Annotated in this window: 51 protein-coding genes and 1 pseudogene; 29 read left to right on the top strand and 23 right to left on the bottom strand. The window is 63.6% G+C overall.

The features are described 5' to 3' along the window. Positions 1-1,467, top strand: a 1,467-nt coding sequence (locus WEA77_RS00970; protein ID WP_368066005.1) for a ribonucleoside-diphosphate reductase subunit alpha, incomplete at its 5' end; no start/stop codon positions are given. Positions 1,468-1,899: 432 nt separating this feature from the next. Further along, a complete protein-coding gene (locus tag WEA77_RS00975; RefSeq protein ID WP_368066006.1) occupies positions 1,900-2,649 on the top strand; it encodes a lipid A-modifier LpxR family protein in 750 nt (249 codons plus the stop codon). 54 nt (positions 2,650-2,703) lie between these two features. Here the strand turns inward: WEA77_RS00975 and WEA77_RS00980 are convergent, their stop codons facing one another. Together WEA77_RS00980 and WEA77_RS00985 are read right to left on the bottom strand one after the other, a co-directional pair. Then, positions 2,704-3,186, bottom strand: a complete 483-nt coding sequence (locus WEA77_RS00980) for a DUF2267 domain-containing protein (RefSeq protein ID WP_368066007.1) — start codon at positions 3,184-3,186, stop codon at positions 2,704-2,706. An 81-nt stretch (positions 3,187-3,267) separates the two neighbouring features. Then, positions 3,268-3,837: an NYN domain-containing protein gene (locus tag WEA77_RS00985; protein WP_368066008.1), complete on the bottom strand. Its 570-nt coding sequence runs from the start codon at positions 3,835-3,837 to the stop codon at positions 3,268-3,270. Positions 3,838-3,993: 156 nt separating this feature from the next. Between WEA77_RS00985 and rpoZ the strand changes: the two genes are divergently transcribed. From rpoZ to recO, 8 genes are read left to right on the top strand one after another with little or no spacing between them, the layout of a single operon-like run. Next, on the top strand, positions 3,994-4,344 hold the full coding sequence (rpoZ, locus tag WEA77_RS00990; protein WP_368066009.1) for a DNA-directed RNA polymerase subunit omega: 351 nt from the start codon (positions 3,994-3,996) through the stop codon (positions 4,342-4,344). Positions 4,345-4,352: 8 nt separating this feature from the next. After that, positions 4,353-6,638 (top strand): bifunctional (p)ppGpp synthetase/guanosine-3',5'-bis(diphosphate) 3'-pyrophosphohydrolase, encoded by a 2,286-nt coding sequence (locus WEA77_RS00995; RefSeq protein ID WP_368066010.1) that lies wholly within the window; start codon positions 4,353-4,355, stop codon positions 6,636-6,638. Next, positions 6,628-7,209 (top strand): orotate phosphoribosyltransferase, encoded by a 582-nt coding sequence (gene pyrE, locus WEA77_RS01000; RefSeq protein WP_368066011.1) that lies wholly within the window; start codon positions 6,628-6,630, stop codon positions 7,207-7,209. The genes WEA77_RS00995 and pyrE overlap by 11 nt, the downstream gene beginning before the upstream one ends. Then, a complete protein-coding gene (locus tag WEA77_RS01005; RefSeq protein ID WP_368066012.1) occupies positions 7,209-7,967 on the top strand; it encodes a pyridoxine 5'-phosphate synthase in 759 nt (252 codons plus the stop codon). Before pyrE ends, WEA77_RS01005 begins: the two co-directional genes overlap by 1 nt. Next, the gene (gene acpS, locus WEA77_RS01010; protein ID WP_368066013.1) at positions 7,964-8,374 is read left to right on the top strand and encodes a holo-ACP synthase; all 411 of its coding nucleotides are present in this window, start codon (positions 7,964-7,966) and stop codon (positions 8,372-8,374) included. The genes WEA77_RS01005 and acpS overlap by 4 nt, the downstream gene beginning before the upstream one ends. Continuing rightward, complete coding sequence (gene rnc / locus WEA77_RS01015) at positions 8,371-9,126, top strand: ribonuclease III (protein WP_368066014.1); 756 nt, start codon at positions 8,371-8,373, stop codon at positions 9,124-9,126. The genes acpS and rnc overlap by 4 nt, the downstream gene beginning before the upstream one ends. After that, positions 9,123-10,070, top strand: a complete 948-nt coding sequence (gene era / locus WEA77_RS01020) for a GTPase Era (RefSeq protein ID WP_368066015.1) — start codon at positions 9,123-9,125, stop codon at positions 10,068-10,070. Before rnc ends, era begins: the two co-directional genes overlap by 4 nt. Then, entirely contained in the window at positions 10,067-10,798 is a 732-nt protein-coding gene (gene recO / locus WEA77_RS01025) for a DNA repair protein RecO (RefSeq protein WP_368066016.1), read from the top strand. The genes era and recO overlap by 4 nt, the downstream gene beginning before the upstream one ends. On the opposite strand, the gene WEA77_RS01030 is transcribed toward recO, so the two are convergent. Beyond that, positions 10,795-11,406, bottom strand: coding sequence for a glutathione S-transferase family protein (locus WEA77_RS01030; RefSeq protein WP_368066017.1), 612 nt, complete (start codon positions 11,404-11,406; stop codon positions 10,795-10,797). The genes recO and WEA77_RS01030 overlap by 4 nt on opposite strands. Positions 11,407-11,475: 69 nt before the next feature. Further along, positions 11,476-12,171: an extensin family protein gene (locus WEA77_RS01035; RefSeq protein WP_368066018.1), complete on the bottom strand. Its 696-nt coding sequence runs from the start codon at positions 12,169-12,171 to the stop codon at positions 11,476-11,478. A 119-nt stretch (positions 12,172-12,290) separates the two neighbouring features. Here WEA77_RS01035 and parC point away from each other — a divergent pair, with 119 nt between their 5' ends. After that, positions 12,291-14,528, top strand: coding sequence for a DNA topoisomerase IV subunit A (gene parC, locus WEA77_RS01040; protein WP_368066019.1), 2,238 nt, complete (start codon positions 12,291-12,293; stop codon positions 14,526-14,528). A 128-nt stretch (positions 14,529-14,656) separates the two neighbouring features. Here the strand turns inward: parC and WEA77_RS01045 are convergent, their stop codons facing one another. Together WEA77_RS01045 and WEA77_RS01050 are read right to left on the bottom strand one after the other, a co-directional pair. Then, positions 14,657-15,400: an NAD-dependent deacetylase gene (locus WEA77_RS01045; RefSeq protein ID WP_368066020.1), complete on the bottom strand. Its 744-nt coding sequence runs from the start codon at positions 15,398-15,400 to the stop codon at positions 14,657-14,659. A 32-nt stretch (positions 15,401-15,432) separates the two neighbouring features. Further along, positions 15,433-15,904 (bottom strand): annotated as a pseudogene (locus tag WEA77_RS01050) (SRPBCC domain-containing protein). A 51-nt stretch (positions 15,905-15,955) separates the two neighbouring features. On the opposite strand from WEA77_RS01050, the gene WEA77_RS01055 reads away from it, so the two are divergent. The 4 genes from WEA77_RS01055 (at position 15,956) to WEA77_RS01070 (ending at position 18,087) form a co-directional block, all read left to right on the top strand. Next, positions 15,956-16,297 carry an ArsR/SmtB family transcription factor gene (locus WEA77_RS01055; RefSeq protein WP_368066021.1) on the top strand — a complete coding sequence of 114 codons (342 nt, stop codon included), beginning with the start codon at positions 15,956-15,958 and terminating at the stop codon, positions 16,295-16,297. Between the two features lie 126 nt (positions 16,298-16,423). Further along, positions 16,424-16,987 carry a LemA family protein gene (locus tag WEA77_RS01060; protein ID WP_368066022.1) on the top strand — a complete coding sequence of 188 codons (564 nt, stop codon included), beginning with the start codon at positions 16,424-16,426 and terminating at the stop codon, positions 16,985-16,987. Between the two features lie 46 nt (positions 16,988-17,033). Beyond that, complete coding sequence (locus WEA77_RS01065) at positions 17,034-17,381, top strand: hypothetical protein (RefSeq protein WP_368066023.1); 348 nt, start codon at positions 17,034-17,036, stop codon at positions 17,379-17,381. Beyond that, positions 17,368-18,087, top strand: coding sequence for a hypothetical protein (locus WEA77_RS01070; RefSeq protein WP_368066024.1), 720 nt, complete (start codon positions 17,368-17,370; stop codon positions 18,085-18,087). Before WEA77_RS01065 ends, WEA77_RS01070 begins: the two co-directional genes overlap by 14 nt. Here WEA77_RS01070 and WEA77_RS01075 read toward each other — a convergent pair whose 3' ends face one another. The 6 genes from WEA77_RS01075 to WEA77_RS01100 all read right to left on the bottom strand — a co-directional run bounded on the left by WEA77_RS01075 (position 18,088) and on the right by WEA77_RS01100 (position 24,199). Beyond that, positions 18,088-19,224, bottom strand: a complete 1,137-nt coding sequence (locus tag WEA77_RS01075; protein ID WP_368066025.1) for a pyridoxal phosphate-dependent aminotransferase — start codon at positions 19,222-19,224, stop codon at positions 18,088-18,090. A gap of 2 nt (positions 19,225-19,226) precedes the next feature. Then, positions 19,227-20,810, bottom strand: a complete 1,584-nt coding sequence (locus WEA77_RS01080) for a TRAP transporter large permease subunit (protein ID WP_368066026.1) — start codon at positions 20,808-20,810, stop codon at positions 19,227-19,229. Beyond that, positions 20,800-21,468 (bottom strand): TRAP transporter small permease subunit, encoded by a 669-nt coding sequence (locus WEA77_RS01085; RefSeq protein ID WP_368066027.1) that lies wholly within the window; start codon positions 21,466-21,468, stop codon positions 20,800-20,802. Before WEA77_RS01085 ends, WEA77_RS01080 begins: the two co-directional genes overlap by 11 nt. A gap of 18 nt (positions 21,469-21,486) precedes the next feature. Continuing rightward, the gene (locus WEA77_RS01090) at positions 21,487-22,596 is read right to left on the bottom strand and encodes a TRAP transporter substrate-binding protein (RefSeq protein ID WP_368066028.1); all 1,110 of its coding nucleotides are present in this window, start codon (positions 22,594-22,596) and stop codon (positions 21,487-21,489) included. Positions 22,597-22,653: 57 nt separating this feature from the next. Continuing rightward, on the bottom strand, positions 22,654-23,388 hold the full coding sequence (locus WEA77_RS01095; protein ID WP_368066029.1) for an arginyltransferase: 735 nt from the start codon (positions 23,386-23,388) through the stop codon (positions 22,654-22,656). A gap of 124 nt (positions 23,389-23,512) precedes the next feature. Further along, entirely contained in the window at positions 23,513-24,199 is a 687-nt protein-coding gene (locus tag WEA77_RS01100; protein WP_368066030.1) for a flagellar motor protein MotB, read from the bottom strand. Between the two features lie 123 nt (positions 24,200-24,322). Between WEA77_RS01100 and WEA77_RS01105 the strand changes: the two genes are divergently transcribed. From WEA77_RS01105 to WEA77_RS01125, 5 genes are all read left to right on the top strand, one after another. Beyond that, positions 24,323-25,189, top strand: a complete 867-nt coding sequence (locus WEA77_RS01105) for an NAD(P)-dependent oxidoreductase (RefSeq protein ID WP_368066031.1) — start codon at positions 24,323-24,325, stop codon at positions 25,187-25,189. Positions 25,190-25,281: 92 nt separating this feature from the next. Next, the gene (locus tag WEA77_RS01110; protein WP_368066032.1) at positions 25,282-25,488 is read left to right on the top strand and encodes a hypothetical protein; all 207 of its coding nucleotides are present in this window, start codon (positions 25,282-25,284) and stop codon (positions 25,486-25,488) included. A gap of 6 nt (positions 25,489-25,494) precedes the next feature. Continuing rightward, positions 25,495-26,388, top strand: a complete 894-nt coding sequence (locus WEA77_RS01115; protein ID WP_368066033.1) for a TIGR00341 family protein — start codon at positions 25,495-25,497, stop codon at positions 26,386-26,388. After that, a complete protein-coding gene (locus WEA77_RS01120) occupies positions 26,309-26,617 on the top strand; it encodes a DUF1801 domain-containing protein (protein ID WP_368066034.1) in 309 nt (102 codons plus the stop codon). The genes WEA77_RS01115 and WEA77_RS01120 overlap by 80 nt, the downstream gene beginning before the upstream one ends. Before the next feature lie 41 nt (positions 26,618-26,658). After that, positions 26,659-28,722 carry a penicillin acylase family protein gene (locus WEA77_RS01125; RefSeq protein ID WP_368066035.1) on the top strand — a complete coding sequence of 688 codons (2,064 nt, stop codon included), beginning with the start codon at positions 26,659-26,661 and terminating at the stop codon, positions 28,720-28,722. A 16-nt stretch (positions 28,723-28,738) separates the two neighbouring features. Here WEA77_RS01125 and WEA77_RS01130 read toward each other — a convergent pair whose 3' ends face one another. The 3 genes from WEA77_RS01130 to WEA77_RS01140 all read right to left on the bottom strand — a co-directional run bounded on the left by WEA77_RS01130 (position 28,739) and on the right by WEA77_RS01140 (position 30,956). Then, positions 28,739-29,092 (bottom strand): hypothetical protein, encoded by a 354-nt coding sequence (locus WEA77_RS01130; protein WP_368066036.1) that lies wholly within the window; start codon positions 29,090-29,092, stop codon positions 28,739-28,741. A gap of 299 nt (positions 29,093-29,391) precedes the next feature. Then, positions 29,392-30,390, bottom strand: a complete 999-nt coding sequence (hemB, locus tag WEA77_RS01135; protein ID WP_368066037.1) for a porphobilinogen synthase — start codon at positions 30,388-30,390, stop codon at positions 29,392-29,394. 29 nt (positions 30,391-30,419) lie between these two features. Then, positions 30,420-30,956: a GNAT family N-acetyltransferase gene (locus tag WEA77_RS01140; RefSeq protein ID WP_368066038.1), complete on the bottom strand. Its 537-nt coding sequence runs from the start codon at positions 30,954-30,956 to the stop codon at positions 30,420-30,422. 64 nt (positions 30,957-31,020) lie between these two features. Here WEA77_RS01140 and WEA77_RS01145 point away from each other — a divergent pair, with 64 nt between their 5' ends. Beyond that, a complete protein-coding gene (locus WEA77_RS01145) occupies positions 31,021-32,160 on the top strand; it encodes an acyl-CoA dehydrogenase family protein (RefSeq protein WP_368066039.1) in 1,140 nt (379 codons plus the stop codon). 655 nt (positions 32,161-32,815) lie between these two features. Here the strand turns inward: WEA77_RS01145 and WEA77_RS01150 are convergent. Continuing rightward, a complete protein-coding gene (locus WEA77_RS01150; protein ID WP_368066040.1) occupies positions 32,816-33,664 on the bottom strand; it encodes an SDR family NAD(P)-dependent oxidoreductase in 849 nt (282 codons plus the stop codon). 108 nt (positions 33,665-33,772) lie between these two features. On the opposite strand from WEA77_RS01150, the gene WEA77_RS01155 reads away from it, so the two are divergent. Together WEA77_RS01155 and WEA77_RS01160 are read left to right on the top strand one after the other, a co-directional pair. After that, a complete protein-coding gene (locus tag WEA77_RS01155) occupies positions 33,773-34,159 on the top strand; it encodes a globin (protein WP_368066041.1) in 387 nt (128 codons plus the stop codon). A 64-nt stretch (positions 34,160-34,223) separates the two neighbouring features. Beyond that, positions 34,224-34,778 (top strand): cytochrome b, encoded by a 555-nt coding sequence (locus WEA77_RS01160; protein WP_368066042.1) that lies wholly within the window; start codon positions 34,224-34,226, stop codon positions 34,776-34,778. Between the two features lie 3 nt (positions 34,779-34,781). Here the strand turns inward: WEA77_RS01160 and WEA77_RS01165 are convergent, their stop codons facing one another. Further along, on the bottom strand, positions 34,782-34,943 hold the full coding sequence (locus WEA77_RS01165; RefSeq protein ID WP_368066043.1) for a hypothetical protein: 162 nt from the start codon (positions 34,941-34,943) through the stop codon (positions 34,782-34,784). A 262-nt stretch (positions 34,944-35,205) separates the two neighbouring features. Here WEA77_RS01165 and WEA77_RS01170 point away from each other — a divergent pair, with 262 nt between their 5' ends. From WEA77_RS01170 to WEA77_RS01180, 3 genes are all read left to right on the top strand, one after another. Next, on the top strand, positions 35,206-36,270 hold the full coding sequence (locus WEA77_RS01170; RefSeq protein WP_368066044.1) for an enoyl-CoA hydratase/isomerase family protein: 1,065 nt from the start codon (positions 35,206-35,208) through the stop codon (positions 36,268-36,270). A 68-nt stretch (positions 36,271-36,338) separates the two neighbouring features. Next, positions 36,339-37,013 (top strand): DUF805 domain-containing protein, encoded by a 675-nt coding sequence (locus WEA77_RS01175; RefSeq protein WP_368066045.1) that lies wholly within the window; start codon positions 36,339-36,341, stop codon positions 37,011-37,013. A gap of 147 nt (positions 37,014-37,160) precedes the next feature. Then, positions 37,161-37,655, top strand: a complete 495-nt coding sequence (locus WEA77_RS01180) for a MarR family winged helix-turn-helix transcriptional regulator (RefSeq protein ID WP_368066046.1) — start codon at positions 37,161-37,163, stop codon at positions 37,653-37,655. 114 nt (positions 37,656-37,769) lie between these two features. Here WEA77_RS01180 and WEA77_RS01185 read toward each other — a convergent pair whose 3' ends face one another. Then, complete coding sequence (locus WEA77_RS01185) at positions 37,770-38,162, bottom strand: hypothetical protein (RefSeq protein ID WP_368066047.1); 393 nt, start codon at positions 38,160-38,162, stop codon at positions 37,770-37,772. A 159-nt stretch (positions 38,163-38,321) separates the two neighbouring features. Here WEA77_RS01185 and WEA77_RS01190 point away from each other — a divergent pair, with 159 nt between their 5' ends. Continuing rightward, positions 38,322-38,831 (top strand): DUF1543 domain-containing protein, encoded by a 510-nt coding sequence (locus WEA77_RS01190; protein ID WP_368066048.1) that lies wholly within the window; start codon positions 38,322-38,324, stop codon positions 38,829-38,831. A 309-nt stretch (positions 38,832-39,140) separates the two neighbouring features. Here the strand turns inward: WEA77_RS01190 and WEA77_RS01195 are convergent, their stop codons facing one another. Continuing rightward, the gene (locus tag WEA77_RS01195; protein WP_368066049.1) at positions 39,141-39,671 is read right to left on the bottom strand and encodes a cytochrome c family protein; all 531 of its coding nucleotides are present in this window, start codon (positions 39,669-39,671) and stop codon (positions 39,141-39,143) included. A gap of 137 nt (positions 39,672-39,808) precedes the next feature. Between WEA77_RS01195 and mutL the strand changes: the two genes are divergently transcribed. Next, positions 39,809-41,626, top strand: coding sequence for a DNA mismatch repair endonuclease MutL (gene mutL, locus WEA77_RS01200; RefSeq protein WP_368066055.1), 1,818 nt, complete (start codon positions 39,809-39,811; stop codon positions 41,624-41,626). A 15-nt stretch (positions 41,627-41,641) separates the two neighbouring features. Here mutL and WEA77_RS01205 read toward each other — a convergent pair whose 3' ends face one another. From WEA77_RS01205 to xseA, 4 genes are all read right to left on the bottom strand, one after another. Next, positions 41,642-43,012, bottom strand: coding sequence for an endonuclease/exonuclease/phosphatase family protein (locus WEA77_RS01205; RefSeq protein WP_368066050.1), 1,371 nt, complete (start codon positions 43,010-43,012; stop codon positions 41,642-41,644). Between the two features lie 97 nt (positions 43,013-43,109). Beyond that, entirely contained in the window at positions 43,110-44,522 is a 1,413-nt protein-coding gene (locus WEA77_RS01210) for an FAD-binding oxidoreductase (protein WP_368066051.1), read from the bottom strand. Continuing rightward, positions 44,519-45,130, bottom strand: coding sequence for an FMN-binding negative transcriptional regulator (locus tag WEA77_RS01215; protein ID WP_368066052.1), 612 nt, complete (start codon positions 45,128-45,130; stop codon positions 44,519-44,521). The genes WEA77_RS01210 and WEA77_RS01215 overlap by 4 nt, the downstream gene beginning before the upstream one ends. A gap of 3 nt (positions 45,131-45,133) precedes the next feature. After that, a complete protein-coding gene (xseA, locus tag WEA77_RS01220) occupies positions 45,134-46,522 on the bottom strand; it encodes an exodeoxyribonuclease VII large subunit (protein ID WP_368066053.1) in 1,389 nt (462 codons plus the stop codon). 43 nt (positions 46,523-46,565) lie between these two features. Here xseA and WEA77_RS01225 point away from each other — a divergent pair. Next, positions 46,566-47,251 (top strand): phosphoribosylamine--glycine ligase (locus WEA77_RS01225; protein WP_368066054.1); only part of this gene is annotated, 686 nt, incomplete at its 3' end.

Genomic DNA, 47,251 nt, shown 5'->3' on the forward strand with positions numbered 1-47,251 from the left:
TGGCTTGCCTCGAACGGCGGCGGCATCGGCACCTATTGGGGCAATGTCCGCTCGATTGGCGAAAAGGTTGGGCAGAACGGGCAGACCTCGGGCATCATCCCCTTCATCCGCGTGATGGACTCTCTGACGCTGGCGATCAGCCAGGGCTCGCTGCGCCGTGGTTCAGCCGCCTGCTATCTCGACATCCATCACCCGGAGATCGAGGAATTCCTCGAAATCCGCAAAGCCTCCGGCGACTTCAACCGCAAGAGCCTCAATCTCCATCACGGCATCAACATCACCGATGCCTTCATGGAGGCGGTGCGCAATGATGATGACTTCCCGCTGATCAGCCCGAAATCGAACGAAGTGCTGAAGACGGTCAACGCCCGCAAGCTCTGGCAGAAGATCCTCGAGCTGCGCATGCAGACCGGCGAGCCCTACCTGCTGTTCACCGACACCGTGAACAACGCCATGCCGGCGCACCAGAAACGCCTCGGCCTGAAGGTCACCCAGTCGAACCTCTGCTCGGAAATCACGCTGCCGACCGGGGTCGACCATCGCGGCGTGGATCGCACAGCCGTCTGCTGCCTCTCTTCGGTCAATGCGGAAACCTTCCTCGAATGGTCGAAAGAGGCGATGTTCATGGAGGACGTGTTCCGCTTCCTCGACAACGTGCTGGAAGACTTCATCGAACGCGCCCCGCCGGAAATGGCCCGCGCGGTCTATTCCGCCAAACGCGAGCGCTCGGTCGGCCTCGGCGTGATGGGTTTCCACTCCTTCCTGCAGGCGATGAACGTCTCGCTGGAAAGCGCCACGGCGAAATCTCTGAACCTCAAGATCTTCAAGCATATCCGCCAGGGCGCTGATGCGGCCTCGGTGAAACTTGCCAGGGAACGCGGCCCCTGCGAGGACGCACGCGATGTCGGCATGATGGCCCGCTTCTCGAACAAGCTGGCCGTGGCGCCGACCGCCTCGATCTCGATCATCTGCGGCGGCACCTCGGCCGGCATAGAGCCGATCCCGGCGAACGTCTACACGCACAAGACCCTGTCGGGCTCGTTCACAGTGAAGAACCAGCAGCTCGAAACCCTGCTCGACACGAAGGGTCTCAACACGCCTGAAATCTGGAACTCGATCCTCGAGCATGAGGGTTCGGTTCAGCACCTTGCTTGTCTCGACGCGCAGGAGAAGGATGTCTTCAAGACCGCCTTCGAACTCGACCAGCGCTGGATCATCGAACTGGCGGCTGACCGCACACCGTTCATCTGCCAGTCGCAGTCGCTGAACCTGTTCCTGCCGGGCGACGTGTCGAAGTGGGATCTGCATATGCTGCACTGGACGGCATGGGAGCGGGGCTTGAAATCGCTCTATTACTGCCGCTCCAAATCGGTCCAGCGCGCCTCTTTCGCCGGGTCCGAGAAGATCGAGGAAGGTTTCAAGGAAACCGGTTCGACCGACTATGATGAGTGTCTCGCCTGCCAGTAGACATGCCAAAGGATTGATCGCCGGAAGGCCAGGACGGCCCGCCAAAAGGTGGGCCGCTTTGCATTCCGGCTGCTGCAATTTCGCCAATTATCTGAACAGGTTAATCCTGTAGTATCGGGTTCTGGCGCGGTTCTTACGAGAAAATTTCCCTGAAAATCCGGGAACTGTAGCAACATCTGAACGTTTAGGATCTGTAGCAAGGAATTAATCTTTGAAGCGCGTTTTGCCCTTTGGTGCCTAAACTCCTTCATGGTAGATTAGCGGAACAGGGTCATTTTCTTACCAGTCAGAGTAAGGACTTCGGCCATGAAAGGTATTAGGGGAATGGTGTACGCGATTGCATCCAGTCTGTTGACCCTGGCCTGCCAGGGTTGCGTGGCAACGGGCACCGACTATGCCAACTGGGAGCCGGCCGTTGCGCCTTCCCTGGGAATGAGCCTTGCCGTTCCGGGATCGTTCGGAGACGGCGCGCTCAACTCGCCCACCGGAAATGCCTTTGCAGGATCCCCGCTCGGGATTTCTGAGCGCATTCCCGCCGGCATCCGCCTGACGCCTCCGAACGCCCCGGTCTCTGTCCTTGCCAGCGATGCACAGCCGAGCGCATTCAGCCTGACCGGTGCAGGCATGACCGGCGTGCCGGATACCGACGTGAACTTTGGCTGGAGCGCGAACCCCGCGATTGCCTCGGTCGCTGCCCAGCTCGCTTCGAGCCGTTACGGCCAGCCCAGCCCCGAATACAATGAAATGTCGCTCGGCGTCTCGATTGCGGCCACCAGCGGCCAGACTGGCCTTGGCTTCGATGTGGGCCTCGCTCCGCGCGTTGCCATGCGGGATGGCGGCGATCTCAGGGGCCGCAGGATTGGCGGTGAACTCCGCCTCGGTCAGGGTCTCGACCTCGCAGACGGTCCGGCGCCGAAGGGTTGGTATATTTTTGTCGGCGCCGACGGCGAAGCGCTCGTGTGGGATACGGACCTGCAGCGCCTCGGCATGAACACGTTGACCGACGTGCAGATGACTGATCAGCTGACCGTGGGCGACCTGCAGGCCGGCTTCTCGATCCAGCGCGCCGGCGGCGAGTTGTCGCTCAGCTATATCCGCCGCGAGATGGAGTTCAGCGATCGCAACAAGACGCTGCAGGACACGGAAGACTTCGCAGGCATCACGTTCACGATGCGGCGATAAGGCGGCTTCGCAATTGAGTTCAGGCGATGTGAACCCCTGCTTCGGCGGGGGCTTTCATTTTCGGCCCCCGCCGCACGCGCGCGCAACACGCGGTTCAGGGAAAATCGACGGGGCGAAGGCGCCCGGATCCACATGCCAAAGGGCCTGGGCCTGCGGTCCGAAGGCGGCGAGCACCGGATCGATCTCGTCCGCCCTGACGATCGCCCGCAGGGCAATCGCCTTTGCTTCGATGCAATTGCCGGGTGTGAGGTTGTTATGGAGGCGCAAAGCCTGAGCTTCGCCAGTCTCCTCGTCCCGGTTGCCCCCTGGCGAGGGGGCAGCAGGTTGCCAGTGCGTGGCGAAGATCGCCTGCGGAACGGTCGCAAGGATATCGGCGAATCGTAGCGCTGGCTCGGCCGCAAGCCGGCGTCGCAACGTCAGCAAAACGCCTTCGATCGCCGTGTACGCGAGGTTGTTGGTGACAAGGTCCATCTCGTCTCTCGCCACATCGAGGAAGCGTTGCCGCTCGGCGCCCGCGTGTCGGCAGGTCCGCGGCATCGGTACGCGGCATCGGTGCAGGCAACCCCGGCCCCCATATGTGGCCGCACGCCAAAATTCGGGCCGGCGCCGCCGCCCGGCTCAGTCCTCGTCTTCATCCTGCGGCGCGTCGCCGGCGTCGCGGCGGGGGCGGGCGATCAGTTCGCCGAGGTCGACCAGTTCGATGAAGGTGTCGGCCTCGCGGCGCAGGTCGTCTGAAATCATCGGCGGGGTAGCATTCAGGGTGGAGACGACCGAGACGCGCACGCCTTTCGCCTTCACGGCCTCGACGAGGCGCCGGAAATCGCCATTGCCGCTGAACAGGACGATATGGTCTGCCCAGGCCGCGGCCTCGAGCATGTCGACGGACAGCTCCACATCCATGTTGCCGCGCACCCGCTTGCGCCCTTCGCGGTCGACAAACTCCCGGGCGGCCTTCTTGACCACGTTAAAGCCATTATAGGCCAGCCAGTCGACCAGCGGGCGGATCGGGCTGTATTCGTCATTCTCGACGAGGGCGGTGTAATAATTCGCCCGGATCAGGCGGCCGCGGGTATGGAACTCCTTGAGAAGCTTGCGGAAATCGATTTCCAGTCCGACTGCGCGGGCGGCCGAGTAGAGGTTAGCGCCGTCAATGAAGAGGGCCAGGCGCTCATCCTTGTAGAAGGCCATTGGCAATACCCTTTTCTTCCAATAGGAGGGGCCAATAAATTGCCCGGAAACGTGTATTCCCATCGCTTACCTGTCCTTGCGGAACCCTGCAAGGATTGGGTTGCCGCGATGTGTTGCAGCGCATATAAAGGGCGGTTCTCAGGAGATTATCCCGAAATGGCCCGCGTTACTGTCGAAGACTGCATCCAGAAAGTCCCCAACCGGTTCGAGCTCGTCCTGCTCGCCGGCCACCGTGCGCGGATGATCCGCGAAGGCTCGCCGCTGACGATTGACCGGGACAATGACAAGGATCCGGTCGTGTCGCTTCGCGAAATCGCGGATTCCTCGATCGACCTGAAAGTCGTCAAGGAAGCGCTGATCTCCGGCCTGCAGGACATCCGTCCGGGCGAAGAGAACGAGCGCGAAGCCGACCGTCAAGCCCTCATGGCTGCCCCGGCTGCGACCGAGGACGATGTGCTGCGCGCTTACCAGGCAGAGATCGAATCCGGGCGCGACGACCGCCTCTAGGAGAGAAAATGGACGCCAGTGCCCTTTCTGGTCAGGGAAAAGGGGCCGGACCGGAAAAAGGGGCTGGCGCAAACGCTGGCAAGACGCCCGCCGCGCCCGAGACGGGCGATCAGCTGCCGCCGGCGTCCACACGTGAAGAACTGATTGCCAAAGTCCGGGCCTATCACCCGAGGGTGCGGTCCGAACTGCTTGGCCAGGCTTATGACTTCGCCAAGAAGCACCACGGCGCGCAGCGGCGCGATTCCGGCGAGGCGTATTATTCCCACCCGATCCGCGTGGCGAACCTGCTCGCCGATGTGCGCCTCGACGAGGTGACCATCGTCGCTGGCCTGCTGCATGATGTGGTCGAGGATACAGATATCGACATCGGCGACATCGAAGTGCGTTTCGGCGCCGATGTGGCCGAGTTGGTCGATGGGGTGACAAAGCTCGACAAGCTGGAGTTCACTTCCAAGGAAACGGCGCAGGCGGAGAACTTCCAGAAGTTCATCCTGGCGATGACCAGCGACATTCGCGTGCTGCTGGTGAAGCTGGCAGACCGGCTGCACAATATGGAAACGCTGCACCACCGCAAGAAGCCGGAAAGCCGGCAGCGGACGGCGCGCGAGACGATGGACATCTATGCGCCGCTGGCGCGCCGGGTGGGCCTCTACGATGTCGCCGCGCGTATGGACGACATGGCCTTCCAGGAGCTGAATCCGGAAGCACGCCGGGCGATCCTCTTCCGGCTGGAAGAGCTTGAGCGGGAGAACAGCGGCGATCTCGACCGTATACGCAATGACCTGACGAGACTGCTCGACGCGACCGGTATCCGCTACCGGCTGAAGGGGCGGCGCAAGCAGCCCTATTCATTGTGGCGCAAGCTGGAGCGTAAATCGATCTCGTTCCGCGACGTGGCGGACCTTTTCGCTTTCCGCGTGATCCTCGACAATGTGCCGGACTGTTATTCCGTACTCGGTGCAATCCATACGCACTGGTCATGCATACCGGACCGGTTCCGCGATTTCATTTCCGTGCCGAAGCCGAACGGCTATGCCAGCCTGCATACAACCGTGCGCGCCAGCGGTAACCGCCGCGTGGAGTTGCAGATCCGCACGGCGGCGATGGACCGCACGGCAGAATATGGCGTGGCAGCGCACTGGGGTTACAAGAACCGCGCCTATGGCTTCGATATGGACTCAGCGCGCGCCGCCGGCCTTGACCCGGAAGCCAACCTGAAGGCCTTTGCCGAACTGCTGCGCGACGGTGCGGAGCCGGGCGAATTCCTCGAGCACGCGAAGCTCGAGATGTACCGCGAGCATGTTTTCACCTTCACCCCGAAGGGTAAGCTGATCATCCTGCCGGCGGGCGCCATGCCGCTGGACTTTGCCTATGCCGTGCACTCGGCCGTGGGCGACACCACAATCGGGGCGCGGATCAACGGCGAGGAGAAATCCATGCGCCGCCCACTGAAAAATGGCGACGTGGTAGATATCATCCGTGGACGGATGCCCGCGCCGGTAATCGGTTGGGAAGCGATGACCTATACGGGGCGCGCGAAATCCAAGCAGCGCAAGCTGGAGCGTGACCGCGAGGCGGCAGAGTTCCGCCGCCTCGGCGAGGGCCTGATCAACCAGGCGCTGCGCCGTGCGGGCGCCGACCCGGTGGACGTGATGCTGCGGGATGTGGCCAACAAGATCGGCATTTCCACCATCGATGACCTGCGCGAGGAAGTGGGCCGTGGGCGGATGCAGACATCGGCCGTGATCAATGCGGCGTTCCCGGGCTATTTCGCCGAGCGAACCGACGATGCCGACAAGACGCCGATCGACAGCCGTCATGCCCCGCTGTTCGTGGAGGGCAAGGATCTGATGCCCGGTGTGACGCTGCACCTCGGTCAGTGTTGCCGGCCGCTGCCGGGCGACCGGATCATCGGCGTGCAGGTGCCGGACAAGGGCCTTGTGGTGCATATTTCCAGCTGCCCGCGCCTCGCTGAGTATGACGACCGCCCGGAACTCTGGCGCGACCTGAAATGGACCGAACTGGCAAAGACCGGCGCGGTGGCGACCGCCCGTATACGGATCAATGCGTCGAACCAGAAGGGTGTTCTGGCGAAGCTCTGTTCGGCGGTGGCTGAGTCCAACGGCAACATTGTCGGCATCTCGACCGGCGCGCGCCACCCCGATTTTATTGAACTGCTGATGGATATTGAAGTGGAAGACCTGAAACGCATGACGCAAATTCTGGCAGCCCTGCGCTCGCTGGCCGTTGTTGACCGCGCCGTGCGCGACCAGGAGGGCCAGGATGAACAGTGATCAGGTGCTCGATATTTTCCGGGATGCCGGCGCGCTGCTGGAGGGGCATTTCATCCTCTCCTCGGGCCGGCGCAGTCCTGTTTTCCTTCAGAAGGCGCTGGTCTTCTCGCGGCCCGACCTTTCGGAAAAACTCTGCAAGGCGCTAGCTGAGAAGCTCACGGCGGCGTTCGGCAAGATCGACGTCGTGGCCGGGCCTGCCGTGGGCGGTATCATTCCGGGTTACGAGATTGCCCGGCATCTCGGCGCACGCGCGATCTTTGCCGAGCGGGTGGAGGGCAAACTGGAGTTCCGGCGCGGCTTCTCAATCGATGCGAATGACCGTGTACTGATCGCTGAGGATATCGTGACGACGGGTCTGTCGTTTCGCGAGACGGTAGAGGCGCTCGGCAATCTGCCGGGAACGCTGGTGGGCGGGGCATGCATCATCGATCGTTCGGCCGGCCGGGTGGATGTCGGATGCGAGCTGGTTTCCCTCGCGCAGGTCGATTTCCCGGACTATGCGCCCGATGCACTGCCGCCGGAGCTTGCCGCGATGCCCGCCGTGAAACCTGGCTCGCGGGGGCTTGCCTGATGTCGGACTTCCTGCGGCTGGGCGTCAATATCGACCACGTTGCGACTATCCGCAATGCGCGCGGTGGGCCGCATCCAGATCCCGTGCGCGCGGCTGAGATCGCCGAGGCTGCGGGCGCCGACGGAATCACCATCCACCTGCGCGAAGACCGCCGCCACATTCGCGACGGCGACCTGGAGGCGATCCGCCGCGCGACGCGCCTGCCGATCAACCTGGAGATGGCCGTGACAGAAGAGATGGTGGCGATTGCGACGGCCTTTCGTCCGCATGCGGCCTGTCTCGTGCCCGAGCGGCGCGAGGAGCGAACGACTGAAGGCGGCCTTGATGTGGCCGGCATGCACAACCGGATTGCGCCGGTGGTCGAGGCGCTTCGGCGCGCGGGCGCGCGCGTGTCGCTGTTCATCGAGCCGGACCCGGTGCAGATCGCGGTGGCCGAAGTGCTGGGCGCACCGGTCGTGGAGCTGCACACCGGAAAGTATGCAGAGCTTTGGCTGGAAGGCGGCGCGGACGCGGCGGCGCCGGAGCTGGAGCGGCTGAAATTTGCCGCCGCCGATGCGCGCCGCCGGGGCATCGAGCCGCATGCCGGGCATGGGCTGACATTCGAGAATGTCGGGCCGGTGGCCGCGATCGCAGAACTTGCGGAACTCAATATCGGGCATTTCCTCGTCGGCGAGGCGGTCTTCATCGGGCTTGAAGCGTCCATCCGCGAGATGCGGCGCCGGATGGACATCACGCGCGGCGCGGCGGCCGCGGCATGATCATCGGCATCGGCAACGACCTCTGCAATATCGAGCGTATCCAGCGCTCGCTCGACCGGTTTGGGGCGCGCTTCGAAGAGCGCGTTTTCACACCCTATGAGATTGCCAAGGCGCGGGGCCGGCGGCGCATTGCGGAGACCTATGCGAAGCGGTTTGCGGCGAAAGAAGCCTGCGCCAAGGCGCTCGGCACCGGCGTGCCGCGCGCCGGCGTACACTGGCAACATCTCGGCGTGATCAACCTGGCGTCCGGCAAGCCGGGTTTCGAACTGACCGGCGGCGCGGCAGCGCGCCTCGCACGGATCACGCCGCTCGGTTACACGGCGGTGGTGCACCTGACGCTGACGGATGATCATCCCTGGGCGGAGGCTCAGGTCATTATCGAAGCCATGGCGACAGGCGCGACATGACGCCTGCACGACCAAAACGCACGCGCCAACGCGCGGCGGCAAAGCAGGTCCGGCGGAGCCTCGGCGACGCTGCCATCCTGGAGGCGGAGATCGCCTGCGGGCATCGGTTCAAGGACAGGACGCTGCTGGTGCGCGCGCTGACGCATCCGAGCGCGGTGAGCGCGGCGGAATCGCTGCAGCATGCCAATCAGCGGCTGGAGTTCCTCGGCGACCGGGTGCTGAACCTCCTGATTGCCGAACGCCTGATCGAACGGCGCAAGAACGAAACCGAGGGCGACCTCGCGCCGCGCCTGAACCAGCTGGTCAAGAAAGGGGCGTGTGCGGAGGCATTCCGGCATCTGGGCCTCGGCGCGTTTCTGCTGCTTTCAGACAGCGAAGTGGCGAGCGGCGGGCGCGAGCGGGAATCGACGCTGGGCGATGCCTGCGAAGCGGTGATTGCGGCAATCTATCTGGACGGCGGTCTCGCTGCGGCGCGCAAGTTCATCGAGAAGGCCTGGGCGCCGCAGTTCAACGGCGGGCCAGCCGAAATGAAGGATCCGAAAACCCTTCTGCAGGAATGGGCGCAGGGGCAAGGTCATCCTCTCCCGCATTATGTGGTGACCGGCCGCTCCGGCCCGGATCATGCACCGGAATACGAAGTTGAAGTGCGCATTGCGCAGAACGGGACGGCCGCCGCCGCGGGCCCCTCCAAGCGCGATGCCGAGCGTCTCGCCGCCGCGCGGATGCTGGAACAACTGAAAGGGAACATATGAGCGATCAGGCCGTAACCCATGCAGGCTTCTGCGCCATCATCGGTGCGCCGAATGCCGGCAAGTCAACGCTGACCAACCGGCTCGTAGGTCAGAAGGTGGCGATCGTCACGCACAAGGTGCAGACAACACGCTTTCCGGTGCGCGGCGTCGCGCAGATCGGCGCGGCGCAGGTCGTGATCGTAGATACGCCCGGCATTTTCGTCGCCAAGCGAAGGTTGGACCGGGCGATGGTGAAGGCGGCCTGGGGCGGGGCGGACGACGCCGATGCGATCGTGCACCTGATCGATGCCTCGGCCTGGGTGGCCGAACATGAGGGTCACACCAGCGGAGCGCAGCGCCATTCCATCGAAGATGACCAGCGCGTGATCGCGCAGCTGAAGGATGCCGGCAAGCGGGCGATCCTGGCGCTCAACAAGATCGACCTCTTCCCGCATGACCGCGTGCTGCCGGTGATGGCGGCGCTGAACGGTGAGGGCGTGTACGAGGAGATCTTCATGATCTCCGCCGAAAAGGGCGACGGTGTGGAGAAGCTCGCCGCCGCGATTGCCGCGCGCATGCCGGAGAGCGAAGCGCTCTACCCGCCCGACCAGATTGCCGACTTGCCGATGCGCGTTCTGGCCGCAGAAGTGACGCGCGAGAAGCTTATGCTGCGGCTGCATCAGGAGTTGCCCTATCAGCTGACAGTGGAGACCGAGAGCTGGGAAGAACGCAAGGACGGGTCCGTCCGCGTACAGCAGGTGATCATTGTCGGACGGGATGGGCACAAGGCGATGGTGCTGGGCAAGGGCGGCGCGCTGATCAAAGAGATCGGCCGGCAGGCGCGCATTGAACTGACGCAGATGCTGGAGCGTCCAGTGCACCTGTTCCTGTTCGTCAAGGTGGACGAGCGCTGGCAGGAGAAGCGCGAGAATTACTCCGGGTTCGGCCTCGAATTTGATGTATGAACTGGTCCGATGACGGAATAATTCTGGGTGGGCGCCGCTTCGGCGAGGGCGGCCTCATCCTTGATGTTCTGACGGCGGCGCGGGGCCGACGTTCCGGCCTCGTTTATGGCGGCGCCTCGCGCAAACGCCGGGCGCATTATGATGCGGGCAACACGGTAGCGCTGGCCTGGTCCGGGCGGCTGGATGATGCGCTCGGCCGGTTCGATTTGGCGGAGCCGCGCAAGGAGCGCGCCTCGCGGCTGCTGGATGATCCAGCGGCGCTGTCGGCAGTTTCCGCGATCACGGCGATGCTGCGTGCCAGCATGAACGAAGGCGATGCGGCGGGCTCGAGTCTCTACGAGGCGACGGTTCTGCTGCTGGATGAGCTTGGCCATGGCGACATCTGGCCGGCGCTGTATGTGCGCTGGGAACTGGGCTTGCTCTCGGCGTTGGGATTCGGTCTGGACCTGGAAGAGTGCGCTATTTCCGGAGCGAATGACGGACTGACGCACGTCTCGCCGAAGACCGGGCGCGCTGTGCGCGGGTCCGAGGCCGAGCAATACATTGACCGGTTGCTGGCGCTTCCGGATTTCCTGATGCGGCCCGCGGCGCCCGTGCAGCCCGGCGACATTGCCGCCGGGCTGAAGCTGACCGGTCACTTCCTTGAGAACCGCTTGTTCGCTGCAGTGCACCGGGGTGTTCCGCCGGAGCGGGAGCGGTTGGTCGTCCGCCTGCTGGGCAAAGCTTAAGCCTTGGCGCTGGGCCTTTCAGCGGCCGCAGCATACCAGCGCCCGACATTCTGCAGCTCCGGGTTCAGCGGCTGGCCGACAGCGCCGCCAAAAGTGAGGAAGCAGAAGAGCAGCACATCCGCGAGCGTGAATTTTTCGCCGGCCACATTGGTGCGCGCGGCAAGCTGCGTATCGAGGAAGGCGAGAGCGTCCTGCGCCTTGGCTTTCAGGCCGGGGGCGGCTTCCGGGAGGCAGCGGAAGCGGGACTGGAACAGCGGCAGGCCTTCGGAATAGCGGAAGCCATTGGCCAATGGCTCGACAATGTTGAGGTCTGTCCAGCGGGTCCAGCGGCGTGTCTGGGCGCGCTCTTCAGCGGTCTTGCCGATCAGGCTGTCGCCCGGAAATTTCTCGTCGAGATACTCGCAGATGGCGGTGATCTCGGTGATGACTGAACCGTCATCCAGCACCAGCGTGGGCGACTGGCCGGCCGGATTGGTTTTCAGGTAGTCGCCTTCGCGGTTCTTGCCCTTCAGGATGTCGATGTCCTCCAGCGCCAGCGTGATGCCGCGTTCGGCCATGAACATGCGCACGACATGCGGATTGGGGCCGACGGAATTGATAAGCTTCATGATGGATCCTCCCGGTTTATCTCGTTGGCAGGACAATGAGGCCCTGACGCAGCGTCCGGCAAGAGGCGTTCACCGGCAGGTTCGTGCATTGCCCATGTCGAAGTGGAAATGGTCGGCATGGGCGGCATTATAGTCGGGTCCCAGGGTGACTGAGAAGATGCGGCAGGCGCCCGTGTGGACACGCTTCAGGAATTCGCCCTCCTTGCCGCCATTGTCCCAATGGGTTTCGACATTGATCAGGCGGCCATCCTCGAGACGGAAGCCGGAGATGTCGACGGCGTTGGCGCGGGCGTGTTCGGACTTGCGGTCGGAGCCGGCGATGTTGCGGCAGGAGAAGCTGCCATAGGTCTCGATGCGGGCGATGGGGGAGCCGAAGATTTCCACAGCCGCGGGGCGGGCGACGTGGCGCTCCCATAGATAAAGCGAGGCGGTCTGGCCGCAGGTCATGCTGAGGGTGGCGGAATAGGGCGTCAGGGAGCGGTCGAGCGTCAGGGCGTCATACTTTCCGCAAGCCTCGCCCCGCGGGGAATCCTCCAGCGGGGTGAAGAGCACGCCGGTCGCGTCCAGGGCGTTGAAACAGGCCGAGGGGTGGCGTTCCAGCTGCGTCATCTTGAAGTGGGAGGCGATGCCCGGCCGGTCGTTGAGGTCCAGCGGTGCCAAGGGGTTGTGCTGAGGCGGGGCAAACCGGAGGAAAACGCCCACGACCAGGGCCAAAGGCAGGACCAGCAGCGTGAAATGGCGCACGAGGGCCTTTTGCAGCGCCACCCTTTTCCTTTCCTTAACCAAACCCCGGTTTCTGTTAACGTGTGCTGGCCCCTGAGCCGGAATCGACCCTAAAGCCGGGGCACGCACAGAATGTGGCACGAACTGCAGAAGAGACCAGAATGGTGAAGCGCGGACCCTCGCCGCCGCCTGAAGAGCGGATCATCAACGAGACGATGAGCGAGGCGCTGTCGAAGCGCTATCTCGCCTATGCGCTCTCCACGATCACGGCCCGGGCCCTCCCGGATGTGCGCGACGGCCTGAAGCCGGTGCAGCGGCGCATCCTCTACGGCATGCGCGTGCTGAGGCTGGACCCCGAAGGCGGATACCGCAAATGCGCCAAGATCGTCGGCGATGTGATGGGTAACTACCACCCGCACGGCGACAGCTCTATCTATGACACGCTCGTTCGCCTCGCGCAGGATTTCAACGTTCGCTACCCGCTGGTCGACGGGCAGGGCAACTTCGGCAACATCGACGGCGATAGCGCCGCCGCTTATCGCTATACCGAAGCGCGCATGACGCGCGCAGCCGAGCTGCTGATGGAAGGCCTCGACGAGAACGCGGTCGATTTTCGAGCCAACTATGCCGAGAATGACGAAGAACCCGTAGTGCTTCCCGCCGGCTTCCCGGCGCTGCTCGCCAATGGCGCGACCGGCATTGCGGTCGGCATGGCAACTTCGATCCCGCCGCACAATGTGGCCGAGGTGATCGATGCGGCGCGCCTGCTGATAGAGAAGCCGAAGGCGACGACGGCCGAGCTGATGGAATTTATTCAGGGGCCGGACTTTCCGACTGGCGGCGTGATCGTCGAGGAACGCGCCGCGATGCTGCAAGCATATGAGACGGGCCGCGGCAGTTTCCGTATGCGGGCGCGCTGGCATGTCGAGGATACGGGGCGGGGCACCTACCAGATCATCGTGACCGAGATTCCCTATCAGGTGCAGAAGTCTCGCCTGCTCGAACGCCTCTCCGAACTTCTGGAAGCCAAAAAGGTTCCGTTGCTGGAAGATGTGCGTGACGAGAGCGCCGAGGACGTGCGCCTCGTCCTTGTGCCCCGCGCCAAGACGGTCGAGCCGGATGTGCTGATGGAGAGCCTGTTCAAGGTCTGTGATCTTGAAACGCGCTTCAGCCTGAACATGAACGTGCTGCACAAGGGCGCGCCGCAGGTGATGGGCCTCAGGGCCGTGCTGCAGGCCTATCTTGACCACCGCCGCGAAGTGCTGGTGCGGCGCTCGGAGTTCCGTCTCGACAAGATCAAGAAGCGTTTGCACCTGCTCGATGGCTACCTGATCGCCTACCTCAATATCGACGAGGTGATCCGCATCATCCGGACCGAGGATGAGCCCAAACCGTTGCTGATGAAGCGCTTCAGGCTGACGGATATCCAGGCCGAAGCGATCCTCAACCTGCGCCTGCGCGCCTTGCGCAAGCTGGAAGAGGTCGAGATCCGGGGTGAACACAAGAAGCTGAAGGAAGAGCGCGAGGAGATCATCTCGCTGCTTGGATCGCCGCGCAAGCAATGGTCGAAGGTGTCGAAAGACCTGAAGGCCGCACGCGACGAATTTGATCCGGGAACGGCGCTCGGCAAGCGCCGCGCAACGTTCGAGGCCGCCCCGGATGTCGACCTTGCGGCGGCGCTGGAGGCCTCCCGGCCGAAGGAGCCGGTGACAGTCGTGCTGTCGCAGCAGGGCTGGATACGCGGCATTAAGGGCCACGGCATCGACGCGGATTCGATAAAGTTCAAGGAGGGCGACGGCCCGGCCTGGCTGGAAGAAGTGATGACGACCGACCGTTTGGTCATCATGTCGTCCGATGGCCGCGCCTTCATCTTGTCGGCAGACAAGCTACCAGGCGGGCGCGGGAACGGCGAGCCGATCCGCTTGTCGATCGAACTGGAAGACAATGTCGACATCGTCGCGATGTTCAGGTTCGACCCCGAACGCAAGCGCGTGATGGCGTCAAGCTCCGGGTACGGATTTGTCATTCCGGAAACCGAACTGGAATCGAACCGGAAGGCAGGCAAGCAGGTTGTGAATACGGGCGAGGGCCATCTGCTGGTCTGCGCACTGGTGGAAGGCGACATGATCGCCGTGGTCGGCACAAACCGGAAGATGCTGATCTTCCCGCTAAAAGACCTGCCGGAAATGTCACGCGGCAAGGGCAACAAACTGCAGACCTTTAGCGGCAAGTCCGAACTCGCCGACCTCATCACCTTCGACAAGCGCGACGGCCTGATCGTGATGACCGGCGGGCGCCACCGCGCCTTCGAGGAATGGAAAGGCTGGCGCGGCGCAAGAGCGCAGGCCGGCAAGCTTGTGCCCAAGGGCTTCCCGAAGGGCGGGACGTTTTCGGGGTAGGCTCAGGATTGGCTTGAGTAACTGAATTGTCAGCTCGTCCCCGCGAAGGCGAGGATCGGGTCAAGCATGAGCTTCGATGGATCCGAGCTTTATCACGGGGATGAACCTGAGGGCGGGGGCGGATAGGCCTAAAGCCGCCCCACCACATTCGTCATCAGCGGCCCGATCTCGGCGTTGATCACAAGGTCCGCATGCGGATCCTGGTCTGTGCGTTCGCGGTTGATGATGGCAAACTGGGCGCCTAGCTTTTTGGCGAGCAGGGGAATACCTGCTGCCGGATAGACGACGAGGGACGATCCGAGCACCAGCATCAGATCGCATAAGGACGCCTCTTCGCTGGCGCGCTCCATTTCGGCTTCCGGCATGGCCTGTCCGAAGGAGATGGTCGCGGTCTTGATCAGGCCCGTGCAGAAGATGCAGGTGATGTCCTCGTCCGCTTCCCATCGGGAACGCAGAGCTTCGAGTTCGTAGCGCTTGCCGCAATTGAGGCATTTGGCATAGCTTGCATTGCCATGCACCTCGATCACCTGACGGTCCGGCACGCCGGAATCCTGGTGCAGGTTGTCGACATTCTGAGTGATGACGCTGGCGATCTTTCCGGCGGAGACGAGTTCGGCAATCGCATAATGGCCGGCATTGGGTTCGGCGCCGGTCCAGCCGGCGGTGCGGTTGAAGACGCGCGTCCAGGCTTCGCGGCGCTTGTCGCGCGAGGCGACGAAGTCCTGGAACATGATTGGCTGCATCTTGCTCCACACGCCGCCGGGCGAGCGGAAATCCGGGATGCCGCTTTCGGTGGAGATGCCCGCGCCAGTGAACACGGCGACACGGTGGGCATTGCGGATCATGTGGGCGAGGGTGTCGGCATCGGTCATGACGCGCAGAGTAATTCGTTCGCCCGAAAGTTCTAGTGGAACATGCCGGCGCGCAGGTTGATGGCGTATTCGACCCAGGCCTTCAGGCAGCACAGCATGTGCATCCAGCCGCCCTAATTGCTGAGCGCGGATTTCAGGCCGGCAGGCGTCTGGCGCCAGCCTTCTTCGGCGATGGACACCAGCCTGCGCCCGTCCCCGAGCGCCTCGAACCGGAGGGTTACCTGCGTCTGATAGGTGCCGGCCTCACCGCCGGGTTCGGCGCCGGTGTCGCAGGCGTCCCAGCGCAGGATGATGCGGCGGTTCTTCTCTGCTTCGACGACCTTGACCGGGAAGGCGCCGGGAAAAATTGGCAAAGTCCCAGGTGACGGCGGTGCCGGTTTCGAGCCGGCCCCTGGCGCCGCCGGCGGTGAAATAGCCTGACAGCTTTTCCGGGTTCACGACCGCTTCGAAGACTTCATCCACGGGGCGGGCAATGCGGCCACTGACGTCGAACTTCAGGTCCATGAGGCATTTCCGGGGCTTGTATTCCGGCCTATAATGTTATATAAATATAACATGTTAAGCTTTGCCACCGAAACTACCGACGATCTCGTATTCAAGGCGCTCGCCGCGCCGGTGCGCCGGGCCATGCTCGATGCGCTGAGGGACAACCCGCAGACGACGGGCGATATGTGCGCGCGCTTTCCGGCGCTGGACCGCTGCACGGTGATGCAGCACCTGAAAGTGCTTGAGGCGGCAGACCTTGTGATTGCGCACAAGGTGGGCCGGGTACGCTGGAACCATCTGAATGCGCTGCCCTTCAAGGCGATTCATGACCGCTGGATCGGCCCCTATGCGGCCTGTGCGGCGGACGGGCTGGCGTCACTGAAGGCAGGGCTGGAAACGCCTCAGGCCTGATTGCGGCCTGTTGCGGCCTGTTTCGGCCTGATTGCGATCTGATCCGGGACGCCCGGGCATATTGCTTGCGAAACAGCGCTGTGCCGGTTAGGCCTTGTCAGTTAGGCCATTCCGGAGGGGCACCCAATGAACCTTGTTCTCATCGTCCTGGCGGTGGTCGTCGCGATCACCGGCATGATCATCCTCATCTACAACGGCCTCGTGATGAAGCGGCAGCGCGTCAACCAGGCGTTTGCGGACGTGGATGTGCAGCTGAAGCAGCGCCAGAACCTGATCCCGAACCTCGTCGAAACGGTGAAAGGCTACGCTGCGCACGAGCAGGCAACATTCCAGCAGGTGATCGCGGCGCGCAATGCAGCGCAGGCGGCAAATACGGCCGGAGACATGGCGCGCGCCGAGGGCGCACTGACGCAGGCGCTGGGCAAGCTGTTTGCGCTCGCCGAAGCCTATCCGGATCTCAAGGCCAACACGAACTTCCTGCAGCTGCAGAACGAGCTGTCGTCGATCGAAGACAAGCTCGCTGCCGCGCGCCGCTTCTACAACTCGGCGGTGCAGGACTATAACACGGCCCGTGAACAATTCCCCGGCTCGATCATCGCCGGCAGCTTCAGTTTCGAGCCGCGCGAGTTCTTCGATGTCGGCGCCGAGAGCCGCGCGACGCTGGACGAACCGCCGAAGGTCGGTTTCTAGGTCCTCCGCTTTCGGATAGACTGGCCGCCTTGATCAGGAGGCCCGCATGAAAGCACCACTACTTCTGGCGGCGGGTCTCGTAGGGCTCGCCGCTTGCGCATCCGGCGCGAGTGCGCCGGCCGCCAAATGGGGCGCTTCGGCCTGGGACGGTCTTGTGGGACAAACCATCGGCACGGACAATTACAACTTCTTCGCCGCGCCGCTCGATGGGCAGGGCTTCAAGCTGAAGCTGTCGCTCGCGATGGATGGCAAATTCCGGGTTCAGGAGGGCGACGAGACGCTCGCCGCAGAGCTGGAGGAAGCCGCCCGCAGGGCTGCGCCAGAGGGCTGCGTTTTCGTCTCGCTGATGCGCACCGAAGATGGCGGGGCGGAAGCTGCATATGATTGCGCCTGATGCGAAGCGCTGGACGAAACACGCGATTTCGGGTGAGCATGAAGCGCTGATCCCGAAAGGCCGCTGCCCCATGCGTTTTGCCCTCGCCCTTGCCACTGCCGCCCTGATGCTGGCGGCCTGTTCGCCAAAGGCGGATACGCCCCCCGCCGAGCCGCCGCTGCAGGTGGAGGAACCGGACGTTCGGGCGGATGCGGCCGGTCCGCAGCCGAACGTCGATCCGACCCAGCTTGACCTGTCGAAGATCGCGCTGGCGATGCGCATTCCCTCCACCTTCCGCGCCTATGATGACGGGGCGTATTTGCAGATCAATGTGATCAGCCCGCGTCTCGGTGTGGACCTCGCCGAGGCGTTTCCGCTTTTGACCTCCGAAGGGTTCGACAGCCAGTTCCTCGCCACCGAGAACAAGGACGGCTTCACCATCTGGACCTATGCCACCCGGCCGGAAGATGCGGCGCGGCTTGCGGCGCTGAGCGCGGAGCTTGCGCGCCTGAAAGCTGAAGCACCGGGCGAGAACGAGCTGACTTTCGGTGCTATCGCGCCCGGCTGCTGGAACGAACCGGAACAGACGCCCGGCAGCCTCGCGCGAACGCTGTATATCCGCGTGATGCCGGAGGAGGATTTCCAGATTTTCGTACCGGAACAGGTGTTCAGCGAGGGCGACTTGCGGGGTATCGAGACGTTCTGGGGGGCTTGCGCTCCAGAGTGATCAGCGCCTTGGCTGCGCCCTGAACCAGGGCTCAAGCCGGCTCAACGCTTCTCTGATCTCATCCGTGGACAGCGCAAACGAGAAGCGCATGAAGCGGTGGCCGTCGACGGGGTCGAAGTCGATGCCAGGGGCGGCGGCGACGCCGGTTTCTTCGAGGAGGCGCAGGCAGAAGTCGAGGCTGTCATCGGTGAATCGCGAGATGTCGGCGTAAATGTAGAAGGCGCCGTCCGGCGGTGCGATGCGCTCGAGGCCGAGGCGGGGCAGCGCGTCCAGCATCAGCGCGCGGTTGGCGCGGTAGACTTCGACATGGCCGTCGAGTTCCGCGCGGCTGTCCATCGCAACAAGGCCGGCATGCTGAGCGAGCGAGGGCGCCGTGAGGAAGAGGTTGCCGATATAGGCGCCGGTGCGCGCGACCCCATCGTCCGGTGATACAAGCCAGCCGAGCCGCCAGCCCGCCATCGAGAAATACTTCGAGAAGCTGTTCACGATGTAGGCGGAGGGATCATGCTCCAGCATCGAATGGATTGCCGGGCCATAGGTCAGGCCATGATAAATCTCGTCCGAGACGATGCGGGCGCCGATCTCGCGGGCAACGCCGGCAATGGCGGCAAGCTCCGTGTCCGGAAGGATGGTGCCGGTGGGATTTGCGGGGCTTGCCAGCAGGATGCCTTGCGGGGCGGGACCCAGCGCCGCGATGGCAGCGGCTGAAATCTGGAAACGCTCGGCTTCGCCGCAAGGGATTTCGACCGGCACGAGATTCAGCGCGCGGATCGTGTTGCGGTAGGCGACATAGCCCGGGCGGGCGAGAGCGATCCGGTCCCCTGGATTGAACGCGGTGGAGAGAGCGAGCACCAGCGCAGGCGAGGCGCCGCAGGTGAGCGCGATGCGGCGCGGCTGGACTTCCACGCCGTAAGTGTCCTGGTAGTGCTGCGAAATGCGCGCCTTCAGCGGCACGCTTTCCCAATAGCCCATCGCCTCGGCATCGAGCACCCCGTGCGCGGCTGCAATGGCGGCAGATGGCGCGCCGGTCGAGGGCTGGCCGAATTCCATGTGCAGGATGCGCTGGCCGGCCGCCTTCAGTTCATGCGCGCGGCGGCTGATAGCAATCGCCTCGAAGGGTGAAATGTCCTGACCCATGCTCACTTCGCCGCAATCGACGGCAGCCAGGTGGCGAGCGACGGCACGGCGGCGATCAGGGCGATCAGCAGTAGCTGCAACCCGATGAACGGAATGGCGCCGCGCCAGATCTGCAGTGTGCTGACTTCCGGCGGCGCAGCGCCGCGCAGGTAGAACAGCGCGAAGCCGAAGGGCGGGGTCAGGAAGCTGGTCTGGAGGTTCACGGCCATCAGGATGGCCAGCCAGACCGGGTCGCAGCCCAGCATGATCAGCGGCGGCGCGACCAGCGGCACGACGACAAACACAATCTCGATGAAGTCGAGGAAGAAGCCGAGGAAGAACATGACGAGCATGGTGGCCGCAAGCGCGCCCCATTTTCCCCCGGGGACGGAATGCAGGATGTCCGCAATCAGGTCATCGCCGTCAAAACCCCGGAAGACGAGGCTGAAAAGAGAGGCGCCGATCAGGATGAGGAACACCATCGAGGTGATGTGCGTGGCGCTCTTCACGGCGGGTGTAAGCTGTCCGGCCTTGCGCAGCACCAGTAGCCCGGCGCAGAGAGAGGCGAAGAAGGCAAGGCAGGCGAGCGCGGTGAGCGCCATTCCGGTTGCTGCCGCACCCGAATGCTGGATGTCGCCGACGCGCAGGTCGAGGACATTGCGCAACACGAGGATGACGATCAGGCTGGCAAGGCCGGCGAGGATGACCGGCGTGAGCCGGCTGGCAGCATCGCGCGCAAGGCGCAGGCCCGCGAGCAGGATGGCGCCGCCGGCGCCGATGGCGGCCGCTTCGGTCGGCGGGGCGATGCCGCCGAGGATCGAGCCTAGCACCGCTACGATCAGCGCAATCGGTGCGCCGAGGCCGAGGGCAATGTCCGTAAAGGTCAGCGGCGCGGTGCCGTCTTCCAGCTTTGCGGGCGGGCAGGCCGCAGGGCGGAAGAAGGCCACCAGAGCGACCCAGGCGAGATAGAAGAATACGAGGATCAGGCCCGGGATCAGCGCGCCCGCGAAGAGGTCGCCGACCGAGACGACCGCCGAGCCGCTTCCGCTGCGCAGGCTCGCCTGGCTGGCGGCGTTGGAGATAGCGTCGGCGAGCAGGATCAGAACGATGGACGGCGGGATGATCTGGCCGAGCGTGCCGGAAGCCGCGATGGTACCGGTCGCGAGGCGCACGTCATAGCCTTGGCGCAGCATGGTTGGCAGGGCGATCAGCGTCATGGTGATGACGGTGGCGCCGACGATCCCGGTGGATGCCGCGAGCAGCGTACCGACCAGGATGACCGCAAAGCCGAGGCCGCCGCGCACGCCCGCGAGAAGGCGGCTCGCAATGTTGAGGAGGTCTTCGGCCACGCGCGAGCGTTCAAGGATGACGCCCATCAGCACGAACAAGGGCACGGCGATGAGCGTCTGACTCTGCATGATCGCGCCGCCTTCGATGCGGCTCGGGAAGGCTTTCAGGAAACTGTCGGGGAAGACACCGAAGGCAATCCCGAGGAGGGCGAAGATCAGCGCGACGCCGCCGAGCGTCAGCGCGACGGGATAGCCCGCGAGCAGGCCGCAGAGCGCGGCGATGAACATCATGATGGCGAGGATCGCTTCAAGCTCCATGGCCGCTGGCCTCCGTTTCCGGCGCGGGCTCTGCGGGTAGCAGGGCGCCGGTGAGGCGAAGTGCGGCCTTCAGGGATTCCGACAGGCCCTGCGCCATCAGGAGCACGGCAAAGACCGGCACCAGCGTCTTGAAGAGATAGAGGATCGGCAGGCCGTCGGATTCGCGCGAGCCTTCCAGAAGCGACCAGGAGCGCGCGAGGCCCGCTTCGCTGGTCATCAGGATGCGGACGCAGATGGGAAAAAGGAGGAGATAGGCGCCGGAAAGCTCGATCCAGTTGCGTCCCGTCTCGCCGAAGCGCGGGCGCAGGATATCGACGCGGACATGCGCGCCGTCGCGCAAGGCGGCTGCGGCGCCCAGCATGAACATCGCGGCGAAAGCGTAGGTCACCGCTTCGTTCAGCCAGGTGAACGAAAGGCCAAAGGCATAACGCAGCAGTACGACGATCAGCTGCAGGAAGATCAGCACGATACCGCACACCATGGCGACGCCGAGCGCGCCGCCGGAAATCCGGTCGATGACGGCGATCAGCCGTTTGGTCAGTCCGTCCGCGAGGCGCGGCACGGCGAGCACGATCAGCGGCAGGGCGAACAGCGGCAGGAGGGCGATGCCCGCCCATTTCAGCGCCGTGCCCAGCGTCAGGAAAACTTGGGGATCCATCCGGCCTTGCCCCGCTGCCTATTTGCCGAGTGCGCGGGCGGTGTAGTATTTGCCATCCGAGACATTGGCCCAGCCGCGCATCAGTTTCAGCGAGGCTTCGAAGCTTTCATAGATGCGCTTCTCGATGCCGTCCTTGCCGCTGGCGGCACGCACGTCGAACGCCGCCTCGGACATCCGCTTGACCACCTCCTCCGGGAACGAACGAAGCTGAGTATCGTGCTCGCGCACGAGCAGGTCGAGGTGGACCGAGTTCTGGTAGGTGAATTCGCCGAGTGAGAGATGGTTCACGGATTCGCAGGCGGCTTTCAGGATCGCCTGTTCGCTGGGGATAAGGCTGTCCCAGACGCTGCGGTTGATGCCGACCGCGAGGCTCGCGCCGGGCTCATGGAAGCCGGGTCCATAATAGTAGGGCGCCTCGCGGTGGAAGCCGAGGGCATAGTCGTTCCAGGGGCCGACCCATTCGGCGGCGTCGATCGCGCCCGTCTGGAGCGCCTGGTAGATCTCGCCGCCCGCCAGCGCGATGGAGGCACCGCCCAGCGCGCGCAGCACGTCGCCTCCCTGTCCCGGAATGCGCATCTTCAGGCCTACAAAATCATTCAGCGTGCGGATTTCCTTGCGGAACCAGCCGCCCATCTGGTGGCCGGTATTTGCGCCCTGGATGGACTTGATGCCGAACTGGCCGGACAGCTCGTCCCAGAGTGCCTGGCCGCCGCCATGGTCGATCCAGCCCATGATCTCCTGCGCGGTCATGCCAAAGGGCACGGCAGTGAAGAAGGGGAAGCCGGTGGACTTCGCGGTCCAGTAATATTCGGCGCCGTGGTACATGTCGGCTGAGCCGTTGGCGACAGCATCGAAGCTCTCGAACGGCGGCACGAGCTCTCCGGCAGCGAAGACCTTGATCTCCATCAGCCCATCCGACATCTCGAACACTTTTTCGGCGACGCGCTCGGCGGCGCGGCCAAGGCCGGGCAGGCCCTTCGGCCAGGTGGTGACCATGTTGAAGCGGCGCCGGCTGCGACTGATCGCGGGGCCGGTGAGGGCTTCGCCGGATTTTGGGTTGGCGAAGGTGGCGGCCGCACCTGCTGCACCCAGCAGGCCTGCGCCCACGAGATTGCGCCGGTTGATCATCTGCAGCCTCCCAATGTGCTACCCGTCCGGCCTCTCCGGGCCAGTCGAAAGTGCAGCTTACTCGTCGTCTCTCAAGGGCCGCCAGCGGTCGCCGTCAAGTACTTCCAGCGGCTGGTAACGCCGCTTGTAGTCCATCTTGGGGCTGCCCTTGACCCAGTAGCCGAGATAGACGTGGGGCAGCGCCAGCTCCTGCGCATGGCGGATGTGATCGAGGATCACGTAATGGCCGAGGCTGCGCGCGTCCTTTTCGGGATCGAAGAAAGTGTAGACCATCGAGAAGCCGTCGCGCAGCACATCCGTGATCGAGCAGGCGACCAGCGGTGCGTTTTCTTCCGGCCCGTCGCGGTATTCGAAGATCAGGCTCTGTACCGGGCTGCCGCCGACCATGGCGACATAGTCCCGGTAGGTCATCTCGGACATGCCGCCATTGTCATGGCGCGTCTTCACATAGGATTTCAGCAGCCGGAACTGTTCGCGGGTCGCCTGCGAGGCAACCGGGCGGCGCACCAGCGAGGTGTTCTTTGCGATGACCTTGCGGTCATTACGGCTGACATCGAACTCGCGTGTCGGTACGCGGACGCTGCGGCAGGCATTGCAGCGCAGGCAGGCGGGCCGGTAGGCGATAGACTGGCTGCGGCGGAAACCGGACTGGCTGAGCACGTTATGCACGGCGTCGGCTTCCGGAATTGCGAGGTTCGTGAAGGCTTTCCGCTCCTTGCGATCAGGCAGATAGGGACAGGGGCTGGGGTTCGTGACGTAGAACCTCAGCGACCGTTCCAGGCCGGCCGGCAACAGATGGGAATCCGAGAACTTCATGTGAGGGAACGATACACGCCGCCGGGCCAGCGCCAAGGGGCGAAAACCGGCCAGACCGCCAAGCGAGGCAAAAAAGCCACACCGGCGTTGCCGGAAAGCCTCACGGCTGGGCGGCCAGATGAACTTTCAGGCTGATCCGGCGGTTCCGTGCGAGGTGAGGCTGGCCGGGATCGAGGGGCCGGGTGTCGGCAAGCCCGGTCACGGCCTGAAAGCGCGCTGCGGCCACGCCGCCTGTTTCCAGCAGGCGCCGGGCCTCGTTGGCGCGGTCGGACGAGAGGTCCCAGTTGGAATAGCCGGTGGAGGCGAGGCTGAAGGCGTCGGTATGGCCTTCGAGGGAGACCGGATTGGATAGCGGCGCGAGCGAGCGGGCGGCTGCGTCAACCAGCTCGGCGCCTTCCGGGGTCAGGGCGCCGCTGGCGCTCTGGAACAGCGGCCGGCCGGCCGTGTCGACCAGATCGAGGCGGACCCCGTCGGGTTCGACGGAAAGGATAACGCTTTCGCCGGCGGCCTTAAGGGTCTCGGAAAGTTGGAGAAGGCTGAACAGGTCGGCGGCTTCGGCCGGCACCGCCGGGGCGGCGCCGGCGAGGGAGGTTTCCAGGGTCTCGAACTCTCCGGCGATGGCGGCGCGGGCATCCGGCGAGACGCCGCTGACCAGCCACATCAGCAGGAAGAAGGCCATCAGGGCGGTCAGGAAGTCGGCATAAGCCATCTTCCACGTGCCCATCTTGCGGGCCGGTGGTGCAGGCATTCTGCCTGCGAGTTGCCGGTGGGTCGTGGCGTAAGCCATCGTCCAGGTTCCTGTCCTTCTGACGGAGATCATCGTCTAACAGGTCATGGTGAAACCCGCGCTTCAGGCGGGGGTAGGATTTCGATGAAAATCGATCTATTCGCGTCCCAAAAGGAGACATGCATGGCGCGCACCGCTTTTCTCGGCCTCGGGGTGATGGGCTTTCACATGGCGGGCCACCTCGCCCGGGCGGGCCATCAGGTCTCCGTGTGGAACCGATCTCCGGCCAAAAGCGAAGCCTGGAAAGCCGTCCACCGGGGCGCCGTGGCGAACGATCCCGCCTCTGCCGTATTCGGCGCCGAGTTCGTCCTGATGTGCCTCGGCGATGATCCAGACGTGCGCGCCGTGTTCGACGCCTTTGAGCCGAGCCTCGGCGCCGGCATGACCGTCATCGACCATACCACCGCCTCTGCCGGCCTCGCCCGCGAACTCGCCGCACGCTGCAAGGCGAAAGGTGCCCACTTCATCGACGCGCCGGTTTCCGGCGGCGAGGCGGGCGCCATTAATGGCAAGCTCACGATCATGTGCGGCGGCGAACCGGCCGCTTTCGCGGGCGCCGAGCCTGTGATGAACGCCTTCGCCCGCAAGATCACCCTGATCGGCGAGAGCGGCGCGGGCCAGCTCGCCAAATCCGTCAACCAGATCTGTATTGCCGGCATCGTGCAGGGCCTCGCCGAGGGGCTGCACTTCGCCGAGAAGGCGGGACTCGATCCGGCGAAAGTGATCGAGGCGATCTCCGGCGGCGCGGCGCAAAGCTGGCAGATGGAGAACCGCTGGAAGACGATGACCGAGGGCAGGTTTGATTTCGGCTTCGCGGTCGACTGGATGCGCAAGGACCTGCGCATCACGCTGGACGCTGCCGAGGAGATCGGCGCAACGCTGCCGATGACCGCCGCGGTCGACCAGTACTATGCCGAAGTGCAGGCTATGGGCGGCGCGCGCTGGGATACGTCCAGCCTGATCGCGCGGCTCGACCGCAAGCCGGACTGATGGGCATTTGCCGCATTGATGTACATGTCCAGCACGGTGAGGTGTTCGACCATGTCGTCCGGATCGCTAAAGCGGCTGACCCCTTCGACTAGGTGGTAATCGAACCGGCGCAGTGCGATCGCCGTCTGATCCATGTCTACAGGCGCGGCGAACCGGCCCGGGCCTTGCCCGGCAATCTCCAGTCCTATCTCGAAAAGGGCACCGACTGGCGTGTTACGGTTGCGTCGCTGCCGAAACTGCCGGCGCCGAAAGATGAGAAAAAGGCTGCCCGCTCGCCGAGTACCCGCGAGGAACTCTAAATTCAGGTGTCCGGTGACGCCAAGCTCAACGGCGACTTCATCATCATGGCCGTGCTGTCCGCCATCGTGGCGGCCATCAGCCTTGTCTCGGACGGCGTCGCTGCGGTGATGGGCGCCATGGTGATCGCGCCTCTGCTCGGGCCGATCCTCGGCTTTGCAATGGGCGCCGCGCTGGGTGCGGTTGACTTGTTGCGGCGCGGTATTGTCACGCTCCTGGCCGGCATCACGATTGCCTTGTTTGTTTCCCTGATGCTCACGCTCTTTCTTCCGCCCGACTGGGACAGCCGAGAACTGATGTCTCGCGCCGAAGCCCGCCTTGACGGGCTCGCTCTCGCCATGGCGGCGGGCGGTGCGGCGGCCTTGTCGCTGACGCGGGGCGCCTCGTCTGCACGGGTCGGTGTCATGGTCGCCGCGGCCCTGCTGCCCCCCGGCGCGGCGATCGGACTGTTCGCCGGATACGGCGAAAGCACGCTGGCCCTGCGCGCTGCGTTGTTGTTGAGCCTCAACATCGCCGCGTTGGTCCTGTCGGCGCTGATCGTATTCCGGCTGCGCAAGATCCGGCCTCGCACCTGGATCGAACAGAAGCACGCCCAACGTGCTGTCTGGCTGAACGCTGGCCTTTCAGCCCTCTTCCTTGCCGCAGAGGGCCGCGCTCATACTGATGCTAGATCTCGGAAAGGCCGTATCGATCGGCAATTAGGGGGAACTGATGGCGAAGAACGAACTGAAAACCAAAGCGACGGCGATCACGCCGAAGGCCTTTATCGCGGCGATGGACGACGGCCCGCGCAAGGAGGACGCCGAGTTGCTGTTGCCTTGGATGACAAACGTGACCGGCCTCAGGCCGAAGATGTGGGGGCCAAGCATCATTGGCTTCGGCCGGTATGCCTACACCTATGACAGCGGTCACTCCGGCGAGATGTGCATGACCGGCTTTTCGCCGCGCAAGGCGAACATGGTGATCTACATCCTGCCTGGATACCGCGACCTTTCGGATCCGCTGTTGCGCCTCGGCAAGAGCTGCCTTTACTTCAACAAGCTGACCGACATCGACATGAAGGTGTTGGAAGAGATCGTTGCGGAAAGTCTCGCCTACATGCGAAGGACCTGCCAGACTTGGGACGCATGACCGCATTTGCGCCACCTATCCCTGCACGGAGTTTCTGACGGATGAAGCCTTTCCTCCGAATTGCGGGCATTGTGCTTCTCGGCGCCTTCCTGCTGGCCGCCGGCCTGTCTGTTTCCTCCTGCGCCAGCAACGCTGCGCGCCTCTCGGCGCTCGAGAGCACGGCGCCGCCGGCGCCTTACCGGATTGAGCGCGATGCCTACGGTGTGCCCACTATCTACGGCGAAACCGACGCCGCCACAGCCTTCGGCCTTGCCTATGCGCATTCCGAGGATGACTTCGCGACCATCCAGCGCCAGGTGCTCGCCGTGCGCGGCGAACTGGGCGCCGTGGACGGCGAAGCCGGTGCGCAGGCGGATTACTTCGGCAAGCTGATCAACGTCAAAGGCCAGCTGGCCGCCGGCATCGACACCGTCTCGCCGCAAGCCCGCGCCATGGCGCAGGGCTATGCGGACGGGCTCAATCTCTACGCCGCGCAGCATCCGAAGGAAGTGTTCCGTCCGCAGGTGTTTCCGCTGACGGGCGAAGATGTAATCGGCGGGTTCGTGCTCGTCTCACCTTTGTTCTTTGGCGTCGACTCCATTGTCGCGCGCCTGTTCGGCAATGGCGAAATTCCCCCCGATCGCGAACCTGAGGAGCGCGGCTCCAACGCCTTCGCCTTTGCGCCGCACCGCACGGCGGATGGCTCGACTGTGCTCGTCTCGAACTCGCACCAGCCCTGGGAAGGCGCCGCCGCCTGGTATGAAGCGCGCATAGCCAGCGGGGAAGGCTGGTCGATGCAGGGCGCGCTGTTTCCCGGCAGCCCGGTCATCCTGATGGGCCATAACGCCCATCTCGGCTGGACCAACACGGTCAACCGCGCGGACCTGACGGATGTCTACAAGCTGGTACTCGACAAGAGCGGCAAGCGCTACCAGATCGACGGCGAGTGGAGGGACCTCGACCATCGCCATGTCTGGCTGAAGGTGAAGATCGGCCCCGTCGTCGTGCCCATCCGCCAGAGCGTCTGGGGCTCCGTCCACGGACCGGTTATCAAGAACAAGTCTGGCGCCTATGCGATCCGCTATGCCGGTTACGGCGAAGTGCGCCAGTTCGAGCAGTATTACAAACTCAGCCGAACAAAATCCCTCGAAGAGTGGCGCGAAGTGATGGCAATGCAGGCTATCCCTGCGACCAACTATATCTACGCCGACAAACTCGGCAACATCGCCTATCTCTATAATGCCCGCCTGCCGAAACGCGATCCTGCCATGGCCTGGGAAAACGTGCTGCCGGGCGATCGCAGTGATCTCATCTGGACCGAATACGAGCCACCGGAGCGTATCCCCTTCCTGCTGAACCCGCCTGCTGGCTACGTCGTCAACTCCAACAATCTCCCCTGGCTTGCGACCGCCCCGGCAGACGACATGAAACCGGAAGACTATCCCGGCCTCGTTGGTGTCGAGACCTGGATGACCAACCGCATCCTTCGGGCAAAGACATTGCTGGAATCAGACGATATCTTTGACGACGCCGATATCCACCGGATCAAGTTCGACAAGGGCTATGACAAGGCTTCCCGCCTCGGCGAAGAGTTCACCGCTGCTGTGGAAGACGCGCGCGCCGCCGGAACGCTTACCGAAGCGGTGGCATTGCTGGATGACTGGGACTGGACGGCGGACGGGCAGGGCGCAGCCGACTCGCTCGCGCTTATCGTGTTGCAGGAATTGCAATGGAAACTCTATGCCCGGGATATGCCGCGTCCCGGCCGAGAAATTCTCGCCGACGCTGACGCCCAGCTGCGCCGGCACTTCGGCAAGCTGGATGTGCCGTATGCGGACTTTGCGCGCCTGATCCGCGGCAAGGCTGATTTCCCCCTCGCTGGCGGCCCCGAAACCCTGCGCGCCCTATTGTACCGCCCCGCCGAAGACGGCCGCTATACGGCGGTCGGAGGGGATAGTTTCATGCTGATCGTCAAATGGCCAGGGGATGGCGGCGCGCCTGTAACGAAAACCATCTACCCCTTCGGCGCCGCCATGGGCCATCCGGAATCGCCGCATTATGCCGACCAGTCGGAATTGTTCTCGAAGGAAGGGTTCAAGATATCGCCGTTGCCTGAATACAATTAGCGGCGGCGCTCGCAGTTCAATCGACCGGAATGTCCATCAAAAGCAACGCATCTTTCATCACGGCCTCGCCGGGGCTCTGCCCATAGGCTTCCAGAGCGCGCTTGAATGTCGGCGACTGGACATCGGCGAAGGACATGCCGCATTCGGCGGTGGCAATCAGCGCGGCCTCGAAGCTGAGCTTCAGGAACGCATCGGTGGCCGATGGCTTGTCTTCCTGCAGCGCGGAGATAATCATCTGCTTCATGCCAGACTTCTGCGTCGGCGTCGTGTTGGTGATCATGCAGGCGGCGACAGGATTTTCCGCTTCAACAGCAGAGGCGTTCATCGCAAGCAGCGGCAGCGAGGCTGATATTATCAGGGCGCGGATCATGGCAAGTCTCCGGAATGACGGTTCATCTCTTGAGTAATACGGCTGCCAGCCCGGAAGAATAAGTTATGACACCTTCAGCTGCAGGCTCCGCAGCGCCGGACGCATGAACTTTTGCAAAGAGAAGGGCGTTCCTGTGGCGCGGCATCGCCAATCTTCCCCGCGCCGACCTATGGCTCCCGCGCGGAACTGGAACGCAGGTCCGTCAGCAGGTCAGAGGGCCTTGTATATCGGATCGTCCGGATGAGGCCAGCCGATGGGCGTCCTTGTTTCCAAATCGCTCCGCTTCAGTCCCGGCGGGCTTATCCGCCCAGCTTCTCCGCAGCGCGCTCTGCAAAATACGTGATCACGCCCGCTGCGCCTGCTCGTTTGAAGCTGACCAGGGTTTCCATCATCACACGGTCGCCGTCGATCCATCCGTTCTGGGCGGCGGCCATGATCTGCGCGTATTCGCCGGAGACCTGATAGGCCAGCGTCGGCACGCCGAAGGTCGTCGATACGCGGTGCACGATGTCCAGATATGGCAGACCTGGTTTCACCATCACCATGTCCGCCCCCTCGGCAAGGTCGAGCGCCACTTCGCGTAGCGCTTCGTCCGTGTTCGCCGGATCCTGCTGGTAAGTTTTCTTGTCGCCCTTAAGAGCGGCCGCCGAGCCGATGGCCTCGCGGTAGGGCCCATAGAAGCCGCTTGCGTACTTGGCCGCATAGGCGAGGATCATCGCATGGGTGAAGCCTTCGTCCTCAAAGGCCGCGCGGATGGCGCCAATGCGCCCGTCCATCATGTCCGACGGCGCGACCACATCCGCGCCTGCGGCCACATGCACCAGCGCCTGGGTCACCAGCCGCTCCACCGTCGCATCATTCGGGATCGTCCCGTCCTCGTCCAGCAGGCCGTCATGGCCATGCGACGTGTACGCATCAAGGGCAACGTCTGTGATTAGACCAACCTCCGGGGCAGCGTCCTTCATTGCCTTCAGCGCGCGCGGCACGAGGCCGTCGGCGCTCAACGCGCCGGTGCCTTCGGCGTCCTTGCCCTCCGGCCCGATATACGGAAACACCGCGATTGCCGGAATGCCCAGCGCCTTCGCCCGCTTCGCCGCCCCCGCCGCTTCCTTTACGGAGAGCCGGTCCACGCCCGGCAGCGAAGCGACCGGCACGCGGCCCTCGCCATCATGCACGAACACCGCCCAGACCAGGTCGGCCGGCGTCAGCACGTTTTCAGCAGTCAGCGAGCGCACCCACGGGGCCTGGCGCAAGCGGCGCAAGCGGGTAGCGGGAAAGGATTGGGGAAACTGGGTCATGGCGTCCTTTTGCGACAATTCCCGCCTGCTCACAACCACCCCGCCTTGCGGCGCATGAAGCAGCGCTTGGTTACATCCATCACCGCCGCCTGCCGCGCCTCGATGTCCAGCATCCAGTCCGTCAGCTTTTTGCGGGGCAGTTCGCGGAAACCGAGCGTCCGGTAGAAGGGCGCATTCCAGGGCAGGTCCCGGAAGGTCGACAGGGTCACGGTCTTGAGGCCCCGGTCATCTGCGTCCTCGAACACGCGCCGGATCAGCGCCGCGCCGAGGCCGCGCCGTCCATGGTCTGGATGTACGCTCACCTGATCAAGATAAAGCGTATCCCCCCGCAGCGAGGTCAGCACGAAGCCGGCCGGCTCACCCTTGCGGCTCCGGGCCACGAACACGTGGCCACCTGGTATCGCGGCCTCGAAAACCTCCGCGGGCACATGGTCCGACAGCTCCTCCTCAGGCAGCATGCCCGTGCCCGCAAACAGCTGGCTGGCGGCCAGATCGATGGCAATCAGGTCCGGGATTTCGTCTGCGTCCACGCCCGAAATCGAGTAACCCTGAGGAAGGCGTCGCATTGACATCAGGCCGCGCTCTATCGCAATTCGGGGCCACACATATTGAGAATAGGTGGCCTTGCCAATGAGCCTGATGTTTGATGACGAACGCGTGATGATCCGCGACATGGCGCGCAAGTTCGCTGAGGCGCAGATGCTCCCGCATTCGGAGGCCTGGGACCGCGACAGCCACTTCCCGGTGGACGTGATCAGATCGGCCGCCGAACTCGGCTTCGCCGGCATCTATGTGAAGGAAGAACACGGCGGCTCCGGGCTCACGCGCACCGACGCAGCGCTGATCTTCGAGCAGTTGTCTTACGGCGACGTCTCCACCGCCGCCTTCATCTCAATTCACAATATGGCCTCCTGGATGATTGACACGTTCGGCTCGGCCGAGCAGCGCGCAGCCTGGTTGCCGCGCCTCACCTCGATGGAGCTGATCGCCTCCTACTGCCTGACGGAACCGGGCGCGGGCTCCGACGCCGCCAGCCTCAAGACCAAGGCCGTGCGCGACGGGGGCGACTATGTCATCACCGGCACCAAGCAGTTCATCTCCGGCGCCGGCACCTCGGATATCTATGTCCTGATGGCCAGAACTTCAGACGACGGAGCCAAGGGCGTTTCCACCTTTATCATCGAGAAGGGTGCGCCCGGGCTTTCCTTTGGTGCCAACGAGCGCAAGATGGGCTGGAAGAGCCAGCCCACTGCGCAGGTCATCCTCGACGAGGTGCGCGTGCCCGCCGCCAACCGCATCGGTGAGGAAGGCCACGGCTTCCGCTTCGCGATGGCAGGCCTGGATGGCGGCCGCCTCAACATCGCCGCCTGCGCTCTCGGCGGCGCGCAGCTCGCGCTCGACAAGGCGGTTAGCTATGCGAAGGAGCGCAAGCAGTTCGGCAAGGCCATCGCGGATTTTCAGAGCGCGCAGTTCAAGCTCGCCGACATGGAAACCGAACTCCAGGCCGCCCGCGTCATGCTCTACGAAGCTGCGGGCCGCCTCGACGGCAAGATGCCCGACGCGACCCGCTGGTGCGCCATGGCCAAACGCTTCGTCACTGACACCGCCTTCAAGGTCGCAAATGATGCGCTCCAGATCCATGGTGGCTATGGATACCTCGCCGACTATCACGTCGAACGCATTGTCCGTGATCTGAGGGTCCACCAGATTTTGGAGGGGACCAACGAGATTATGCGGGTCATCATCTCGCGGGATATGCTGAAGGGCTAACACCAATGGTCTTCAATCAGGAAGGACAGTCGCGGCTCATGCGGTGGATGTCCGGCAGGCCGGCGTCGATTTTCGCATCGCTTGCCCTGGTTCTCTATATCTGGATCGAGATGCGGGAAGGGTTCCTGTTGCTTGCATAGGGTCTGGACCTCAACGGCGCCAGCGTGTTAAATTTTGCCGATCTGCCCCCCTGCCGTCTATGCAATTCTTATTGCAGTTGGTGACAATGTGCAGTCAACCGCACTGGGAATGCGGCGGGCGGAAATCGCACAGTTCCTGCAGATGAGCGCCGATCCACCAAACCCTTTCTGGTCCGAGGCCCTCTCTGCTTTCTCTTGATACCTGCTTTACCTGTTCACGAAGAAATCCCTCCGCAATCCGAAACAGTAAAAAGAACGCTTCGAAAGACAGAGCCGGATCAGGAAGCGCTCTGTACTGATGGTGGCTTGCGCTGACCAGAGGCCACGCAGAGACTTTCCGGCAAAGGATTGGTGTCGAGCGGGATTTGCAGGTTAGAGCCACTCATCCTGTGCGAGGTCGATGGATGGGCAACATGAGTGTCCGGCTCTACCTGGCCCGTCCTTCGACTTTGCTCAAGAGCGGGCGCGGCTTTGCCTTGCCTATGGATCCTGGTAAATTCAGCCTTGAGGCAGGTTCAATGCCTCGGTACCCGCGTCCGAATCCGGTCGAACCCTTCCTTGATCGTCGCAAACCGTGCCTCGATGTGCGGCTCGAATTGCAAATCCGTGAAAATGTGTGGCCAGTCGCCCTCGATGGCCTCGCGCACAAGTTCGCCGACGTAAAGCGGATCAATCCCGCTTGCGATCGCCTCGGTCACGGCCTTCAGGATCTCCGTGCCCGGACCTTCTGTCGGCACAGTCTGGATCTGTCCGGCAAACCGGTCGGGAATATTGCGTCCTGAACTCACGATATTCGTGCGGATCACGCCGGGGCAGAGCACCGATACGCCGATGCCGCGCGCCGCCAGTTTCGGCCGCAGGTCTTCCGACAGCGCCACCACGCCGAACTTCGTCACGTCATAGGCCGGGTTAGTCAGCGCAACCATGCCCGCGATAGAGGCCGTAGAGACAATCTGCCCGCCTTCACCGTGCGTCTCTATCAACGGTCCGAAAATCTCGATGCCCCAGACGACCGAGAGCAGGTTCACTCCCAGCACCCAGTTCCAGCCGGCATCATTCCAGGTGCCATAGTCGCCGCCGCCCCCGACGCCCGCATTGTTGACGAGGATGTGTACCTTACCGAAGCGCGCGATCGTTTCATCCGCCGCGCGTTGCAGGTTGTCCTTCAGCGACACGTCCGCCACCACGCCTTCGACATCGGCGTTCGTGGCGCGTAAGGAGGCCACGGCCGTGTCCAGCGCTGCCTTCTCGATATCGCACAGCATCACCTTGACGCCTGCCTGCGCCAGCGCTGTCGCAATGCCGAGCCCGATACCGGAGGCTGCGCCGGTCACGAATGCGGTCTTGCCCTCGAGTGATTTCATGTTTTCCTCCCTCTGGTTTTTACCAGCATGCGCCCGGCACCCGGCGCTTGCAATCGGCTCCCCAACGTCAGCTTTGACGCTGCCCGCGCGATCTGAGAAACTTCGCGGATGTCCGCCGCCCTGATCCTCCAAACGCTTGAGCGTGCCGCTGAAACCTGCGCCGATCCCGCGCCGCTCGTCTACGGGCGTCTCTTCGCGCTGCGACCGGACTTCGAGGCCCTGTTCGTGATGGACACAGACGGCGGCGTGCGCGGCTCGATGCTGGAAACCTGTTTCAACGCCATCCTCGGCATGGAGGATGACGCCCCGGTCCAACGCGTCATCATTTCGTCATCCCGTTTCAGCCATACCGGCTACGGCCTCGCCGAAGCGGACCTGGACCTGATGTTCGTTGCCATCCGCGACGCGGTCCGGGAACTCAACGCCGGCCACTGGACGCCTCAGGCTGACGCCGCCTGGGACGCGCGCCTCGCCGAGATCGCCGCCATTGCCTGACCCTCTGGCGCCGCCACGCGGCCTCCGCTAGATTATGTGCAGACACTGCCGGGAGGGGATATGCATGACCGATAAGACCGAGGGCACCTATGGCGCCGCATCGCGCCTCAACCACTGGATTGGCGCCGTGCTGTTCGGGGCCCTGCTGATTGTCGGCTTCATCCTGTCCTATGACTTGCTGCCGGATGAGCAGGCCGGCGAAGTGCGCAACCTGCACAAGGCTACCGGCACGCTGCTCCTGCTGTTCGCCATCTGGCGGGTCACCTGGCGCATCGGTCAGGGCTTTCCCGCGGCCGCGTCCGAACGGACAGGCTGGGAGCTTGCGCTGTCCAAGGCCGTCCACGGCGCGATGCTGCTGACGCTGGTCGTGATGCCGGTATCGGGCGTGTCGATGTCCCTGCTCGGCGGACGCCCCATCGACATGTACGGTCTCTTCACGATCCCGCCGGTGGCCGAGATGAAAGATCTCGCGCGATCGCTCCGCGCCGTGCATGGCTATGCCGCTTATACGCTTGCCACGTTGATCGTCCTGCACATTGCCGGCGCGTTGAAGCACTCACTGATCGACCGGGATGGAACCCTGCGCCGCATGCTGACAGGCAAGTCCCCCGCAGCGTAAGCGCTAATCGAACCAGAACTCGACGTCGATCTCGAGGCCGCTTTCCCAGCGCTTCATGCAGGTGCGCGGATATTTGAACTGCGGGATGCGCAATTCAAACTCGTCCGGCAGCAGCACGCCTTCCGGCAGCGCGAGGCGCGCCCCGCCCAGAGAGACATCACGCACTTCCACTTCCTGCTTGCGCAACAGGCCGAGCTTGACCAGTCAGCGCGCATCGACACCCACGCGCTGGCCGCGGCGGTTGAACCTGCGCACTTCGAGACGGGTGCTTGTGAATGGCTGGCCGGAAATGGGTATTCCGGAGCTGTTGCGGGACACGACTTCCGCCCCTGTATCGCACAAACTTGTAAAGGCTTGGCGAAACAGCTTGTCTCACTTTGGGAAGCAGGCATTTACGTTGAGTTACGCTTTCCGGACGGAGCCTTCCATGACATCTGACGTATTGATCCGCCAGCAGGGCGGGCTCGGCCGCATCACGCTCACCCGCCCCGGCGCCCTGCACGCCCTCAATACGCCTATGTGCGCGGCCATCCTTGATGCCGTCACCCATTGGTCGCGCGATCCCGGCATCCAGCTCCTGTGGATCGACCACCAGGATGGCACCCGCGGCTTCTGCGCCGGCGGCGATATCCGCATGCTCGCCGAGAGCGGCGCCGGCGACGCATCGCAAGCTCGCGACTTCTTTCGCACCGAATACCGAATGAATGCCGCCCTCGAAGCCTTCCCGAAACCCATTCTGGCCATCATCGACGGCGTCACCATGGGCGGCGGCGTCGGCCTGTCCGTCCACGGATCGCACCGCGTCGCGACCGAGCGTACGGTCTTCGCCATGCCGGAAACCGGCATCGGCCTCTTCCCGGATGTCGGTGGCGGCTGGTTCCTTGCGCGCCTTGCAGGCGAACTTGGCGCCTGGCTCGCGCTCACCGGCGCAAGGCTGAAAGGCGCCGACGTCGCCGCCGCCCGTGTCGCCACCCACTTCCTGCCTTCCGAACTCATCCCGGCCCTCGCCAAACAGATCGATGCGGCAGACTTCTCTGCCGGCGCCGCAGAACTGCTCAACGAGATCCTTGGCCGGCTCACCCACGCCGTCCCACCCGGCAGCTTCGAGCCGCATCGCGATGCGATCAACCGCTGCTTTGCTTTTGACCGCGCCGAAGACATTCTGGCCGCGCTCGACGCCGATGGCGGCGACTGGGCTCGCACTGAAGCTGCCACGATCCGCGCCAAGAGCCCGGAAACGGTGAAGGTTGCCCTGCGCCAGTTGCGCGACGGCCGCGCCGCCGAATCCTTCGAAGACAACATGCGCATGGAATTCCGCATCGGCTGGCGCAAGGTGCAGAGCGCCGACTTCCTCGAAGGCGTGCGCGCCGTCATCATCGACAAGGATAACACTCCCGTCTGGAAGCCCGCACGCCTCGAAGAGGTCACCGAGGCCGACGTTGCCCGCTACTTCGCATCCCTCGGGCCGGACGAGCTGACCTTCGGCGCCTGAGACCAAGTCTGGACAGACACGCCGCCGGCCGCCGATACTCTCTCAATGTCAAAGCAGGAACCAACGGTATGCGCGGCGAAGTCCTGAAGCCGGCCGATGCCGGCGGCGACGGCCTGATCCTCGGCGAGGACGGAAAGCGATACAATTTCACGCCCGCCCGCGTTCACCGGAGCGCCGCGCTCCCCGCCGGTGCGGCGGTGGATTTCATCCCCCTCGGCGAAGACGCGCGCGACATCTATCTGCTGGCAAGCGCGCAGTTTGTACTGCCGGTCCTTAATACAGATGCGGCCTATATTCCTGCCGTTGCTGCAAAATCGGAAGGAATGTTCCTGTATTTCCTGCGGGCACTGTCGAAAAACTACTTCCAGTTCTATGGCCGCGCCCGGCGAGCAGAGTATTGGGGCTACATTCTATTCTATTGCATCGCACTGATCGTGTGCTTCGTCGCAGATTTTCTCGTGTCTGCAGCTGTATTCAGAGACTATGATAAAGATATCGCAGGTTTTCTGCCGATATTCGTTGTTCTGTTCTATGTATACAGCCTGATCCCGGGTATCTCTATTACGATACGGCGCCTGCACGACCAGGACATGTCCGGCTGGCTCTACTTGATCAACTTCATTCCTTATATTGGCGCGATCATCATTATCATTCTGATGTTCTTCGATTCCCGGCCGCATCCCAACAAACACGGGCCTTCTCCGAAGTATGGCGGCGCACAGACGGTTGACGTGTTCGCCTGAAGGCAATTCCGTTACGCATCAGTAACGGTTAATGAAAAACCGCTTTTATTAACTCTGTGCTTGATAAGATCCAGCGTGCTTATCAAAATATTATTCCTCATCATGTAACTATACTCAAACTACAACAAAAGTTGAGTGGTGGTTACAATGATGATGATCGACATGCAGGAAACTGCAAATACTTCTATCGGCGAGTCTTTCCTGAAGTCTCTGTCGCTTCTTGAGCAGGCCCATCGCCGTCTCCACGATGTGGTCAAGGACGACCTTGAGCGGGGCGGCGAGCGTTCGCTGACCGGCGTCCAGGCGCTCCTGCTGTACGAAATCGGCGAGGGCGAGGCCCCGGCTTCCGTGCTCCGCGCCCGCGGCGCCTTTGCAGGCACCAGCCTTTCCTACAACGTCAAGAAACTGCAGGAAGGTGGCTACCTGATCCAGACCCGTTCGGAAGACGACAAGCGGACCGTTACGCTCCGTCTCACCGATCGCGGCAAGACGGTCCGCACCCGCGTAGCGAAACTCTTCGAGAAGCAGGCAATAGCCCTGGAGCCGACCGCCAGCGTCCGCGCTGACGATCTCTCCCAGTTCAACAAGACGATCTCGCGCCTCGAGCGCTTCTGGTCCGACCAGATCCGCTACCGGCTTTAACCCGGCGAAAACCCCGGCCCAGATATGGGCCGGGGCTTCCTTTTCTCCGTCTGCGGACTATCCCGGTTCACTCGGAATAGATCACTTTCAGCGTCGCCGCTGTCGCGCCTGCAGTCAGGGCAAGGCTCGCCTGCTCGGAGGTCGGCGCCGCGCGCAAGGGCGCCGGCATTGATTGACGACCTGCCGTCCTCGGGCCGTCCTCGGGCCGTCCTCCGGCCGGCCATCCCCGGCCAGGTCGACCGTGCCGTTGCCGTTGAAGTCATGCCCGATCGACAACGCAGAGGCGCCGCCGCGCAGCCCTAACGTGAAGCTCCGGCTGCCGGCTTCCGGCGCCGCAATCATTTCGCCCGCCGCGCCGTCATTCTTCATGAACTGCGCCTCGGTCTGCACGCCCGCATAGAGCGTGCCGCCGCGCGCCTCAATGGCGTCCACATTCACCGTAAGGGGCGCGGCAGAAGCGGCACCGGCCGAGGCAGGGGCAGCGAAGGCTGCCATCAGGGTTTTCATCGGGATCTTCAGCCATCTCCTTTTTGGACACGACAAGTACTTTGTAAATAAAAGCGATTGGAGGGGTGTCAACAAACAGCTTTGAAAAAAAAGCCCAAGGCCTCCGCCTTGCGCCGGGCAGGTGCACCGGCCAGAATGACGCTATTCCGGGAGTTGCCCATGAAACTTTTCGCGGTCTTCGTCGGCGGCAATCACCCGCGCGCGAATATCGAACTGCATGACCTGCGCTTCGTCACGGGCGAGACGGTGCTCGATACGGTGCCCCAGCTGCGGGCCGCCTGGTGGGGTACGCCGTCCTCGCTGCACATCGATGGTTATGCCGAACTCACCCATGTCGAAGGCCTGCGCATTGATGTCGTGCCCGGCCCCGCGCCGAAGAACGCCGGCGCCTCGCTCTGGTTCATCAATGTCGGCGGCTACACGCCCGAACTCTTCGGTGAGCAGCACCACTACCTCTTCATGGCCGGAACAGACAAAGCCGAAATCTGGTCGCGCGCCCGAGCTCTCTCGCCAGACTGGACCAGCCGCCACAAGGACAATTTTGCCACCGTCGATGACGTGCTCGAAGTGAATACTCTCCTGGGTACGCGCGCAATCCATATCCGCCTCGGCGACCTGATCGCAAACGCCCCCGCGCCGAAAATAGTCTCAGACTACATCAAGCTCTGAGCGCGAACGTCGGCACAAGAAGCCACTGGCGCCTATGTTTGCGGCCCAAGTCCCACTTAAGTCAGGGATGATGCCGGTTTCGCCGCAGGCGACGACCGCAAGCCCAGACTTCCTTGTTTTACCGGTGTTCCGAGTGCCGGCCAGTCGCTTCGCAAATCCCGGGATGACGAAAAACTGAAGTTTTCTGCCTGCCAGATTCCGGCTGGTTTCGAACAGGGCGTATTCTCACCGCATGTCCGCGTTGCTCAGCATCCGCAATGACCCAGCCTTCCGGCGCTACTTTGACGCCGTGCGCGTCGCTGGCGGGCTTTACTCTGCCGGGGCGTCCTCCGGCGCGGCATATCCGGTCTGCACCATCAGATAGGCAATGACGGCGAGGCGGTCTTCGGGCTTGCGAACACCGGAGAAACTCATCCGGTTGCCGGGCACAAAGGTGCGCGGATTGGCCAGCCACTCGTCGAGCAGGTCCGGCGTCCAGGCAAACGTCTCGGCCTTCAGCGCCGGCGAATAATCAAAGCCCGGCGCCGAGGCGACCTGCCGGCCGAACAGGCCATGCAGGTTCGGACCCACAAGACTGCCCGCGCCTTCGGCGGTCAGGTGGCAGGACTGGCAAAGCTTCCAGGTCCGGTTCCCGGCGGCATAGCTGGCGGTGTTGTAAGGCGCGGGCAGCGACGCGAATTCCAGGCTCGGCTCGCCTGGTGCAGCTGCACGGGCAGTGGTCGCCGGCGCAGCGGTCACGGGGGCGGCCTGGTTGGGTTCAGCGGCCGGCGTTGTTTCAGCCGGGCCGCCGCAAGCGGCAATCAGGCAAAGGGCCAGGGCGGCGGAGATCAAAATGCGCATGACAGCAAGGCCTTGAATGATGAATGATTGAACAGTGTCGCCGGGAAGACGAGAAAACTCAACGCCCCGGGCTCGCGTCCGAAGCGCGCACATCGGCGCGGGACACCGCCTTCCGGGGCGGCTACACTATGCGGCTCATGCCTGATTCTGCGCGCCCCCGTCCTGTGATCCTCCGGCTGCCGCCGGATGTCGTCAACCGCATCGCCGCCGGCGAAGTGGTCGAGCGGCCTGCGGCGGCGGTGAAGGAGCTTGTGGAAAATGCGCTGGATGCCGGCGCGCGCAACATTGCCATCGCCATCGAAGAAGGCGGCCTTAAGCGCATCACCATTGAGGATGATGGCTGCGGCCTCTCGGCGGACGATCTTTCCATCGCGCTCGAAAGGCACGCGACGTCCAAACTTATCCCGGACGCAGACGGGCGCGTGGACCTTCTCAACATCCACACGATGGGCTTTCGCGGCGAGGCCTTGCCCTCGATTGCCTCGGTCAGCCGCATGAAGCTCGTCAGCCGAGCGGCGGGCGAAGCGGCGGCGGAGATTTATTCTGAGGCCGGACGGATCGAAGGACCGAAGCCAGCTGCCTTCACCGGGCGCAGCGAGACCGGCACACGGATCGATGTCGCCGACCTTTTCCATGCAACGCCGGCGCGCCTGAAGTTCATGCGCGGGGAGCGCGCCGAAGCCCTTGCCGTCACTGATGTGGTTAAGCGCCTCGCGATGGCCAACCCCGGCACCGGCTTCACGCTGGAAAATAATGGTCGCAATGTGCTGCGCTACGCGCCGGAGTTCGAGGACGAAGCAGGCCGTCTGGCGCGTCTTGGCGCTATCATGGGACGTGAGTTCAGTGACAATGCCATCGCCATCGACGCCGACCGCGACGGCGCGCGCCTCTCCGGCTTTGCGGGCCTGCCAACGCTGAATCGCGGCAATGCCCAGATGCAGTTCCTGTTCGTGAACGGACGGCCCGTGAAGGACCGCATGCTGATCGGCGTGGTGCGCGCTGCCTATCAGGATTTCCTGGCACGCGACCGCCATCCGATGCTGGCCCTGTTCGTGGAGCTTGAAGCGGAGGAGGTGGACGTGAACGTCCACCCGGCAAAAACGGAAGTGCGCTTCCGCGATGCTGCGAGCATTCGCGGCCTGATGATTGGCGCCTTGCGGCATGGCCTGGCGGGGGCCGGGCACCGCGCCTCGACAACGGTCGCGGGCTTTGCGCTCGGCCGGGCCCAGCCAGAGGCCGGGCAGTCCGGCCTTCTTTGGCAGGCGCCGGTTTCGTCCGCGTATCGGCCGGTCAGCCTGCCGCGCGGACCCTACGTTCCGGATACCGCGCCGGCAGCACGCTTCGAAGCGCCGCAACACCCGCCGCAAATGGCCGAATTTCCACTGGGCGCAGCCCGCGCGCAGGTGCACGAGACCTATATCATTGCTCAGACGGCGGACGGTATCGTCATCGTTGACCAGCACGCCGCACATGAACGCCTTGTCTACGAAGCGATGAAACGGCAGATGGAAGACGGCGGCGTGCGCCGCCAGGCACTTCTCATTCCCGACATCGTGGAAATGAACGAAGACGAAGCCGGCCGCATCCTCGACCGCGCGGACGATCTCGGCGCGCTCGGCCTCGAAGTCGAGGCCTTCGGGGCGGGCGCAATATGCGTGCGCGCCACACCGGCGCTGTTCGGCGAAATGGATACGGCGGGTCTGTTGCGCGATCTCGCTGACGATTTCGCCGAATATGATGCCGGCCTCGCGCTGAAGGAGCGCTTCGAGGAAGTCATGGGCAACATGGCCTGCCGCTCGTCAGTGCGTGCCGGGCGTCGCCTCAACGGCGAAGAGATGAACGCGCTGCTGCGTCAGATGGAGGCGACACCGCATTCCGGCCAGTGCAACCATGGCAGGCCGACCTATGTCGAATTGAAACTCGCCGATATCGAGAAACTGTTCGGGCGGCGTTAGCCGAAGCAACGACAATCAGGAATTGGCCTTTTTCTCCGTCTTCGGCTTCTCGGCTGTCATGACTGCTTCGCGCGCATTGCGCATCCGGTCCATGCCGCCGCCGGCGACCCATTTGAAGATGCGCCAGGCTTCACCGGCGGTCATCTTTGGCGCAGGTGCAAGTGTGCCCTTCTTTTCGGGCGCGGCGATTTTCGGAGGCTTTCGTCCCTTTGTCTTTGTACGGACGGGTGAGGGAAGATCGGGCCGTGTGTCTATGGCGACGATCTCATCACCTGCCGGTTCCAGCTGCGCCGGTGCGCCAGAAGATTCGAACACAGGGTCGACATTCCCAAGCAAATGCGCATCCGAAAAGTCGACCGCAAGTTCCACCCAGAGCGGCAGGTGGTCCGACATCTGCCAGGTCAGCCAGCGCTTGGCATAGTATTCCTTGTCCTTGGTCTTGTCCTTCGGTGCGCCGTCCGGCCCAAGGTCGCGGTGGCGGGCCGGCAAGGCGGGTGCGTAATGTTCATAATGCTCCGGCTTGAACACGGCGTCCGACCACTTGAATGCGCCGGAGGACAGGAAAGTGAGTTCATCCTTTTTTGTGCGAAACGCGATCTGGTCGTAGTAATTTGTGCAGATCAGGTTTGACGGGTATTGTTCCGGCGGCAACTGAAACCCGGCCTCGGTCAGGGCCTGCATGGTTTCGTCAATCGGGTTCTTGATGTTGAAATCGCCGAGCAGGATATAGTTTTCCTCCTCGCGTTCGGCGCGGCTTGCCATCTCCCTTGCAAGATATTCGATTTCCTGAACGCGGCGCTGATAGCCATCCGAGCCTTTGGATTCTTCGCCGAAATAGATGTGCACCGTGCACAGCGAGAATTTGAACCAGCTCGCCTGAAAGCTGACAAGGAACGGCGTACGCGCGAATTGCTGCTCGCCCGGCAACAGCGCATGTTTCGGCAGTACGATCTCGCCGGCAATGTCCCGGAAGCGGACTTTCCGGCTGTCATACACGAAGGCCATTCGCTCGCGATTTCCGGAGGAACCTGTTGTCACATCTGTCGCGATGAAGTCCCAGCCCGGCCCCATGAGGCGGATGACGTCTTTGAGTGGCTGGAGGTCTTCGTTGACTTCCTGCAGCGCGCAGACATCGAAGGCGGAGAGGATCTCCGCGATATAGTGAAGGCTCTCGCGGCGGCGGGGGCCGTGGCGGAACTTGTTGTTGTCGAAATCCCGGATGTTCCAGGTGCCTATGATGAGGCTCGCGTCTTTCGTACGGCGCGCCACCCCTTTCGGCGGCGGCGAGGCAAGCTGGGCGCGCAGCTCGAGCAATCGGCGCGAGGTCCAGTCCCGCTCTGCGGGTGTGAACAGGCGAGCGTTGCGCAGATCGGTGTACCAGACCATTCGCTCGTTCCCTCGCATTCTGCGATGGGCGATCAATCGTTAAGTTTGGTTAGCGGGTCGTTAACGTTTGGAGAAATACCACGCAAAAGCAGGGTATTCAGACACTGACAACTCGGCCAGGGTTCATGATGTTCAACGGATCCAGTGCGCGCTTGATGGCCCGCATGGTATCGGTGGCGGCAGTCGGGCGCAGGCGGGCGAGCTCGTCGCGCTTCAGTCGGCCGACGCCGTGCTCGGCGGAAATGGAGCCGCCGAAGGCGGTGACCGTGTCGAAGACCGTGCGCGTGACGGCGGCTTCATGGGCTTTCAGGACCGGCGCTGCGTTACCTGCCGGCTCGACGACCGAATAGTGCAGGTTGCCGTCGCCGACATGGCCGAAGATGACAAAGTCCGCAGACGGAACATGCGCGCGCACGGCGGCGTTGCACGCCTCGATGAAGGCCGGGATGCGGCTGATCGGGACGGAGATGTCCTGGTTGAGCGCGGTGCCATAGGCGCGCTTGGAAAGCGGAATCGTCTCGCGGATGTGCCAGAAGGCCTTCGCCTGTGTTTCGCTGGCGGCGATGGCGGCGTCCTGAACGAGCCCGGCTTCAGCGCCGGCTTCCAGCGCGGCGGTCAGCAGGGCTTCGGCTTGCTCGGCGCGGGGCTGGGAGATTTCGATGAGTACACGCCATTCGGCATTGGCGGGCAGTGGATCGCGCGTCCCCGGAATATCGGTAACGACCATGGAAATGGCGTTTGCGGGGATGATCTCGAAACTGGTGACCGAGTCGCCCGCATGATCGCGCACGAGGGCGAGGAGTTTCACGACATCTTCGGCCGTGGCGACAACTACCCAGCCGGTCGCGCGCTGGACTTTCGGGAAGAGCTTGAAAGTGGCTGCCGTGATCAGGCCGAGTGTGCCTTCGGCGCCGGCGAAGAGGTGTTTCAGGTCATAGCCCGTATTGTTCTTGCGAAGGCCGGAAAGCCCGTCCCAGATTTCGCCGGAGGGCAGGACGACTTCGAGGCCGAGAATCAGGTCGCGCATCATTCCGTAACGCAGCACTGCGACGCCGCCCGCGTTTGTCGATATGAGGCCGCCGAGGGTGGCGGTGCCTTGCGAGCCGAGGGAGAGGGGAAAGAGACGGTTTGCATTCTCCGCCGTTTCCTGCGCGGCGACGAGCGTGGCGCCGGCTTCGAGGGTCATGGAATTGTTGAAAGGGTCGACCGCGCGTACGGCGTTCATCCGCGTCATTGATACGCAGACTTCGCCGTGCGGCGTGCCGCCATCGACGAGGCCGGTATTGCCGCCCTGCGGCGTGATCGCGACACTGTGGGCGGCGCAAAGCTTCACCAGAGCGGCGGCTTCCTGCGTCGAGGCGGGCCGGGCGATGAAGGGCGTTTCGCCCTGATAGGTCCCGCGCCAGGGCGTGGAGGCGGCAAGCCGCTTTTCGGGATCGTCCGTCCAGCCTTTCGGGCCGAGCAGGTCCTTGGCGGCGGCGAGGAAAGCGGGGGGAGGGGGCGTGGTCATTCCAGCAGTCTACGCATTTCCTGCGCAATGGCGAGACCGCTGGCTGTCGCAGAGAGGCTTTCGATCACACCTTCGCGTGCTTTGTTCGTCTTGTTCTGGCTGAGCTTGTTCATGCCTTCGAAGCGGACCGGACGCAGCTCAAAGGCGCGGATGCCGCGCAGCATCAGCTCGAAGGAACCGGGGACCATCTTGGAGCGGGTCCAGGGCGGTTTCGGCAGTAGTAGGGCTTCGAAATGCTCGGAGACATCGTCAAGGAATTTCGTAGGGTCAGTGGGCTCGGCGCCGCCTTCGGCTTCGACGGAGAGGTAGTTCCAGGTGGGCACCTGATTGGGGACGGGGCCATACCAGTCGGGTGAGATATAGGCGTCCGGGCCGGTGAAGATGATCAGGGCGGCGGCGCCAGCCTCGAGGCGCCGTGTGACGGGATTGTGCGCAGACAGATGAAACCGCAACAGCGGCGCCCCGCCGTCCATCGCGGCGAGCACGGGCGTGTGGGCGGCGAGCGGTGCGATCTCGCCATTTACGCAGACCAGGCCAAGCGGATAGGCACGGATCCGGGCGAGGAGCGTCTCCGGATCGGATTCGCGAAAGAGCGGGGCGGGATGCATGGGCTAGAACAGGCTCTCCTGCTGGCCGGGCCTGCGGGGCGGGGCTTTGGGTTTCGGGGCTGTGCTACCCACAGGCGCAGCCGTGACATCGCCGTCTGCGAAGCTGATCCTGAATTGATCCCTACCCGCTGCCGTTTCAGATGAACGGATAAGCCGGCCTTCGGTATCGCGCACGATGGTATAGCCGCGCTTCAGGGTGGCCTGGTAGGAGAGAGTCTCCAGCATCTTGGCTTCGGTGCCCAGCGCGGTGGCACGTTTCTCGATCAGCCTCATCAGGGCGGCGCTCGCCCGCACGGCGATATCACGCAGGCGCTGGCGGCTGACGCGGATTTCGGACTTGAGCAGCGCGGGCGACAGCTGAAGGCGCGAGAGCCTGAGGCGTGCCTTTTGCGTCAGCGCGAGGGCAGCTTTCGGCAGATTGGCGCCGGCAAAGTCAAGGCGCTGGCGGGCGGGCTGGAGCAGCATTTCCGGGCGCGGCAGGCGCGCGGCGGTGAGCTTGTCGCGGCTGCGGGAGAGGGCGCGTGTGAGGGCGCGTTTCAGGCGCTCGCCGCTCTCGCCAGTGGAGAGGAGCAGTTCCGTCCGTACCGGGACGGCCATTTCGGCAGCGCCTGTGGGGGTTGGGGCGCGGCGGTCGGAGACATAGTCGATAAGTGTCGTGTCGGTCTCGTGGCCGACAGCGGAGATCAGCGGGATCTCGCTCTCGAAGGCGGCGCGCACGACGATCTCTTCATTGAAAGGCCAGAGGTCTTCGATTGAGCCGCCGCCGCGCGCGACGATCAGCACATCGGGGCGGTCTGGTCCGGTCATTGCATTGAAACCGCGGATGCCGGCGGTGACCTGCGCGGCAGCCTGCTCGCCCTGCACGAGGGCAGGCCAGACGATGACGCGCACGGGGAAGCGCTCGCGGATGCGGTGGAGGATGTCGCGGATGACAGCGCCGGTGGGCGAGGTGACGACGCCGATAGTACGCGGCATGTACGGGATCGGCTTCTTGTGTTTCGGATCAAAGAGGCCTTCGGCGGCAAGTTTTTTCTTGCGCTCCTCCAGCAGCTGCATCAGCGCGCCTGCGCCGGCAGGGCGCATGGAGCTGGCGATCAGCTGGTAAGCAGAGCGGCCTTCATAGGTGGAGAGTCGGCCCGTGGCGATGACTTCGAGGCCTTCCTCGGGGCGGAAGGAGAGGCGCTCGACCTGGCTGCGCCACATGATCGCATTAAGGACAGCTTTGTCGTCTTTCAGGTCCGCATACATGTGGCCCGACTTGGCGAGGGTGACGCGGCCAAGCTCGCCGCGCACGACGACATGGTCATAGTTAGTCTCAATCGTCCGCTTGAGGCTGGCGGCGAGTTCGGAGACGGTGAGTTCGGCCTGGTTGGTGGGGCTTGAGTCGGACATCGGGACTTGATCCCATGACCGGGGCAGCGCATCAAGCGGCCCCATGAACATACTCTTGATCGGATCGGGCGGGCGCGAGCACGCGCTGGCATGGAAAATGGCAGCTTCGCCATTGGTGGACACAGTGCATTCCGCGCCCGGCAATCCGGGCATGGACGCGATCGGACCCTGCTTTGACGTGGCAGCGGACGATGTGCCCGGCCTCGTAAATCTCGCCCTCCAGATCGAGCCGGACCTGATCGTTATCGGGCCCGAAGCGCCGCTGGCGCTTGGCCTGGCGGACATCCTGCGCGCGCGTGGGTTTGACGTGTTCGGGCCGAGCCGGGAAGCGGCGAAGCTGGAAGCGTCTAAAGCTTTCTCGAAGGCGCGGATGGTGAAGTACGGTGTGCCGACGGCGGCCTATGGCGAGTTCACCGAGGCGGGCCCCGCGAAGGCTTTCCTGCGCATGATGCAGGCGCCCTATGTGCTGAAGGCGGACGGTTTGGCGGCGGGCAAGGGCGTCGTGATCGCAGAGAACCTTGAAGAAGCGGACGCCGAGATCGACGAGATGCTTTCCGGAAAGTTCGGCGATGCTTCGGCGACGCTGGTGATCGAGGAGTTCATGTACGGCGAGGAGGCGAGCGTGTTCGTCATCACCGACGGTGTGGGCGCGGTCTATCTGCCGGCGGCGCAGGACCACAAGCGGGTGGGTGACGGCGATACCGGGCCGAACACCGGCGGCATGGGCGC

Origin of the sequence: Hyphomonas sp. (assembly GCF_040882205.1) — a bacterium.
Taxonomy (GTDB): Bacteria; Pseudomonadota; Alphaproteobacteria; order Caulobacterales; family Hyphomonadaceae; genus Hyphomonas.

Excerpts from the sequence above, each read along its gene's own strand:
- xseA (WP_368066053.1), bottom strand. The coding sequence starts at position 46,522 with ATGTCCGACTCAAGCCCCACCAACCAGGCCGAACTCACCGTCTCCGAA.
- mutL (WP_368066055.1), top strand. The coding sequence starts at position 39,809 with ATGCCTGATTCTGCGCGCCCCCGTCCTGTGATCCTCCGGCTGCCGCCG.
- hemB (WP_368066037.1), bottom strand. The coding sequence starts at position 30,390 with ATGACCCAGTTTCCCCAATCCTTTCCCGCTACCCGCTTGCGCCGCTTG.
- WEA77_RS01100 (WP_368066030.1), bottom strand. The coding sequence starts at position 24,199 with ATGGCTTACGCCACGACCCACCGGCAACTCGCAGGCAGAATGCCTGCA.
- WEA77_RS01085 (WP_368066027.1), bottom strand. The coding sequence starts at position 21,468 with ATGGATCCCCAAGTTTTCCTGACGCTGGGCACGGCGCTGAAATGGGCG.
- WEA77_RS00980 (WP_368066007.1), bottom strand. The coding sequence starts at position 3,186 with ATGCCGCGGACCTGCCGACACGCGGGCGCCGAGCGGCAACGCTTCCTC.
- WEA77_RS00985 (WP_368066008.1), bottom strand. The coding sequence starts at position 3,837 with ATGGCCTTCTACAAGGATGAGCGCCTGGCCCTCTTCATTGACGGCGCT.
- acpS (WP_368066013.1), top strand. The coding sequence starts at position 7,964 with ATGATCATCGGCATCGGCAACGACCTCTGCAATATCGAGCGTATCCAG.
- recO (WP_368066016.1), top strand. The coding sequence starts at position 10,067 with ATGAACTGGTCCGATGACGGAATAATTCTGGGTGGGCGCCGCTTCGGC.
- WEA77_RS01150 (WP_368066040.1), bottom strand. The coding sequence starts at position 33,664 with ATGAAATCACTCGAGGGCAAGACCGCATTCGTGACCGGCGCAGCCTCC.
- WEA77_RS01175 (WP_368066045.1), top strand. The coding sequence starts at position 36,339 with ATGCGCGGCGAAGTCCTGAAGCCGGCCGATGCCGGCGGCGACGGCCTG.
- WEA77_RS01160 (WP_368066042.1), top strand. The coding sequence starts at position 34,224 with ATGACCGATAAGACCGAGGGCACCTATGGCGCCGCATCGCGCCTCAAC.
- WEA77_RS01210 (WP_368066051.1), bottom strand. The coding sequence starts at position 44,522 with ATGACCACGCCCCCTCCCCCCGCTTTCCTCGCCGCCGCCAAGGACCTG.
- WEA77_RS01180 (WP_368066046.1), top strand. The coding sequence starts at position 37,161 with ATGATGATGATCGACATGCAGGAAACTGCAAATACTTCTATCGGCGAG.
- WEA77_RS01190 (WP_368066048.1), top strand. The coding sequence starts at position 38,322 with ATGAAACTTTTCGCGGTCTTCGTCGGCGGCAATCACCCGCGCGCGAAT.
- WEA77_RS01125 (WP_368066035.1), top strand. The coding sequence starts at position 26,659 with ATGAAGCCTTTCCTCCGAATTGCGGGCATTGTGCTTCTCGGCGCCTTC.
- rnc (WP_368066014.1), top strand. The coding sequence starts at position 8,371 with ATGACGCCTGCACGACCAAAACGCACGCGCCAACGCGCGGCGGCAAAG.
- WEA77_RS01005 (WP_368066012.1), top strand. The coding sequence starts at position 7,209 with ATGTCGGACTTCCTGCGGCTGGGCGTCAATATCGACCACGTTGCGACT.
- WEA77_RS01195 (WP_368066049.1), bottom strand. The coding sequence starts at position 39,671 with ATGCGCATTTTGATCTCCGCCGCCCTGGCCCTTTGCCTGATTGCCGCT.
- WEA77_RS01080 (WP_368066026.1), bottom strand. The coding sequence starts at position 20,810 with ATGGAGCTTGAAGCGATCCTCGCCATCATGATGTTCATCGCCGCGCTC.
- WEA77_RS01170 (WP_368066044.1), top strand. The coding sequence starts at position 35,206 with ATGACATCTGACGTATTGATCCGCCAGCAGGGCGGGCTCGGCCGCATC.
- WEA77_RS00995 (WP_368066010.1), top strand. The coding sequence starts at position 4,353 with ATGGACGCCAGTGCCCTTTCTGGTCAGGGAAAAGGGGCCGGACCGGAA.
- pyrE (WP_368066011.1), top strand. The coding sequence starts at position 6,628 with ATGAACAGTGATCAGGTGCTCGATATTTTCCGGGATGCCGGCGCGCTG.
- WEA77_RS01145 (WP_368066039.1), top strand. The coding sequence starts at position 31,021 with ATGAGCCTGATGTTTGATGACGAACGCGTGATGATCCGCGACATGGCG.
- parC (WP_368066019.1), top strand. The coding sequence starts at position 12,291 with ATGGTGAAGCGCGGACCCTCGCCGCCGCCTGAAGAGCGGATCATCAAC.
- WEA77_RS01205 (WP_368066050.1), bottom strand. The coding sequence starts at position 43,012 with ATGGTCTGGTACACCGATCTGCGCAACGCTCGCCTGTTCACACCCGCA.
- WEA77_RS01090 (WP_368066028.1), bottom strand. The coding sequence starts at position 22,596 with ATGATCAACCGGCGCAATCTCGTGGGCGCAGGCCTGCTGGGTGCAGCA.
- era (WP_368066015.1), top strand. The coding sequence starts at position 9,123 with ATGAGCGATCAGGCCGTAACCCATGCAGGCTTCTGCGCCATCATCGGT.
- WEA77_RS01185 (WP_368066047.1), bottom strand. The coding sequence starts at position 38,162 with ATGAAAACCCTGATGGCAGCCTTCGCTGCCCCTGCCTCGGCCGGTGCC.
- WEA77_RS01120 (WP_368066034.1), top strand. The coding sequence starts at position 26,309 with ATGACAAACGTGACCGGCCTCAGGCCGAAGATGTGGGGGCCAAGCATC.
- WEA77_RS01055 (WP_368066021.1), top strand. The coding sequence starts at position 15,956 with ATGTTAAGCTTTGCCACCGAAACTACCGACGATCTCGTATTCAAGGCG.
- WEA77_RS01060 (WP_368066022.1), top strand. The coding sequence starts at position 16,424 with ATGAACCTTGTTCTCATCGTCCTGGCGGTGGTCGTCGCGATCACCGGC.
- WEA77_RS01105 (WP_368066031.1), top strand. The coding sequence starts at position 24,323 with ATGGCGCGCACCGCTTTTCTCGGCCTCGGGGTGATGGGCTTTCACATG.
- WEA77_RS01140 (WP_368066038.1), bottom strand. The coding sequence starts at position 30,956 with ATGCGACGCCTTCCTCAGGGTTACTCGATTTCGGGCGTGGACGCAGAC.
- rpoZ (WP_368066009.1), top strand. The coding sequence starts at position 3,994 with ATGGCCCGCGTTACTGTCGAAGACTGCATCCAGAAAGTCCCCAACCGG.
- WEA77_RS01070 (WP_368066024.1), top strand. The coding sequence starts at position 17,368 with ATGATTGCGCCTGATGCGAAGCGCTGGACGAAACACGCGATTTCGGGT.
- WEA77_RS01075 (WP_368066025.1), bottom strand. The coding sequence starts at position 19,224 with ATGGGTCAGGACATTTCACCCTTCGAGGCGATTGCTATCAGCCGCCGC.
- WEA77_RS01030 (WP_368066017.1), bottom strand. The coding sequence starts at position 11,406 with ATGAAGCTTATCAATTCCGTCGGCCCCAATCCGCATGTCGTGCGCATG.
- WEA77_RS01130 (WP_368066036.1), bottom strand. The coding sequence starts at position 29,092 with ATGATCCGCGCCCTGATAATATCAGCCTCGCTGCCGCTGCTTGCGATG.
- WEA77_RS01045 (WP_368066020.1), bottom strand. The coding sequence starts at position 15,400 with ATGACCGATGCCGACACCCTCGCCCACATGATCCGCAATGCCCACCGT.
- WEA77_RS01155 (WP_368066041.1), top strand. The coding sequence starts at position 33,773 with ATGTCCGCCGCCCTGATCCTCCAAACGCTTGAGCGTGCCGCTGAAACC.
- WEA77_RS01215 (WP_368066052.1), bottom strand. The coding sequence starts at position 45,130 with ATGCATCCCGCCCCGCTCTTTCGCGAATCCGATCCGGAGACGCTCCTC.
- WEA77_RS00975 (WP_368066006.1), top strand. The coding sequence starts at position 1,900 with ATGAGCCTTGCCGTTCCGGGATCGTTCGGAGACGGCGCGCTCAACTCG.
- WEA77_RS01065 (WP_368066023.1), top strand. The coding sequence starts at position 17,034 with ATGAAAGCACCACTACTTCTGGCGGCGGGTCTCGTAGGGCTCGCCGCT.